Origin of the sequence: Citrobacter freundii complex sp. 2024EL-00216 (genome assembly GCF_043945515.1) — a bacterium.
GTDB classification, from domain to species: domain Bacteria; phylum Pseudomonadota; class Gammaproteobacteria; order Enterobacterales; family Enterobacteriaceae; genus Citrobacter; species Citrobacter portucalensis.
The window spans coordinates 1-57,671 of the sequence record NZ_JBIMRA010000015.1 but is presented as its reverse complement, the minus strand read 5'-3'; the positions used below and the strand labels follow the sequence as shown (position 1 = coordinate 57,671).

Annotated in this window: 53 protein-coding genes and 4 tRNA genes (1 of these 57 running past the window's edge); 43 read left to right on the top strand and 14 right to left on the bottom strand. The window is 53.4% G+C overall.

Going from position 1 to position 57,671, the window contains the following annotated elements; translation table 11 throughout:
• The 10 genes from rffA to ACHHZ7_RS18305 all read left to right on the top strand — a co-directional run.
• On the top strand, positions 1–627 hold the 3' portion of the coding sequence (rffA, locus tag ACHHZ7_RS18350; RefSeq protein WP_060683013.1) for a dTDP-4-amino-4,6-dideoxygalactose transaminase. It extends 504 nt beyond the left edge of the window; the window shows 627 of its 1,131 coding nt (coding positions 505–1,131); its start codon lies off the left edge, out of view; it ends in the stop codon at positions 625–627.
• A 1-nt stretch (position 628) separates the two neighbouring features.
• Entirely contained in the window at positions 629–1,879 is a 1,251-nt protein-coding gene (gene wzxE, locus ACHHZ7_RS18345) for a lipid III flippase WzxE (RefSeq protein WP_060683014.1), read from the top strand.
• The gene (locus ACHHZ7_RS18340) at positions 1,876–2,955 is read left to right on the top strand and encodes a TDP-N-acetylfucosamine:lipid II N-acetylfucosaminyltransferase (RefSeq protein ID WP_060683015.1); all 1,080 of its coding nucleotides are present in this window, start codon (positions 1,876–1,878) and stop codon (positions 2,953–2,955) included. The genes wzxE and ACHHZ7_RS18340 overlap by 4 nt, the downstream gene beginning before the upstream one ends.
• Complete coding sequence (wzyE, locus tag ACHHZ7_RS18335; protein ID WP_020996101.1) at positions 2,952–4,307, top strand: ECA oligosaccharide polymerase; 1,356 nt, start codon at positions 2,952–2,954, stop codon at positions 4,305–4,307. Before ACHHZ7_RS18340 ends, wzyE begins: the two co-directional genes overlap by 4 nt.
• Positions 4,307–5,047, top strand: coding sequence for a lipopolysaccharide N-acetylmannosaminouronosyltransferase (gene wecG, locus ACHHZ7_RS18330; RefSeq protein ID WP_003017964.1), 741 nt, complete (start codon positions 4,307–4,309; stop codon positions 5,045–5,047). Before wzyE ends, wecG begins: the two co-directional genes overlap by 1 nt.
• Before the next feature lie 278 nt (positions 5,048–5,325).
• Complete coding sequence (locus ACHHZ7_RS18325; RefSeq protein ID WP_060683016.1) at positions 5,326–6,711, top strand: amino acid permease; 1,386 nt, start codon at positions 5,326–5,328, stop codon at positions 6,709–6,711.
• 102 nt (positions 6,712–6,813) lie between these two features.
• Positions 6,814–6,890, top strand: a tRNA-Arg gene (locus ACHHZ7_RS18320).
• Positions 6,891–6,946: 56 nt separating this feature from the next.
• Positions 6,947–7,022: transfer RNA gene (locus ACHHZ7_RS18315), tRNA-His, on the top strand.
• A 20-nt stretch (positions 7,023–7,042) separates the two neighbouring features.
• Positions 7,043–7,128: transfer RNA gene (locus tag ACHHZ7_RS18310), tRNA-Leu, on the top strand.
• 41 nt (positions 7,129–7,169) lie between these two features.
• Positions 7,170–7,246: transfer RNA gene (locus ACHHZ7_RS18305), tRNA-Pro, on the top strand.
• 455 nt (positions 7,247–7,701) lie between these two features.
• Here the strand turns inward: ACHHZ7_RS18305 and hemY are convergent.
• From hemY to hemC, 4 genes are read right to left on the bottom strand one after another with little or no spacing between them, the layout of a single operon-like run.
• Positions 7,702–8,901 (bottom strand): protoheme IX biogenesis protein HemY, encoded by a 1,200-nt coding sequence (hemY, locus tag ACHHZ7_RS18300; RefSeq protein WP_048215221.1) that lies wholly within the window; start codon positions 8,899–8,901, stop codon positions 7,702–7,704.
• Between the two features lie 2 nt (positions 8,902–8,903).
• Positions 8,904–10,082 (bottom strand): uroporphyrinogen-III C-methyltransferase, encoded by a 1,179-nt coding sequence (hemX, locus tag ACHHZ7_RS18295; protein WP_284301807.1) that lies wholly within the window; start codon positions 10,080–10,082, stop codon positions 8,904–8,906.
• 21 nt (positions 10,083–10,103) lie between these two features.
• Entirely contained in the window at positions 10,104–10,844 is a 741-nt protein-coding gene (hemD, locus tag ACHHZ7_RS18290; protein WP_048237114.1) for a uroporphyrinogen-III synthase, read from the bottom strand.
• A complete protein-coding gene (gene hemC / locus ACHHZ7_RS18285; RefSeq protein WP_060683018.1) occupies positions 10,841–11,782 on the bottom strand; it encodes a hydroxymethylbilane synthase in 942 nt (313 codons plus the stop codon). Before hemC ends, hemD begins: the two co-directional genes overlap by 4 nt.
• 394 nt (positions 11,783–12,176) lie before the next feature.
• Between hemC and cyaA the strand changes: the two genes are divergently transcribed.
• On the top strand, positions 12,177–14,723 hold the full coding sequence (gene cyaA, locus ACHHZ7_RS18280) for a class I adenylate cyclase (RefSeq protein ID WP_032934207.1): 2,547 nt from the start codon (positions 12,177–12,179) through the stop codon (positions 14,721–14,723).
• A 75-nt stretch (positions 14,724–14,798) separates the two neighbouring features.
• On the opposite strand, the gene cyaY is transcribed toward cyaA, so the two are convergent.
• Positions 14,799–15,119 carry an iron donor protein CyaY gene (cyaY, locus tag ACHHZ7_RS18275; RefSeq protein WP_060683019.1) on the bottom strand — a complete coding sequence of 107 codons (321 nt, stop codon included), beginning with the start codon at positions 15,117–15,119 and terminating at the stop codon, positions 14,799–14,801.
• A gap of 138 nt (positions 15,120–15,257) precedes the next feature.
• On the opposite strand from cyaY, the gene ACHHZ7_RS18270 reads away from it, so the two are divergent.
• The 8 genes from ACHHZ7_RS18270 (at position 15,258) to corA (ending at position 22,314) form a co-directional block, all read left to right on the top strand.
• A complete protein-coding gene (locus ACHHZ7_RS18270; protein WP_003017937.1) occupies positions 15,258–15,461 on the top strand; it encodes a lipoprotein in 204 nt (67 codons plus the stop codon).
• Between the two features lie 49 nt (positions 15,462–15,510).
• A complete protein-coding gene (gene dapF, locus ACHHZ7_RS18265) occupies positions 15,511–16,335 on the top strand; it encodes a diaminopimelate epimerase (protein ID WP_003017933.1) in 825 nt (274 codons plus the stop codon).
• Complete coding sequence (locus ACHHZ7_RS18260; RefSeq protein ID WP_008787084.1) at positions 16,332–17,039, top strand: DUF484 domain-containing protein; 708 nt, start codon at positions 16,332–16,334, stop codon at positions 17,037–17,039. The genes dapF and ACHHZ7_RS18260 overlap by 4 nt, the downstream gene beginning before the upstream one ends.
• Positions 17,036–17,938, top strand: coding sequence for a tyrosine recombinase XerC (xerC, locus tag ACHHZ7_RS18255; protein ID WP_032945700.1), 903 nt, complete (start codon positions 17,036–17,038; stop codon positions 17,936–17,938). Before ACHHZ7_RS18260 ends, xerC begins: the two co-directional genes overlap by 4 nt.
• Complete coding sequence (yigB, locus tag ACHHZ7_RS18250; protein WP_032945701.1) at positions 17,938–18,654, top strand: 5-amino-6-(5-phospho-D-ribitylamino)uracil phosphatase YigB; 717 nt, start codon at positions 17,938–17,940, stop codon at positions 18,652–18,654. Before xerC ends, yigB begins: the two co-directional genes overlap by 1 nt.
• Positions 18,655–18,742: 88 nt before the next feature.
• Complete coding sequence (uvrD, locus tag ACHHZ7_RS18245; protein WP_003828957.1) at positions 18,743–20,905, top strand: DNA helicase II; 2,163 nt, start codon at positions 18,743–18,745, stop codon at positions 20,903–20,905.
• A 247-nt stretch (positions 20,906–21,152) separates the two neighbouring features.
• Positions 21,153–21,209, top strand: a complete 57-nt coding sequence (gene ysgD, locus ACHHZ7_RS18240) for a YsgD/CorL family protein (RefSeq protein WP_212723238.1) — start codon at positions 21,153–21,155, stop codon at positions 21,207–21,209.
• A 154-nt stretch (positions 21,210–21,363) separates the two neighbouring features.
• Entirely contained in the window at positions 21,364–22,314 is a 951-nt protein-coding gene (gene corA, locus ACHHZ7_RS18235; protein ID WP_003017920.1) for a magnesium/cobalt transporter CorA, read from the top strand.
• A 73-nt stretch (positions 22,315–22,387) separates the two neighbouring features.
• Here corA and rarD read toward each other — a convergent pair whose 3' ends face one another.
• Both rarD and yigI read right to left on the bottom strand, forming a co-directional pair.
• Positions 22,388–23,281 (bottom strand): EamA family transporter RarD, encoded by an 894-nt coding sequence (gene rarD, locus ACHHZ7_RS18230; RefSeq protein ID WP_048215218.1) that lies wholly within the window; start codon positions 23,279–23,281, stop codon positions 22,388–22,390.
• Between the two features lie 51 nt (positions 23,282–23,332).
• Positions 23,333–23,800 (bottom strand): acyl-CoA thioesterase YigI, encoded by a 468-nt coding sequence (gene yigI / locus ACHHZ7_RS18225; RefSeq protein WP_003017917.1) that lies wholly within the window; start codon positions 23,798–23,800, stop codon positions 23,333–23,335.
• Between the two features lie 165 nt (positions 23,801–23,965).
• On the opposite strand from yigI, the gene pldA reads away from it, so the two are divergent.
• The 3 genes from pldA (at position 23,966) to rhtC (ending at position 27,437) form a co-directional block, all read left to right on the top strand.
• On the top strand, positions 23,966–24,835 hold the full coding sequence (gene pldA, locus ACHHZ7_RS18220; RefSeq protein WP_003828947.1) for a phospholipase A: 870 nt from the start codon (positions 23,966–23,968) through the stop codon (positions 24,833–24,835).
• An 88-nt stretch (positions 24,836–24,923) separates the two neighbouring features.
• Positions 24,924–26,753, top strand: a complete 1,830-nt coding sequence (gene recQ / locus ACHHZ7_RS18215; protein WP_060683020.1) for an ATP-dependent DNA helicase RecQ — start codon at positions 24,924–24,926, stop codon at positions 26,751–26,753.
• 63 nt (positions 26,754–26,816) lie between these two features.
• The gene (rhtC, locus tag ACHHZ7_RS18210) at positions 26,817–27,437 is read left to right on the top strand and encodes a threonine export protein RhtC (RefSeq protein ID WP_060683021.1); all 621 of its coding nucleotides are present in this window, start codon (positions 26,817–26,819) and stop codon (positions 27,435–27,437) included.
• 38 nt (positions 27,438–27,475) lie between these two features.
• Here the strand turns inward: rhtC and ACHHZ7_RS18205 are convergent, their stop codons facing one another.
• Positions 27,476–28,360 carry an Rpn family recombination-promoting nuclease/putative transposase gene (locus ACHHZ7_RS18205; RefSeq protein ID WP_060683022.1) on the bottom strand — a complete coding sequence of 295 codons (885 nt, stop codon included), beginning with the start codon at positions 28,358–28,360 and terminating at the stop codon, positions 27,476–27,478.
• 162 nt (positions 28,361–28,522) lie between these two features.
• Entirely contained in the window at positions 28,523–29,143 is a 621-nt protein-coding gene (gene rhtB / locus ACHHZ7_RS18200) for a homoserine/homoserine lactone efflux protein (RefSeq protein WP_003828938.1), read from the bottom strand.
• Between the two features lie 110 nt (positions 29,144–29,253).
• On the opposite strand from rhtB, the gene pldB reads away from it, so the two are divergent.
• The 3 genes from pldB (at position 29,254) to ACHHZ7_RS18185 (ending at position 32,065) form a co-directional block, all read left to right on the top strand.
• A complete protein-coding gene (gene pldB, locus ACHHZ7_RS18195) occupies positions 29,254–30,270 on the top strand; it encodes a lysophospholipase L2 (protein ID WP_003017911.1) in 1,017 nt (338 codons plus the stop codon).
• 15 nt (positions 30,271–30,285) lie between these two features.
• Positions 30,286–31,086 carry a sugar/pyridoxal phosphate phosphatase YigL gene (gene yigL / locus ACHHZ7_RS18190; RefSeq protein ID WP_008787091.1) on the top strand — a complete coding sequence of 267 codons (801 nt, stop codon included), beginning with the start codon at positions 30,286–30,288 and terminating at the stop codon, positions 31,084–31,086.
• Positions 31,087–31,165: 79 nt separating this feature from the next.
• A complete protein-coding gene (locus ACHHZ7_RS18185; protein WP_060683023.1) occupies positions 31,166–32,065 on the top strand; it encodes a carboxylate/amino acid/amine transporter in 900 nt (299 codons plus the stop codon).
• On the opposite strand, the gene metR is transcribed toward ACHHZ7_RS18185, so the two are convergent.
• Positions 31,953–32,906, bottom strand: coding sequence for an HTH-type transcriptional regulator MetR (metR, locus tag ACHHZ7_RS18180; RefSeq protein ID WP_003017908.1), 954 nt, complete (start codon positions 32,904–32,906; stop codon positions 31,953–31,955). The genes ACHHZ7_RS18185 and metR overlap by 113 nt on opposite strands.
• 235 nt (positions 32,907–33,141) lie before the next feature.
• On the opposite strand from metR, the gene metE reads away from it, so the two are divergent.
• Positions 33,142–35,403 carry a 5-methyltetrahydropteroyltriglutamate--homocysteine S-methyltransferase gene (gene metE / locus ACHHZ7_RS18175; RefSeq protein ID WP_395149142.1) on the top strand — a complete coding sequence of 754 codons (2,262 nt, stop codon included), beginning with the start codon at positions 33,142–33,144 and terminating at the stop codon, positions 35,401–35,403.
• 96 nt (positions 35,404–35,499) lie between these two features.
• On the opposite strand, the gene ACHHZ7_RS18170 is transcribed toward metE, so the two are convergent.
• Positions 35,500–36,306, bottom strand: coding sequence for a dienelactone hydrolase family protein (locus ACHHZ7_RS18170; RefSeq protein WP_057067475.1), 807 nt, complete (start codon positions 36,304–36,306; stop codon positions 35,500–35,502).
• 265 nt (positions 36,307–36,571) lie between these two features.
• Between ACHHZ7_RS18170 and udp the strand changes: the two genes are divergently transcribed.
• From udp to tatD, 9 genes are all read left to right on the top strand, one after another.
• Positions 36,572–37,333 (top strand): uridine phosphorylase, encoded by a 762-nt coding sequence (gene udp, locus ACHHZ7_RS18165; protein ID WP_003828923.1) that lies wholly within the window; start codon positions 36,572–36,574, stop codon positions 37,331–37,333.
• A gap of 140 nt (positions 37,334–37,473) precedes the next feature.
• Entirely contained in the window at positions 37,474–38,904 is a 1,431-nt protein-coding gene (gene rmuC, locus ACHHZ7_RS18160) for a DNA recombination protein RmuC (RefSeq protein WP_095533171.1), read from the top strand.
• Between the two features lie 94 nt (positions 38,905–38,998).
• Positions 38,999–39,754, top strand: coding sequence for a bifunctional demethylmenaquinone methyltransferase/2-methoxy-6-polyprenyl-1,4-benzoquinol methylase UbiE (ubiE, locus tag ACHHZ7_RS18155; RefSeq protein ID WP_003017897.1), 756 nt, complete (start codon positions 38,999–39,001; stop codon positions 39,752–39,754).
• A 13-nt stretch (positions 39,755–39,767) separates the two neighbouring features.
• Positions 39,768–40,373, top strand: coding sequence for a ubiquinone biosynthesis protein UbiJ (gene ubiJ, locus ACHHZ7_RS18150; protein ID WP_003828918.1), 606 nt, complete (start codon positions 39,768–39,770; stop codon positions 40,371–40,373).
• Positions 40,370–42,010 (top strand): ubiquinone biosynthesis regulatory protein kinase UbiB, encoded by a 1,641-nt coding sequence (gene ubiB, locus ACHHZ7_RS18145; RefSeq protein ID WP_003828916.1) that lies wholly within the window; start codon positions 40,370–40,372, stop codon positions 42,008–42,010. The genes ubiJ and ubiB overlap by 4 nt, the downstream gene beginning before the upstream one ends.
• Positions 42,011–42,088: 78 nt before the next feature.
• Entirely contained in the window at positions 42,089–42,343 is a 255-nt protein-coding gene (gene tatA / locus ACHHZ7_RS18140) for a Sec-independent protein translocase subunit TatA (protein WP_003017888.1), read from the top strand.
• A gap of 3 nt (positions 42,344–42,346) precedes the next feature.
• Positions 42,347–42,895 (top strand): Sec-independent protein translocase protein TatB, encoded by a 549-nt coding sequence (gene tatB / locus ACHHZ7_RS18135; protein WP_048227528.1) that lies wholly within the window; start codon positions 42,347–42,349, stop codon positions 42,893–42,895.
• A gap of 2 nt (positions 42,896–42,897) precedes the next feature.
• Entirely contained in the window at positions 42,898–43,689 is a 792-nt protein-coding gene (gene tatC, locus ACHHZ7_RS18130) for a Sec-independent protein translocase subunit TatC (protein ID WP_003828911.1), read from the top strand.
• Positions 43,690–43,730: 41 nt separating this feature from the next.
• Positions 43,731–44,513, top strand: coding sequence for a 3'-5' ssDNA/RNA exonuclease TatD (gene tatD, locus ACHHZ7_RS18125; protein WP_032945714.1), 783 nt, complete (start codon positions 43,731–43,733; stop codon positions 44,511–44,513).
• A gap of 5 nt (positions 44,514–44,518) precedes the next feature.
• Here tatD and rfaH read toward each other — a convergent pair whose 3' ends face one another.
• Complete coding sequence (gene rfaH / locus ACHHZ7_RS18120; protein WP_003017881.1) at positions 44,519–45,007, bottom strand: transcription/translation regulatory transformer protein RfaH; 489 nt, start codon at positions 45,005–45,007, stop codon at positions 44,519–44,521.
• Between the two features lie 204 nt (positions 45,008–45,211).
• Here rfaH and ubiD point away from each other — a divergent pair, with 204 nt between their 5' ends.
• The 4 genes from ubiD (at position 45,212) to ACHHZ7_RS18100 (ending at position 49,579) form a co-directional block, all read left to right on the top strand.
• A complete protein-coding gene (gene ubiD / locus ACHHZ7_RS18115; RefSeq protein ID WP_032945717.1) occupies positions 45,212–46,705 on the top strand; it encodes a 4-hydroxy-3-polyprenylbenzoate decarboxylase in 1,494 nt (497 codons plus the stop codon).
• A gap of 40 nt (positions 46,706–46,745) precedes the next feature.
• The gene (gene fre, locus ACHHZ7_RS18110) at positions 46,746–47,447 is read left to right on the top strand and encodes an NAD(P)H-flavin reductase (protein WP_060683025.1); all 702 of its coding nucleotides are present in this window, start codon (positions 46,746–46,748) and stop codon (positions 47,445–47,447) included.
• Positions 47,448–47,675: 228 nt separating this feature from the next.
• Positions 47,676–48,602 carry an ROK family protein gene (locus tag ACHHZ7_RS18105; protein WP_060683026.1) on the top strand — a complete coding sequence of 309 codons (927 nt, stop codon included), beginning with the start codon at positions 47,676–47,678 and terminating at the stop codon, positions 48,600–48,602.
• Positions 48,599–49,579: a LacI family DNA-binding transcriptional regulator gene (locus tag ACHHZ7_RS18100; RefSeq protein ID WP_060683027.1), complete on the top strand. Its 981-nt coding sequence runs from the start codon at positions 48,599–48,601 to the stop codon at positions 49,577–49,579. The genes ACHHZ7_RS18105 and ACHHZ7_RS18100 overlap by 4 nt, the downstream gene beginning before the upstream one ends.
• 213 nt (positions 49,580–49,792) lie before the next feature.
• Here ACHHZ7_RS18100 and fadA read toward each other — a convergent pair whose 3' ends face one another.
• Together fadA and fadB are read right to left on the bottom strand one after the other, a co-directional pair.
• Positions 49,793–50,956, bottom strand: coding sequence for an acetyl-CoA C-acyltransferase FadA (gene fadA / locus ACHHZ7_RS18095; protein ID WP_003828895.1), 1,164 nt, complete (start codon positions 50,954–50,956; stop codon positions 49,793–49,795).
• Positions 50,957–50,965: 9 nt separating this feature from the next.
• Positions 50,966–53,155, bottom strand: a complete 2,190-nt coding sequence (fadB, locus tag ACHHZ7_RS18090) for a fatty acid oxidation complex subunit alpha FadB (RefSeq protein WP_060683028.1) — start codon at positions 53,153–53,155, stop codon at positions 50,966–50,968.
• 188 nt (positions 53,156–53,343) lie between these two features.
• Here fadB and pepQ point away from each other — a divergent pair, with 188 nt between their 5' ends.
• The 4 genes from pepQ to hemG are packed head-to-tail and all read left to right on the top strand — an operon-like array spanning position 53,344 to position 57,336.
• A complete protein-coding gene (gene pepQ / locus ACHHZ7_RS18085) occupies positions 53,344–54,675 on the top strand; it encodes a Xaa-Pro dipeptidase (protein ID WP_008787103.1) in 1,332 nt (443 codons plus the stop codon).
• Positions 54,675–55,289 carry an IMPACT family protein gene (locus ACHHZ7_RS18080; RefSeq protein WP_060683029.1) on the top strand — a complete coding sequence of 205 codons (615 nt, stop codon included), beginning with the start codon at positions 54,675–54,677 and terminating at the stop codon, positions 55,287–55,289. Before pepQ ends, ACHHZ7_RS18080 begins: the two co-directional genes overlap by 1 nt.
• A gap of 38 nt (positions 55,290–55,327) precedes the next feature.
• On the top strand, positions 55,328–56,779 hold the full coding sequence (trkH, locus tag ACHHZ7_RS18075; protein ID WP_003017848.1) for a Trk system potassium transporter TrkH: 1,452 nt from the start codon (positions 55,328–55,330) through the stop codon (positions 56,777–56,779).
• An 11-nt stretch (positions 56,780–56,790) separates the two neighbouring features.
• Positions 56,791–57,336 (top strand): menaquinone-dependent protoporphyrinogen IX dehydrogenase, encoded by a 546-nt coding sequence (gene hemG, locus ACHHZ7_RS18070; RefSeq protein ID WP_032945724.1) that lies wholly within the window; start codon positions 56,791–56,793, stop codon positions 57,334–57,336.
• The last annotated feature ends 335 nt before the right edge of the window (positions 57,337–57,671 follow it).

Below are 57,671 nucleotides of genomic sequence, written 5' to 3'. Positions count from 1 at the left end.
ATTGGTCACATCGGTTGCTTTAGCTTCCATGAGACCAAAAACTATACCGCAGGCGGTGAAGGTGGTGCGACGCTGATTAATGATAAAAAATTAGTCGAACGTGCAGAGATCATCCGTGAAAAAGGAACTAACCGCAGCCAATTTTTCCGTGGTCAGGTGGATAAGTATACCTGGCGTGATATTGGCTCCAGCTATCTGATGTCCGATCTGCAGGCTGCCTATCTGTGGGCACAACTGGAAGCGGCTGACCGTATTAACCAGCAGCGTCTGGCGCTGTGGCAGAACTACTATGATGCTCTCGAACCGCTGGCGCGTGTCGGACGCATTGATCTGCCTTCTGTCCCGGAAAACTGCGTGCAGAATGCCCATATGTTTTATATCAAGCTGCGCGATATCGACGATCGCTCGGCGTTGATTAACTTCTTGAAAGAAGCTGAAATTATGGCGGTGTTCCACTATATCCCGCTACATGATTGTCCGGCTGGCGATAAATTCGGCGTATTTGCCGGTGTTGATCGTTTCACCACTAAAGAGAGCGAGCGTCTGCTTCGCTTGCCGCTGTTTTACAACCTGTCGCCAGTAAACCAGCGAACGGTCATTTCGACCTTACTCAACTACTTCGCCTGATATGTCGCTTGCTAAAGCGTCCTTATGGACGGCAGCCAGTACGCTGGTAAAAATTGGTGCAGGTTTGCTGGTCGTGAAGCTGCTGGCGGTGTCGTTTGGCCCGGCAGGCGTGGGGCAGGCGGGTAACTTCCGCCAGATGGTCACCGTGCTTGGTGTCCTGGCGGGGGCCGGCATTTTCAACGGCGTCACGAAATATGTTGCGCAGCATCATGACGATCCGACCCGGCTCCGTAAGGTAGTCGGTACATCTTCCGCGATGGTGCTGGGATTCTCTACGCTGATGGCGGTGATTTTTCTGCTGGCGGCCGCGCCAATCAGTCAGGGATTGTTTGGCCATACTCATTATCAGGGGCTGGTAAGACTGGTTGCGCTGGTGCAGATGGGTATTGCCTGGGCGAACCTGCTGCTGGCGTTGATGAAGGGCTTTCGTGATGCGGCGGGTAACGCGCTGTCGTTGATTGTGGGTAGCCTGGTAGGCGTGGTGGCTTATTATGGCTGTTATCGCCTGGGAGGGTATGAAGGCGCTTTGCTGGGTCTGGCGTTAGTGCCCGCGTTGGTCGTTATCCCCGCCGCTATTATGCTGATTAAGCGTGGGGCGATTCCCCTGCATTACCTGAAACCCTCGTGGGATAACGGTCTGGCTGGACAGCTAAGCAAGTTTACCCTGATGGCGCTGATTACCTCCGTAACGCTGCCTGTGGCATACGTGATGATGCGAAACCTGCTGGCGGCGCAGTACAGTTGGGATGATGTAGGGATTTGGCAGGGAGTAAGCAGTATCTCTGATGCTTATCTGCAATTCATTACCGCCTCATTCAGCGTTTACTTGCTTCCGACGTTGTCTCGACTGACCGAAAAGCGCGACATTACGCGCGAGGTGGTTAAGTCGCTGAAGTTCGTGTTACCGGCGGTTGCCGCTGCGAGCTTTACTGTTTGGTTGCTGCGTGATTTTGCGATCTGGCTGCTTTTCTCCGCAAAATTCACCGCCATGCGCGATCTGTTTGCCTGGCAACTGGTCGGCGATGTACTGAAAGTAGGGGCGTATGTCTTTGGGTATCTGGTGATCGCGAAAGCATCGCTGCGGTTTTATATCTTGGCTGAAATTAGCCAGTTCATGTTATTGACGGTGTTTGCTTACTGGCTGATCCCTGCACACGGTGCGCTGGGAGCGGCACAGGCTTATATGGCAACGTACATTGTCTATTTTTCTCTTTGTTGTGGCGTGTTTTTACTCTGGCGTAGGCGGGCATGACTGTACTGATTCACGTTCTGGGATCGGATATCCCTCACCATAACCAAACCGTGCTGCGGTTTTTCAACGACTCGCTGGCCGCGACGAGCGAGCATGCGCGCTCGTTTATGGTTGCCGGTCAGGATGCGGGACTCAGTGAGAGCTGCCCGGCGTTATCGCTAAGCTTCTACAGCGGGAAAAAGGCGCTTGCTGACGCTGTGATCGCGAAAGCAAAAGCGGATCGCCAACAGCGTTTCTTCTTCCACGGTCAGTTCAACACCAGCCTGTGGCTGGCGCTGCTGAGTGGCGGGATTAAACCGGCGCAGTTTTACTGGCATATCTGGGGCGCTGATTTATACGAAGTCTCCAGTGGACTGAAATTCCGCCTGTTTTACCCGATTCGCCGCATGGCGCAGAATCGTGTGGGCTGCGTGTTTGCCACACGGGGCGATTTACGTTATTTCGCCGAGCAACATCCCCGTGTGCGGGGTGAGTTGCTCTATTTCCCAACGCGAATGGATCCTTCACTCAATAACATGAGCAATGATTGCCAGCGCAGCGGCAAGATGACGGTGCTGGTTGGCAACTCTGGCGATCGCAGCAATGAGCATGTTGCCGCGCTTCGCGCCGTCCATCAGCAGTTTGGTGACACGGTGAATGTGATTGTGCCGATGGGTTATCCCGCCAATAATGCGGCCTATATCGACGAGGTTCGCCAGGCTGGCCTGGCGTTATTTAGCGCAGATAATCTGCAAATTTTGAGTGAAAAGCTGGAATTTGATGCCTATCTAACATTATTGCGGCAGTGTGATTTGGGTTACTTTATTTTTGCCCGTCAACAGGGAATCGGTACCCTGTGTTTGCTGATCCAGGCGGGTATCCCATGCGTGCTCAACCGTGAAAATCCCTTCTGGCAGGATATGGTGGAACAAAATCTTCCGGTGTTATTTACCACTGATGATCTCAATGAAGGCGTCGTACGTGAAGCGCAGCGCCAGTTGGCATCGGTAGATAAAAATACTATTACCTTCTTTAGCCCGAATTATCTGCAGCCGTGGCACAATGCGCTGCGCATTGCTTCAGGAGAAACCGTATGAGCCTGATGCAATTCAGCGGTCTTCTGGTGGTCTGGCTGCTCTCCACCTTGTTTATCGCCACGCTGACCTGGTTTGAGTTCCGCCGCGTGCGTTTTAACTTCAATGTTTTCTTCTCACTGTTGTTCTTGCTGACGTTCTTCTTCGGATTCCCGTTAACCAGCATCCTGGTGTTCCGCTTTGATGTGGCAGTGGCTCCGCCGGAGATCCTGCTGCAGGCCTTGCTGTCAGCCGCCTGTTTCTATGCCGTCTACTACGTGACGTATAAAACGCGCTTGCGCAAACGAGTAGATGATAAGCCGCGCAGGCCGCTGTTTACCATCAATCGTGTTGAAGCCCATTTGACCTGGGTTATCCTGATGGCGATTGCGCTGGTAAGCGTGGGCATCTTCTTTATGCACAACGGATTCCTGCTGTTCAGACTGCAATCCTATAGCCAGATTTTTTCCAGTGAAGTCTCTGGCGTCGCTCTGAAGCGTTTCTTCTACTTCTTCATTCCGGCAATGCTGGTGGTTTATTTCCTGCGTCAGGACAGCAAAGCGTGGGTGTTCTTCCTCGTGAGTACCGTCGCGTTTGGTTTGCTGACCTATATGATTGTGGGTGGGACGCGCGCCAATATCATTATCGCGTTTGCCATCTTCTTGTTTATCGGCATTATTCGCGGCTGGATTTCGCTGTGGATGTTGGCCGCTGCAGGCGTGTTGGGCATTGTCGGGATGTTCTGGCTGGCGTTGAAGCGCTACGGAATGAGCGTTAGCGGCGATGAGGCGTTCTATACGTTCCTGTACCTTACGCGCGACACCTTCTCACCGTGGGAGAACCTGGCGCTATTGCTGCAGAATTACCACAATATTGAGTTCCAGGGGCTGGCGCCGATCGTCCGTGACTTCTACGTCTTTATTCCCTCCTGGCTGTGGCCTGGGCGGCCGAGTATTGTACTCAACTCAGCGAACTACTTTACCTGGGAAGTGTTGAACAACCACTCAGGACTGGCGATTTCGCCGACGTTAATTGGTTCACTGGTGGTGATGGGCGGGGCGCTGTTTATACCATTAGGCGCGATTGTTGTTGGGCTCATCATCAAGTGGTTCGACTGGCTGTATGAGCTAGGTAACCGAGAAACCAATCGCTATAAGGCGGCGATTTTGCACAGTTTCTGTTTTGGCGCCATTTTCAATATGATCGTGTTGGCACGTGAAGGGCTGGATTCGTTTGTCTCACGAGTGGTCTTTTTCCTCGTGATTTTCGGCGTTTGTCTACTGGTGGCAAAATTGTTGTTCTGGCTGTTTGATAGCGCGGGACTCATTCATAAACGAATCAAATCGCTGCCCCGGACACAGATTGAAGGATCGTAATGACAGATAACACAACTGCGCCGCTGTATTCGCTGCGCGGATTACAACTGATTGGCTGGCGCGATATGCAACATGCGCTGAATTACCTGTTTGCCGAAGGACACCTCAGGTCAGGAACGCTGGTGGCTATTAACGCTGAGAAGATGCTGACAGCAGAAGATAATCCTGAAGTGAGGGAGCTGATCAACGCCGCGGAGTTCAAGTATGCGGATGGGATTAGCGTGGTGCGTTCGGTGCGCAAAAAATTCCCACAGGCGCAGGTTTCACGCGTGGCCGGAGCTGACCTTTGGGAAGCACTGATGGCGCGAGCTGGGCAAAACGGAACGCCTGTTTTCCTGGTTGGTGGCAAGCCTGAAGTTCTGGCACAAACAGAAGCAAAACTACGTGCGCAGTGGCGCGTGAACATTGTGGGTAGTCAGGACGGTTATTTTACCCCAGAGCAGCGTCAGGCGTTGTTTGAGCGTATTCACGCCAGCGGTGCGCAAATTGTGACTGTGGCGATGGGGTCGCCAAAACAAGAGATCTTTATGCGTGATTGCCGCAAGACTCACCCTGATGCGCTGTATATGGGCGTAGGGGGCACCTACGACGTCTTTACCGGTCACGTTAAGCGTGCGCCTAAAATCTGGCAAAATCTGGGGCTGGAGTGGCTGTATCGCTTATTGTCGCAGCCGAGCCGTATTACTCGACAACTTCGCTTATTACGCTATCTCCGCTGGCACTATACCGGCAACCTCTGACGCCCTCTCTCCTCTGATAAGTAGCGTGATCTGCTAATTACGCTACTTATTCACAACATAATCGCTGCTTTCTCGCACAATCTATTCATTTTTTGAATGCTTTAATTGCCATTTAAGCGATTTTAGGAAACCATTCGCAACAATCATTGCAGTGCCGTGGTGTTTTTGGCGCCAACCGTAAAGCGGTCGGTGCCGCATGGCCTGTTATGGCATAACAAGATGTACCCATAACGAGAACCGGTAATACCGGACAGCATGCAAACACATCAAGAGGATTTATGGCTGAGAACAAACCTGAGCTACAGCGTGGGCTGGAGGCTCGTCACATCGAATTAATTGCCCTTGGGGGCACTATTGGCGTTGGGCTATTTATGGGGGCCGCCAGTACCCTTAAATGGGCGGGGCCTTCGGTTCTGCTGGCGTATATCGTCGCCGGGCTGTTCGTGTTTTTCATTATGCGTTCTATGGGGGAGATGTTATTCCTCGAGCCGGTTGCAGGTTCATTCGCTGTTTACGCTCACCGTTATATGAGCCCCTTCTTTGGCTATCTCACCGCCTGGTCATACTGGTTTATGTGGATGGCTGTGGGGATCTCAGAGATTACCGCCATCGGGGTGTATGTGCAGTTCTGGTTTCCGGAAATGGCGCAATGGATACCCGCACTGATCGCGGTCGGACTGGTTGCGTTGGCAAACCTCGCTGCGGTTCGCCTGTATGGTGAAATTGAGTTCTGGTTTGCCATGATCAAAGTGACCACCATCATTGTGATGATTGTCATTGGGGTTGGGGTGATTTTCTTCGGCTTTGGCAATGGTGGCCAGGCGATTGGTTTTGGCAACCTGACCGAGCACGGTGGCTTCTTTGCTGGGGGCTGGAAGGGCTTCCTGACGGCATTGTGTATTGTTGTGGCGTCTTACCAGGGCGTGGAGCTGATCGGCATCACTGCAGGGGAAGCGAAGAATCCACAGGTCACGCTGCGTAGCGCGGTGGGTAAAGTGTTGTGGCGCATTCTGATTTTCTACGTTGGTGCGATTTTTGTCATCGTCACTATTTTCCCGTGGAATGAGATTGGCAGCAACGGCAGCCCGTTTGTTCTCACCTTTGCCAAGATTGGTATTACTGCTGCGGCAGGGATTATTAACTTTGTGGTGCTGACGGCGGCGCTGTCTGGCTGTAACAGCGGCATGTACAGCTGTGGGCGTATGCTCTACGCGCTGGCAAAGAATCGCCAGCTTCCTGCCGTTGTTGGAAAAGTATCACGCCATGGCGTGCCGGTTGTCGGAGTGGCTATTTCTATCGCGATCCTGCTGATTGGCTCATGCCTGAACTACATTATTCCTAACCCGCAGCGCGTGTTTGTTTATGTCTATAGCGCCAGCGTGTTGCCGGGGATGGTACCGTGGTTTGTGATCCTGATAAGCCAGCTGCGTTTCCGTCAGGCGCATAAAGCGGCGATTGCCAGTCATCCATTCCGCTCCATTCTGTTCCCGTGGGCGAATTATTTGACGATGGCGTTCCTGATTTGCGTATTAATTGGCATGTACTTTAATGAAGATACCCGAATGTCGCTTTTTGTTGGCATGGGTTTCTTACTGGCCGTGACGCTCATTTATAAGGTTTTTGGTCTGAATCGTCATGGCACAGCCCATAAATTGCGGGAATAAGCGACAAAACGCACAAACCATGACCAAACGATAATTTATTTTAAAAAAGCACTAGACAGAAGACCGAGACCTCCGTAATATCCAGCCCCGCAACGGCGCTAAGCGCCCGTAGCTCAGCTGGATAGAGCGCTGCCCTCCGGAGGCAGAGGTCTCAGGTTCGAATCCTGTCGGGCGCACCATTTAGTAGGGTGCCAGAGCTGCGGTGGTTTTAATACCGCGTAAAAGATTTGCAGTGGTGGCTATAGCTCAGTTGGTAGAGCCCTGGATTGTGATTCCAGTTGTCGTGGGTTCGAATCCCATTAGCCACCCCATTAATTTAAAGTTGTGAAATGCGAAGGTGGCGGAATTGGTAGACGCGCTAGCTTCAGGTGTTAGTGTCCTTAGGATGTGGGGGTTCGAGTCCCCCCCCTCGCACCACGACTTAAAGAATTGAACTAAAAATTCAAAAAGCAGTAAAACGGCGAGTAGCGCAGCTTGGTAGCGCAACTGGTTTGGGACCAGTGGGTCGGAGGTTCGAATCCTCTCTCGCCGACCAATTTTGAACCCCGCTTCGGCGGGGTTTTTTGTTTTCAGATTTTCCCTTCTTAGCCTGCGCATCTGCGAATTTCCTGAAGTCTTAAAAAGTCCGAATACCTGGTTTTTGCAGTGCAATCGTGGCATGCGTTGTGCAATAATATGCGGGTAGATGCTCATTCCATCTCTTATGTTCGCCATCTGGCCTCATAAACTCAGGAATGATGCAGAGCCGTTTACGGTGCTTATCGTCCACAGACAGATGTCGCTCAGGCCTCATCAAACACCATGGACATAACGTTGAGTGAAGCACCCATTTATGTTGTCATACAGACCTGTTTAACGCCTGCTCCTTACCGAGCGGGCGTTTTTTTATGCATAAACAAAATCCTTCAAGTGACTTCTCGAAGGATTTTGTTTATGCGATTGAAAAATATGTAGGCCCGGTAAGCGAAAACGCCACCGGGCAAGAGGGAGTTACTGCGGGGGATTGTTGTTCTGCAGCGTCAACATCAGGCCATCACGGCGCATGGTGGCAGCTTCTTCCGGCTGGTGCAATCTGTCCAGCGCGTCAGCAAGCCAGGCGTAGTCATAGGCATCCGGGCGCTGTTTGAGAGCGGCACGGAAGGCGAGCGTAGCTTCCTGCCATTCCCCATGCTTCATTAACGACTGACCCAGCGTACTCCACAGCAACGGGCGATCGCCCACGGCTTTAATCTGCTGGCGCAGCACTTTTTCTATCTGTTCCGGATTATTGGTTTTCAGACGCGGGATCGGCAGCACCAGGCGGTCATCGTACTGACGTTTCAAACCATCAATGATGACCTGCTGCGCCGTATCGTGATCGTCACACTCAATCAGATGTTCAGCCATCGCTACCTGCAAAGCAACCTGATGACGGGTTTTACGGCTCTGGTTTTTCCACCATGCACGCAGCCCCTCGCTGCCCTGATCGGCGCGGACTTGATCCATCAAGCCAACCCATGCCTGTTGTTCCAGCATGGCGCGGTGCTCATCATCACCCACATGCGCTTTTGCCATGGATGGGATGATATCCAGCAAGGAACTCCATGCGCCGGTGCGAATGTAGGCCTGCTCAGCCAGACGCAGCACTTCCGGATGACGTGGCGTCACTTCCAGCAGTTTGTCTACGCTGTGGCGTGCGGCGTGATTTTCATTACGCGCCAGTTGCAGGCGAACGCGAGCGATTTCTACCGGGATCGTATCATTTCCGGCCAGTTCGGCAGCACGCTCAAGGTGTTGGTTGGCGCGCGCTTCGTCACCGCGCTGCTGAGCCGCTTCTGCCGCCAGCAGGTAATTCACTACCGGCTGTTCTGCATGATCGGCATTTTTCGACATCAGCTTCTCAACCTGCTGATAGTCACCTTCTGCCAGTTTGAGCAGCGCCTGTTCGGTCTGTTTACGGGCGCGACGACGCTTACGACCCACAAACCACCCACGGGTATGTGCGCCGGTGCGGAAAATTCGGCGCAACAGCCATTCAATCGCGAACAGGACGACCATGGCGACGATCAGGATGATCACCAGGCCCGTCACGCTGGTTTCGATATTGTAATTATCCGTCTGGATCAGCACGTAGCCCTGATGACCGGCAATCATCGGACCGACAACGATCCCGGCTATCAACAGCACAAAGAGCAATAATACTTTTAGCATCATTATTCTCCTTGCGGCGCAGTTGCCGGAGCGTCTGCTGCAGGTGCAGGTGCAGGTGCAGGTGCAGGTGCTGTGGCAGGCTGCGCCAGTAAATTACGTACGCGGGTTTGCATTAACTTGTCGAGAATAGCCTGGCTCTGCAGCGTTTCCGGAACATCCATACTGATGCTTTGCTGGCTCAGTTGGTCTACTTCTTCAAGGAACGCTTTGGTCGCTGCATCGTCGGTGTCGTAGTAAGCACGCACCCATGTGGAGACATTTTCCAGCGCCTGGCGGTATGTCTCTTCCTGATGACGCGGCACGGCCTGGGCGGCTACTAACAGACGAGAACGGATGTTCTCACGTAAGTAAACATCCTGGTTCGGTGCCAGCAGCGGGACGGCGGTTTCATCACGACGGCGAATAGTGATAAAGCTGTCCATAAAGTTCTGCCAGCTTTTTTGCAGATTGACGCGCCATTCGCTAATCGAACTGGAAAGCTCGCTGCTGTCAGAGTCCATTGGAGAATCGTCGGTGTCGTTGTCGGCCAGACGCAGGTTATCAATCTGATTAGAGAGCTGATTCACTTTCAGGATAATGCCGTCATAGTCGACCTGAGTCACCGCGGACAGGCTCGCGATGTCGTCAGTAATCGCACGTCGCGCGGTAATTAAGCTCGGGTCGTTCATATCTGCCAGGCTCGCATCGGCGCTTTTCAACAGCGCAGCGGCGGTGGTGACGTCCTGATCGCTCCATAATTTACGACCGGCCAGTTTCACCAGAAAATCAGCCTGCGCCAGCAGCCATGTGCCCGCATCGCTGCCGGAGATGGTGGCGACTTTTTGCTGGACTTCATCAAGCTGTTTGACCAGCGTGGCCTGCTGGCGAGTGGCTTCATCCAGCTGTGTTGCCTGCTGTTTAATAATGCCTTCCAGCTCAGCTTTTTGACTTTCCTGCGCTTTTTGCAGCGCCGTCAGCTGGTTCGCCAGCGCATCGCTGGTTGCCGTTTGTGTTGTTGCCTGTTGTTTCCCCCAGCCGTACAGCCCAACGCCTGCAGCCAGCGCAATAGCAATCGCCACAGCGCTCAGAATCAGCGCCGTGCTGTTCTTACTCTTTTTTTCAGTATTGACTGGCTGTGACGTGGTTTCCACGGCCTCCCTGGTCTCTTCAACCACGGCGGAGGATTTTTCTTGTTCCGTCATTATGGCATCCCATTATGAGAGTTATTGTAATGCGCGTAGTAGCGCATCGTTGTCGGCGTTATCAGCGACCTTAATATCTTGCCAGCCCAGTTCCCGGGCGAGGTGCGCCAGACGCTCACTGACGACCAACAGCCGACAGCGTAGTAACCAGTGCTCACGATACCACTGCGGAATGAGCGACCAGAGCTGTTGTAGCATCTCTCCGCTGGTGACAACCACCGTGGTTACGCCACGGGATTGCCAGCGCATCGCTTCTTCCGCACCATCGTAATGTTTTGCACTGCGTTGATAACATTCACAAAAATCGACATCGGCTCCGCGTGCCGTCAGGGTTTCACCTATCAGCTCCCGGCCACCGTTGCCGCGTAATATAAGCGCGCGTTTTCCCGCAATATTTTGTAATTCAGGTAATTGTAGCAAGACTTCGCTAATTTCCCGATCCAGAGGGTAGTGAATATTGAAGCCGCTAACAGTATGCAGCGCCAGCGCCGTTGTACGGCCAATGGCAAAATAACGTGGAAGAGATGGCCAGCTTTTCTCTTGCTGCTGAAGCTCGGCATCTGCAAAGGTAACGGCGTGCTGCGAGAGGGCGAAGACCAGATCGTTCTCCGTCAGCGCCGACAGTCGGGAAGCAACCGTTGCCAGCTCCCGACCAGGTGAAAACTCGATGAGCGGAAAACTCCAGGCCACCTGCCCCAGTGTGCGCAGTCGGCTCACTAACTCTTCCCCTGCGGGAGACGGGCGGGTGACCAGAATACTCATGCGGGGGCTTCTCCGTTATAAACTTCCGCCAGAATGGCGCGCGCACCGTTCTCCAGCAGTTCTTCTGCCAGAGAGATACCCATCTGTTCGGCATCCTGTGTGGCGCCGCGACGTTCTCCGCATACCATCTGTGAACCGTCTGGCGCGCCGACCAGCGCACGTAGCCAAATCTCACCGTCGATGATTTCGGCATAGCTACCAATAGGTACCTGACATCCCCCTTCCAGGCGGGTGTTCATGGCGCGTTCTGCTTTGACGCGTAGCGCGGTCTCTTCATGGTTGAGCGGCGCTAACAGCGCCTGAGTGCGCATATCATCCAGTCGACATTCTATGCCTACTGCGCCTTGCCCGACAGCGGGCAGGGAGACTTCCGGCGGCAGAGCGGTGCGGACTCGCGACTCAAGACCTAAACGTTTTAATCCGGCGACCGCCAGAATAATGGCGTCATAATCGCCGTTATCCAGTTTGCTGAGGCGCGTGCCTACGTTGCCGCGCAGCGAACGGATGACGAGATCCGGGCGACGCTTCGCCAACTGGCACTGGCGACGCAAACTGGATGTCCCGACGATGCTGCCTGCGGGGAGTTCATCCAACGTGTTGTACTTATTTGAGACGAAAGCATCGCGCGGATCCTCTCGCTCACAAATGGTGACCAGCCCAAGACCGTCAGGGAATTCAACCGGCACATCCTTCATGGAATGCACGGCGATATCGGCGTGTTTTTCCAGCAGCGCGACTTCCAGCTCTTTAACAAACAACCCTTTCCCCCCGACCTTCGCCAGTGGGGTATCAAGGATCACATCGCCACGGGTTACCATAGGAACCAGTTCCACGATCAGACCGGGGTGGTTTGCCATTAAGGCGTCTTTGACATAATGTGCCTGCCAGAGCGCAAGGGGGCTTTGGCGTGTGGCAATTCTCAAAACATTGTCTAACATGCTTGTTACCGTCATTATCAATCATTGACCATCCTAACATCCTTATCAAAGGGATGTCAGCGTTACGCTCAAACGTAAGTGAGAGGAAAAGGCGCTGCATCATCACTGGCAGTGAATAATGACGAGAAACCTCCCGACCGTATGAAGGAATTTACACGTAACGAACGGTGCTACACTTGTATGTAGCGCATCTTTCTTTACGGTCAATGAGCAAGGTGTTAAATTGATCACGTTTTAGACCATTTTTTCGGCTGTACAGCATAAAAAAATATGGCCGAAAAACAGGTAACGGTTATTTTTGACATACGGTTTATCCGAATTGATGACGATTATTGTGCGCGCTTGCGCCGCAGCAATCGACAACATGACGGGTAGCAACATCAGGCGATACGTCTTGTACCTCTATATTGAGACTCTGAAACAGAGACTGGATGCCATAAATCAACTGCGTGTGGATCGCGCGCTTGCTGCCATGGGACCTGCCTTCCAGCAGGTATACAGTCTGCTGCCGACATTATTGCACTACCACCATCCGCTGATGCCGGGTTACCTCGATGGTAACGTTCCCAAAGGCATATGCTTTTACACGCCTGATGAAACCCAACGCCACTACCTGAACGAACTGGAACTGTACCGCGGTATGTCGCCGCAGGATCCTCCCAAGGGCGAACTGCCGATCACCGGCGTTTACTCAATGGGCAGCACCTCTTCGGTAGGGCAAAGCTGTTCCTCTGACCTTGATATCTGGGTCTGCCATCAATCCTGGCTGGATAGCGAAGAGCGCCAGCTGCTGCAGCGTAAATGTAGCCTGCTGGAAAGCTGGGCCGCTTCGCTGGGCGTTGAAGTCAGTTTCTTCCTGATTGATGAAAACCGTTTCCGTCACAATGAAAGCGGCAGTCTGGGTGGTGAAGACTGTGGCTCGACGCAGCATATCCTGTTGCTTGATGAATTCTATCGCACCGCTGTGCGTCTCGCGGGTAAACGTATTCTGTGGAATATGGTGCCGGGCGACGAAGAAGAGCATTACGACGATTACGTCATGACGCTCTACGCACAGGGGGTGCTAACGCCAAACGAATGGCTGGATCTCGGCGGACTCAGTTCGCTTTCCGCCGAAGAGTACTTTGGCGCCAGCCTCTGGCAGTTGTACAAGAGTATCGACTCCCCGTACAAAGCGGTGCTGAAAACGCTGCTGCTGGAAGCCTATTCCTGGGAATACCCAAATCCACGCCTGTTGGCGAAAGATATTAAACAGCGCCTGCATGACGGCGAGATCGTCTCTTTTGGTCTCGATCCTTACTGCATGATGCTGGAGCGCGTTACCGAGTACCTCACGGCGATCGAAGATCCGACACGCCTGGATTTAGTGCGTCGATGTTTCTACTTAAAAGTGTGTGAGAAACTGAGCCGTGAGCGCGCCTGCGTGGGCTGGCGTCGTGAAGTATTAAGTCAGTTAGTGAAAGAGTGGGGCTGGGATGACGCCCGTCTGACCATGCTGGATAACCGTGCTAACTGGAAGATTGACCAGGTACGCGAAGCACATAACGAACTGCTCGATGCGATGATGCAGAGCTATCGTAACCTGATCCGCTTTGCGCGGCGCAATAACCTCAGCGTCAGCGCCAGCCCGCAGGATATCGGCGTGCTGACCCGTAAGCTGTATGCCGCGTTTGAAGCGTTGCCGGGTAAAGTCACGCTGGTGAACCCACAGATATCTCCGGATCTCTCGGAACCGAATTTGACCTTTATCCATGTACCGCCGGGTCGTGCCAACCGTTCAGGTTGGTATCTCTACAACCGCGCGCCTAACATGGACTCGATAATCAGCCATCAGCCGCTGGAATATAACCGCTATCTCAACAAGCTGGTGGCGTGGGCCTGGTTCAACGGCCTGCTGACCTCGCGTACGCATTTGTTTATTAAGGGCAACGGCATTGTTGATTTGCCGAAGCTGCAGGAAATGGTCGCCGACGTGTCGCACCACTTCCCGCTGCGACTGCCTGCACCAACGCCGAAAGCGCTCTATAGCCCATGCGAAATTCGCCATCTGGCGATTATCGTTAACCTCGAATATGACCCAACGGCCGCATTCCGTAATCAGGTGGTACATTTTGATTTCCGTAAGCTGGACGTCTTCAGCTTTGGCGAAGAGCAAAATTGCCTGGTAGGAAGCGTCGACCTGCTGTACCGCAACTCGTGGAATGAAGTGCGTACGCTGCACTTCAACGGCGAGCAGGCGATGATTGAAGCGTTAAAAACGATTCTGGGCAAAATGCACCAGGATGCCGCGCCGCCGGATAGCGTTGAGGTCTTCTGCTATAGCCAGCATCTGCGCGGTTTAATTCGCACCCGTGTGCAGCAACTGGTGTCTGAGTGTATCGAATTACGCCTCTCCAGCACTCGTCAGGAAACCGGACGCTTCAAAGCGCTGCGCGTTTCCGGGCAGACGTGGGGACTGTTCTTCGAGCGCCTGAACGTTTCGGTACAGAAGCTGGAAAACGCAATTGAATTCTATGGCGCGATTTCACATAACAAACTGCACGGGCTTTCCGTCCAAGTTGAGACCAACCATGTGAAACTGCCGTCGGTGGTCGACGGTTTTGCCAGTGAAGGGATTATTCAGTTCTTTTTCGAAGAAACGGGTGATGAGCAGGGCTTTAATATCTACATTCTGGACGAAAGCAATCGGGCCGAGGTGTATCACCACTGCGAAGGTAGCAAAGAGGAACTGGTACGCGATGTCAGCCGTTTCTACTCATCATCGCACGATCGCTTTACCTACGGCTCCAGCTTCATCAACTTTAACCTGCCGCAGTTCTATCAGATTGTGAAAACCGACGGGCGCGCGCAGGTGATTCCGTTCCGCACCCAGCCGATTAGCGCTGTTCCGCCAGCCAGTCAGGACAACGACACGCCGCTGTTACAGCAGTATTTCTCGTGAGTTAACTTGCCCGGTGGCGCGACGCTTACCGGGCTAAAGTAGGCCGGATAAGCAAAGCGCATCCGGCACTAAAGCTTAGCGGAAGCTCACCTCTTCATCCGCCTGCTGTGTTGCCGCTTGTTCCAACAGATCCCAGAACGTTTCGCCGCTTCGGTCGCAGATCCACTCGTCGCCTTTCAGGTCAAAGTGGTAGCCGCCTTGTTTGGTTGCCAGCCACACCTGGTGCAGCGGCTCCTGACGGTTAATAATGATTTTGCTGCCGTTTTCGAAGCTAATGGTCAGCACGCCGCCGTTGATCTCACAATCGATATCGCTGTCGCCGTCCCAGTCATCCAGACGCTCCTCAATGGTCATCCACAGGGTGTCGGCAAGGCGATGAAATTCACTGTCGTTCATTTTCTTATCCTATTTTTCGTGATGCCCGCAGTATAACGTGGAATAAATCGCGATGCAGTTTTTAGCCAAACTCTTGCTTTTACGCCTTCTCCTGCGATGATAGAAAACAGAAAGCATGAACTTTACAGGCAATCCATAATGAAAAACGTGTTAAAGCCACTCGCTGTCATTTTTACTCTGTTCAGCCTTACGGGCTGTGGGCTAAAAGGCCCGCTCTATTTCCCGCCAGCTGATAAAACCGCGCCGCCTCCGACCAAGAGCGTTCAGCCGCAATCGCAATCCACCACGCCTGAGAAAAACGATCGTGGGATTAGTGATGGGCCTTCTCAGGTGAATTACTAACGGCAGGAATAGATTTTACATTTCTGTACCCGCGTGAACGGAGTGAATGATGCAATTCTCTAAAATGCATGGCCTTGGCAACGATTTTATGGTCGTCGACGCGGTAACGCAGAATGTCTTTTTCTCACCAGAGCTGATCCGCCGCCTGGCCGACAGACATCTCGGCGTTGGATTTGATCAACTGCTGGTGGTTGAGCCTCCGTATGATCCGGAGCTGGATTTCCACTACCGTATTTTTAATGCCGACGGCAGTGAAGTGTCACAGTGTGGCAATGGTGCCCGCTGTTTTGCCCGTTTTGTTCGCCTGAAAGGGCTGACTAATAAACGTGATATTCGCGTCAGTACCGCGAATGGTCGTATGGTATTAACCGTAACCGACGACGAGCTGGTGCGGGTGAATATGGGCGAACCCAATTTTGAACCCTCGCAGGTTCCTTTTCGCGCTAACAAAGCAGAGAAGACCTATATTATGCGCGCGGCCGAACAGACAGTATTGTGCGGCGTGGTTTCAATGGGGAACCCGCACTGCGTGATTCAGGTTGATGATGTTGATACGGCCACGGTAGAAACACTGGGACCGGTTCTGGAAAGCCACGAACGCTTCCCTGAACGCGCCAATATCGGATTTATGCAGGTGGTAAAACGCGAACATATCCGACTGCGCGTCTATGAGCGCGGCGCGGGTGAAACGCAGGCCTGCGGCAGCGGTGCGTGCGCTGCCGTTGCGGTCGGTATCCAGCAGGGTCTGCTGGCGGAAGAAGTGAGGGTGGAATTACCGGGCGGTCGACTTGATATCGCCTGGAAAGGTCCGGGTCATCCGCTGTATATGACTGGCCCGGCGGCACATGTCTACGACGGATTTATTCACTTATGAAGCAACCAGGGGAAGAACTACAGGAAACGCTCATGGAGCTGGACGACCGGGCGGTCGTCGATTACCTGCAACGTAATCCTGAGTTTTTTATCCGTAATGCCCAGGCCGTTGAAGCTATGCGAGTTCCGCACCCAGTGCGGGGCACGGTCTCTTTAGTGGAATGGCATATGGCGCGGGCACGTAATCATATTAACGTGCTGGAAGAGAACATGGCGTTGTTGATGGAACAAGCCAACGCCAATGAAAGCCTGTTCTATCGTCTGTTAAATCTGCAAGGGCGGCTGGTGTCGGCCAGCAGTCTTGACGACATGCTGATGCGATTTCATCGCTGGGCGCGTGAGTTAGGGCTGGCCGGAGCGACGGTTCGTCTGTTCCCGGATCGCTGGCGACTTGGCGCGCCATCAAAATTCACCCATCTGGCATTAAGCCGTCAGGCTTTTGAACCGCTGCGTATCCAGCGTCTGGGTCAGTCACAGCACTATCTTGGGCCGCTCAATGGTCCGGAATTGCTGGTCATGATGCCGGAGGCGAAAGCCATAGGCTCGGTGGCGATGTCGATGCTCGGGCAAGATGGCTCTCTGGGCGTGATGCTGTTTAGCAGCCGTGACGTTAATCATTACCAGCAGGGGCAAGGCACGCAATTGCTGCAGGAAATCTCGCTGATGTTGCCGGAGCTGCTGGAGCGCTGGATTGAACGCGTATGACCGATTCACCCCTTTCTCAGGATGTGGCGCGCTTTTTGCGCTATCTGGGCGTTGAGCGTCAGCTTAGCCCGATCACATTGCTTAATTATCAGCGTCAGCTTGATGCCATCATTGCGTTAGCCGGAGAGACCGGTCTGCAAAGCTGGCAACAATGTGATGCTGCGATGGTACGTAGTTTTGCTGTTCGCAGCCGTCGTAAGGGACTGGGGCCGGCGAGTCTGGCGCTGCGTCTCTCCGCGTTACGCAGTTTCTTCGACTGGCTGGTTAATCAGGGCGAGCTGAAAGCCAATCCGGCAAAAAGCGTTTCCGCGCCGAAAGCACCGCGTCATCTCCCTAAAAATATCGATGTCGACGATGTTAATCGTCTGCTGGATATCGATCTCAACGATCCCCTTGCCGTGCGCGATAGAGCAATGCTGGAAGTGATGTACGGCGCGGGTCTGCGTTTATCTGAGTTGGTTGGGCTGGATATTAAACATCTCGACCTCGACACCGGCGAAGTGTGGGTGATGGGTAAGGGCAGTAAAGAGCGTCGCCTGCCGATTGGCCGCAACGCGGTGGCGTGGATTGAGCACTGGCTGGATCTACGCGGGCTATTTGGCAGCGATGACGATGCGCTATTTCTGTCCAAACTGGGCAAACGTATCTCGGCGCGTAACGTGCAGAAACGCTTTGCTGAATGGGGTATCAAGCAGGGGCTGAACAGCCACGTACACCCCCACAAATTGCGTCACTCCTTTGCGACGCATATGCTGGAGTCGAGCGGCGATCTGCGCGGAGTGCAGGAGTTATTGGGGCATGCCAATCTCTCCACGACCCAAATCTATACCCATCTTGATTTTCAACACCTGGCTTCAGTGTACGATGCGGCGCATCCGCGCGCCAAACGGGGGAAATAATGCGTTTTTACCGGCCTTTGGGGCGCATTTCTGCGCTCACCTTTGACCTTGATGACACCCTTTACGATAACCGTCCCGTTATCACACGCACCGAGCAGGAAGCGCTCGCGTTTGTACAGAATTACCATCCGGCGTTGAATTCGCTGCAAAATAGCGACCTACAGCGCTTACGTCAGGCCGTTCGCGACGCCGAGCCGGAAATCTACCACGATGTTACCCAATGGCGTCACCGTGCCGTAGAGCGCGCTATGCTGGAGGCGGGGTTGTCAGCGGCAGAAGCCAGAATGGGGGCGAATGCGGCGATGATGAATTTTGCCAAATGGCGTAGCCGCATTGAAGTCCCGCAGACGACGCATGACACGCTGAAGGCGCTGGCCCGCAAATGGCCGCTGGTGGCGATCACCAACGGTAACGCGCAGCCGGAACTGTTTGGCCTGGGTGATTACTTTGAGTTTGTGCTGCGCGCCGGTCCCGACGGGCGATCAAAACCGTTTAGCGACATGTACACGTTGGCGGCGGAAAAACTGAAAATGCCTGTGGGTGAGATTCTGCACGTGGGTGATGACCTGACGACGGACGTCGCGGGCGCCATCCGTTGTGGTATGCAGGCCTGCTGGATCAAACCGGAAAATGCCGACCTGATGCAAACTGCAGACAGCCGTTTGCTGCCGCATATCGAAATTTCACAGTTGGCATCTCTGACCTCGCTGATATAATCACCAGCAGAACTCTGTATATATACCCAGCTTTTTGGCGGATGGCGCTACGCTAATCCGCCTTACCTACTTTTACGCGGCGGTGCCAATGGACGTTTCTTACCTGCTCGACAGCCTTAATGATAAACAGCGTGAAGCGGTGGCCGCGCCACGCAGCAACATGCTGGTTCTGGCAGGCGCGGGGAGTGGTAAAACGCGCGTGCTGGTGCACCGTATCGCCTGGTTACTGACGGTTGAGAACAACTCGCCGTACTCCATTATGGCGGTGACCTTTACCAACAAAGCGGCGGCGGAAATGCGCCACCGTATCGGCCAGATCATGGGAACCAGCCAGGGCGGTATGTGGGTGGGGACATTCCACGGTCTGGCGCACCGTCTGCTGCGCGCGCACCATATGGATGCGAACCTGCCGCAGGATTTTCAGATCCTCGACAGTGAAGACCAACTGCGTTTGCTCAAGCGTCTGATCAAAGCGATGAACCTTGATGAGAAGCAGTGGCCACCGCGTCAGGCGATGTGGTTCATCAACAGCCAGAAAGACGAAGGGCTGCGTCCGCATCATCTGCAAAGCTACGGCAACCCGGTTGAGCAAACCTGGCAGAAAGTGTATCAGGCTTACCAGGAAGCGTGTGACCGCGCGGGGCTGGTGGATTTCGCCGAGCTGCTGCTGCGCGCCCACGAGCTGTGGCTCAACAAACCGCATATCCTGCAGCACTACCGCGAACGTTTTACCAATATCCTGGTGGACGAATTTCAGGATACCAACAACATTCAGTACGCGTGGATCCGCCTGCTGGCGGGCGATACCGGCAAGGTAATGATCGTCGGCGATGACGATCAGTCAATCTACGGCTGGCGCGGAGCGCAGGTGGAGAACATCCAGCGCTTTCTCACGGATTTCCCCGGCGCAGAAACTATTCGCCTGGAGCAGAACTACCGCTCGACTAACAATATCCTCAGCGCGGCCAACGCCCTGATTGAAAATAACAACGGGCGTCTGGGTAAAAAGCTGTGGACCGATGGCGTCGACGGCGAACCGATCTCGCTGTATTGCGCGTTCAACGAACTCGATGAAGCGCGCTTCGTGGTCAATCGCATCAAAACCTGGCAGGACAACGGCGGTGCGCTGGAACAATGCGCCATTCTGTATCGCAGCAACGCCCAGTCGCGCGTACTGGAAGAGGCGTTGTTACAGGCCAGCATGCCGTATCGGATTTATGGCGGGATGCGTTTCTTCGAACGCCAGGAAATCAAAGATGCGCTCTCTTACCTGCGCCTGATCGCCAACCGCAATGACGACGCCGCATTTGAGCGCGTGGTGAATACGCCCACCCGCGGGATTGGCGATCGTACTTTAGATGTGGTGCGTCAGACCTCCCGCGACCGCCAGCTAACGCTGTGGCAGGCCTGTCGTGAGTTGTTGCAGGAAAAAGCCCTCGCGGGGCGCGCCGCCAGCGCCTTACAGCGCTTTATGGAGCTGATTGACGCACTGGCGCAGGAGACCGCCGATATGCCGCTGCACGTGCAGACTGACCGGGTGATTAAAGACTCCGGCCTGCGCATGATGTACGAGCAGGAAAAAGGCGAGAAAGGCCAGACGCGTATCGAAAACTTAGACGAACTGGTGACGGCAACGCGCCAGTTCAGCTACAACGAAGAAGACGAAGACTTAATGCCGCTGCAGGCGTTCCTGTCTCACGCCGCGCTGGAAGCGGGCGAAGGGCAGGCGGATACCTGGCAGGACGCGGTACAACTGATGACGCTGCACTCGGCGAAAGGTCTGGAGTTCCCGCAGGTGTTTATCGTCGGGATGGAAGAAGGCATGTTCCCCAGCCAGATGTCGCTGGACGAAGGCGGTCGCCTCGAAGAAGAGCGCCGCCTGGCTTACGTAGGCGTGACCCGCGCAATGCAAAAGCTGACCCTGACCTACGCCGAAACGCGTCGTCTGTACGGCAAAGAGGTTTACCATCGTCCGTCGCGCTTTATCGGCGAACTGCCGGAAGCGTGCGTTGAAGAGGTTCGCCTGCGCGCCACTGTCAGCCGCCCGGTGAGCCATCAGCGGATGGGCACGCCAATGGCGGAAAATGATACCGGCTATAAGCTCGGCCAGCGCGTGCGCCACGCTAAATTTGGCGAGGGCACCATCGTCAACCTGGAAGGAAGCGGCGAACACAGTCGTTTGCAGGTCGCTTTCCAGGGGCAGGGGATCAAATGGCTGGTTGCCGCCTACGCCAGACTGGAAACGGTATGATCGCCTGATGTCGCTGCGCTTATCAGGCCTACGCGGAACGTAATATTTTGATTTGTAGGCCGGATAAGGCGAAGCCGCCATCCGGCTATCTGTCGGTTAATATTCTGAAATCATAGATAAATAATTCCCCTCTGCTAACCTTTCTGTATAAGGGGAAATTATTACTTTTTCGCCATCCGTTGCGTGTTGACGTCAAAATTTTGCTGGCGTAACATGCGCGCACGATTACGCTAAGAGGACATTCGCCTTGGACACACCCAGTAGATACTGGCTCATTATCCTGTCATCCAGGATCAACTCCTAAGGCTATCCCTTTTTGCTGATAGCCTTCGCGGTTGTCAGCGACCTTCTGTTTTTTCCCGTCGCGCTGAGTCAGGCTGTTTAATGGTCTGAAACCCAATTTGTTTCTGTGTGCCCTCCGAACTGTCCGATAATTTTTTGCATTGGGAGTCCCGGTCATGCTGAGCGCATTTCAACTGGAAAACAATCGTTTAACTCGCCTTGAGGCAGACGAGATCGAGCACCTGGCCAGTTCGGTTTGGGTCGATTTAGTCGAGCCGGATGACGAAGAACGAAACCGTGTGCAAAAGGACTTGGGCCAGAATCTGGCTACGCGCCCTGAACTGGAAGACATCGAAGCATCCGCACGTTTTTTTGAAGACGAAGACGGTCTGCACATCCACTCCTTCTTCTTTTACGAAGACGCCGACGATCACGCGGGTAACTCAACCGTCGCATTTACCATTCGCGAAGGCCGCCTGTTTACTCTGCGCGAGCGCGAACTGCCGGCCTTCCGCCTGTACCGCATGCGTGCGCGTAACCAGGCGATGGTGGATGGTAACGCTTACGAGCTGTTGCTCGACCTGTTCGAAACCAAAATTGAACAGCTGGCGGATGAGATCGAAAACATCTACAGCGACCTGGAAAAACTCAGCCGTGTGATCATGGAAGGGCGTCAGGGCGATGAGTATGACGAAGCGCTGTCGACGTTGGCGGAACTGGAAGATATCGGCTGGAAAGTACGTCTGTGTCTGATGGATACCCAGCGCGCGCTGAACTTCCTGGTACGTAAAGCGCGTTTGCCGGGCAGTCAGCTGGAGCAGGCGCGTGAGATCCTGCGCGATATCGAGTCACTGCTGCCGCATAATGAATCGCTGTTCCAGAAGGTTAACTTCCTGATGCAGGCGGCGATGGGCTTTATCAACATCGAGCAGAACCGCATCATCAAGATCTTCTCGGTGGTTTCTGTGGTATTCCTGCCGCCGACGCTGGTGGCTTCCAGCTACGGGATGAACTTTGAGTTTATGCCGGAATTGCACTGGAGCTTCGGTTACCCGGGCGCGATCGTCTTTATGATGCTCGCGGGTCTGGCGCCGTATCTGTACTTTAAGCGCAAGAACTGGCTGTAATCACTGTATTTTATCCGGCCTACGGCGATGTGCTTTTGTAGGCCGGATAAGCGAAGCGCCATCCGGCACTCCCCTAGCTCCGACGAACCCGTCGTTGCGTATAAATCGCATCCATCACGAAAATCGCCAGCGCCACCCAGATAAACGCAAACGTGACCATTTTATCCGTTCCCGGAACTTCACCATAGAAGGTGACGGCCAGCAGGAACATCAGCGTAGGCCCGATATACTGGAAGAATCCCAGCGTTGACAGACGCAGGCGGGTTGCCGCGCCGGTAAAGCACAGCAGCGGAATAGTGGTCACGACACCCGCGGCAATCAGCAGCAGGTTGAGCGAGATGGGGTTTTGCCCCATATGGCTGGTTGAGCTGTCCGCAATGCCAAACAGATAGATGGCGGCGACAGGTAAAAGCCACAGGGTTTCGATCAGCATGCCGGTTTGTGCTTCGACGGCAATCTTCTTGCGCACCAGCCCATAGAACGCAAAGCTGAACGCCAGTCCCAGCGCGATTATTGGCAGCGATCCGAAGGTCCACAGCTGTACCAGCACGCCGCAGGCGGCTAACAGTACCGCCAGCCACTGCATGCGACGAAAGCGCTCACCGAGGAATAGCATTCCCAGCACAATATTCACCAGTGGGTTAATAAAATAGCCGAGGCTGGCTTCCAGCATATGGTGATTATTGACCGCCCAAATGAACAGCAGCCAGTTTCCGCCGATGAGCACTGCAGAGAGCGCCAGCAGGAAGATCTTCTTTGGCGTTTGTAGCAGCGTTTTGACGCCTGACCACTGGCGGCTGATGCTCATCAGTACCACCATAAAGAAAAATGACCAGATGACGCGGTGCGTCAGGATCTCATCCGCCGGGACATAGTAAATCAGCTTGAAGTAGGCGGGAGCGATACCCCAAATAAAATAAGCAGCAAGAGCGAGTAGCACGCCCTGCCGCGTTTGTTTAGCATCCATCGGGAAAACTCATTGCAGAAATGTAACAGCAGTTTACCTTTTTTTAGGCACTTACCCCACCATATAAGTGGCGGTTGCGCTGGCAATATAAAGCTGTTCTTCGTTATGCAATTCCACGCGCGCAACAGCGACTTTATTACCCGCCCGCAGCAGGCTACTGGTGGCGGTAAAGCGATTCCCTCTTCCGGGGCGCAGATAATCAACACGCAAATCGATTGTACCCATGCGTGACATCCGCTGACGTAGTTCGTCCTCGCTGATCGTTTCATGGCGGGTCAGCGTACTCCCAACGCATACCAGCCCGGCGGCGACGTCCAGCGCCGAGGCGATCACGCCGCCATGCAGAATGCTTTGCGCCCAGTTGCCGACCATCATCGGTTGGTTATTAAAGGCTAATTGAGCAAATTCTTTCTCATAGCGTTCGAGCTCTAGTCCCAGCGCCCGGTTAAACGGCATATGATAGACAAACATTTCACCCACTAACTTCAGCGCTTCCTCAGCAGTAAGTACGGCAGACATACGATCCCTACATCTCGGTGGTTAATGAAATGTTGATATTATGATTATTATTTGTTGTTTTCTACTTTAGGACGGGATAACTAACGAGTAACTAGCTAAGTATGTAGAATACTTGCCAGATAATTATACAATTCATCAATATTTTGGTTCAGGAGAACATTACCGATGCGGGCGATTCTGGGATGGTTACTACCAGCAATTATGCTGCCGTTGACCGCGTATGCGCAGGAAGCGACAGTGAAAGAGATTCATGATGCACCGGCGGTTCGTGGCAGTATTATCGCCAATATGCTGCAGGAACATGACAACCCTTTCACGCTTTATCCTTATGACACCAACTATCTTATTTACACCAATACCAGCGACATGAACAAAGAGGCGATCAGCAGTTATAGCTGGTCCGAAAATGCGCGCAAAGATGAGGTTAAGTTTCAGTTAAGCCTGGCGTTTCCGCTCTGGCGCGGGATATTAGGCCCAAACTCGGTACTTGGTGGTTCCTATACCCAGAAGTCCTGGTGGCAGCTTTCGAACAGTGAAGAGTCTTCACCGTTTCGCGAAACCAACTACGAACCGCAATTATTCCTCGGTTTCGCTACCGACTATCGCTTTGCCGGTTGGACTCTTCGTGATGTCGAAATGGGTTATAACCATGACTCCAACGGCCGATCCGATCCCACGTCACGTAGCTGGAACCGTCTTTATACCCGTCTGATGGCTGAAAATGGTAACTGGCTGGTGGAAGTTAAGCCGTGGTACGTGATTGGTAGCACCGACGATAACCCTGATATCACTAAATACATGGGCTACTATCAGCTGAAAATGGGGTATCACCTGGGTGACGCGGTTATCAGCGTGAAAGGCCAGTACAACTGGAATACCGGCTACGGCGGCGCAGAGCTGGGGGCCAGTTATCCCATCACGAAGCATGTGCGTCTATACACTCAGGTCTACAGTGGTTACGGCGAATCGCTGATTGACTACAACTTCAATCAGACGCGTGTTGGTGTGGGCGTGATGCTCAACGATATCTTCTGATAAGTATTGAGAGTATTTTAATCATTGCAGTTTCTCTCTCAGGCGCTGAAAATAGCGCCTGTTTTTATTTCGGGCGAATGGGGTTAATGTGGCGCAGGCGGAAGTGTTGAATCTGGAAATGGGCGCTAAACAGGTTTTACAGGAAACCTTTGGCTACCAACAGTTTCGCCCCGGTCAGGAAGAAATCATTGATACCGTGCTCTCTGGTCGCGACTGCCTGGTCGTTATGCCGACCGGCGGCGGTAAATCCCTGTGCTATCAAATTCCCGCATTATTGCTAAACGGACTCACCGTTGTTGTTTCCCCGCTGATTTCCCTGATGAAAGATCAGGTCGATCAACTGCTAGCCAACGGCGTGGCGGCGGCGTGCCTGAATTCTACTCAAAGTCGTGAACAGCAGCTTGAGGTGATGGCGGGCTGTCGCAGCGGGCAGATTCGCTTACTGTACATTGCGCCCGAACGCCTGATGCTGGATAACTTCCTTGAGCATCTGGCGCACTGGAATCCGGTGCTGCTGGCGGTTGATGAAGCGCACTGTATATCGCAGTGGGGGCATGATTTCCGCCCCGAGTACGCTGCGCTGGGCCAGCTGCGCCAGCGTTTCCCGACGCTGCCGTTTGTGGCGCTGACCGCGACCGCGGATGAGACAACCAGGCTGGACATTGTGCTTCTGCTGGGACTCAACGATCCGTTAATTCAGATCAGCAGCTTTGACCGCCCGAACATTCGCTACATGCTGATGGAGAAGTTTAAGCCGCTCGATCAGCTGATGCGCTACGTGCAAGAGCAGCGCGGTAAGTCTGGCATTATCTATTGTAACAGTCGCGCCAAAGTCGAAGACACCGCCGCGCGTCTGCAAAGCCGTGGCATCAGCGCCGGGGCTTATCATGCCGGGCTGGAAAATGCCGTACGCGCCGAGGTGCAGGAGAAATTCCAGCGTGATGACCTGCAAATCGTAGTGGCGACCGTGGCGTTCGGTATGGGGATCAACAAACCTAACGTACGCTTCGTGGTGCATTTCGATATTCCGCGTAACATCGAATCCTATTACCAGGAAACCGGCCGCGCCGGGCGTGATGGCCTGCCTGCGGAAGCGATGCTGTTTTACGATCCGGCTGATATGGCATGGCTACGCCGTTGCCTCGAAGAGAAACCCGCTGGGCAACTACTGGATATCGAGCGTCATAAGCTCAATGCGATGGGGGCGTTTGCCGAGGCGCAGACCTGTCGTCGTCTGGTGTTGCTGAACTATTTTGGCGAAGGGCGCCAGGAGCCGTGTGGCAACTGCGATATCTGTCTCGACCCGCCAAAACAGTACGACGGACTTATGGATGCGCGCAAAGCGCTGTCGACGATTTACCGTGTTAACCAACGCTTCGGCATGGGATACGTCGTGGAAGTGCTGCGCGGAGCGAATAACCAGCGTATTCGCGAACTGGCTCATGACAAACTGCCGGTCTATGGCATTGGTCGCGAGCAAAGCCACGAACACTGGGTGAGCGTTATTCGCCAGCTTATTCACCTGGGCCTGGTGACGCAGAATATTGCTCATCACTCCGCGTTACAGCTAACCGAAGCCGCGCGTCCGGTGTTGCGCGGTGACGTTGCGTTACAGCTTGCTGTACCACGTATTGTAGCGCTGAAACCGCGTGCGATGCAGAAATCCTTCGGTGGTAACTACGACCGCAAACTGTTCGCCAAATTGCGTAAGCTGCGTAAAGCCATTGCCGACGAAGAGAACATTCCGCCGTACGTGGTGTTCAACGACGCCACGCTGATTGAAATGGCAGAGCAGATGCCGGTTTCACCGAGTGAAATGCTAAGCGTCAACGGTGTGGGGATGCGTAAACTGGAGCGTTTCGGTAAAGAGTTTATGGCGCTTATTCGCGCCCACGTTGATGGTGACGACGAAGAGTAGTCAGCCGGGCAAAAAAGTGCCAGGATGGTGACTCACTGAACTATTCCCCCGCGAGTCATTTTTATGTTAACGCTATTTTTCACCGTTGCGTTGGTGCATCTCGTTGCGCTGATGAGCCCCGGTCCCGATTTCTTTTTTGTTTCTCAAACTGCGGTTAGCCGTTCGCGCAAAGAAGCTATGATGGGCGTGCTGGGTATTACCTGTGGCGTCATGGTCTGGGCTGGCGTGGCACTGCTCGGCCTGCATCTGATTATCGAAAAAATGGCCTGGCTGCATACCATTATTATGGTCGGCGGGGGGCTGTACCTGTGCTGGATGGGTTATCAGATGCTGCGCGGCGCGTTTAAAAAACAGGATGTTGCAGCGCCCACTCCGCAGGTGGAGCTGGCGCAGAGCGGACGCAGCTTTTTGAAAGGTCTGCTGACCAACCTGGCGAACCCTAAAGCCATTATCTATTTTGGCTCCGTCTTCTCATTGTTCGTTGGCGACAACGTGGGAACGGGCGCGCGTTGGGGGATCTTTGCTCTGATTATCGTGGAAACGCTGGCGTGGTTTACCGTGGTCGCCAGCCTGTTTGCGCTCCCGAAAATGCGTCGTGGCTATCAGCGTCTGGCGAAGTGGATTGATGGTTTTGCCGGTGCGCTGTTCGCAGGCTTTGGTATCCATCTGATTATTTCGCGCTAAGTTTGTTGCCCGCCTGGGACTCCCAGGCGGTATGCGGCTTATTGCGCAAGCTTCTGTAGCTCATCCTTCGAAAGGCCGGTCATTTCCATAATTGCATCGGTATCAAGACCTCGCTTGAGCATCGCTTTTGCTACATCAGTAAGGGCAATGCGCCTCCCTTCTTCACGGCCTATCTGCTTTAGTTGATCCGCCATTGTCATCAGTTTGTCTCCATGCTGCGGCACACGCTGTGCCAGCTTATACAATAATGTCTGAACATCTTGTGTATTCCCTGCTTGCACCATGTAGTTTACCAGCACGGTTATTTGTTGTCCGCTCATCTTCTCCAGCATAAACAGGTGGGTAAGTTTATCCAGCAGCTGCGCCATGTCGCGCTGGCGAATGTGTTTTTGTACTAATGTCAGTGCCGCCATGCTGCGATGCTGCATGATTTCATCATCTGGAATAACCGTCACATCCACCAACGGAAACGGTGTGCTGTAAAGTTGAAGGGCGGTCGCTGAATCCTCAAAGTGATCCAGCCAGTTCATCGAACCTTGCCAGGGGCTTTGCTTGCCATGGTAAAAGAGCACTGGAATAACCAGCGGCAGAGTGTCGTTTCCCGCCTCAAGATGACGTTGCATCGCTGCGATAGCGTAGCGCATCAGGCGAAATGACATGTGCTTATCCGGTGAGCTTTGATGCTCAATGAGCACATGTACATAGCCATGTCCGCTGGTGGTTTCCAGTGAGTAGAGAATATCGCTGAAATAGGGGCGCAGATCGTCCTCCACAAAACTGCCTGATTCCAGACGGAGCGTTTCCAGTGTGCATATTTTGATTAACGAGGGAGGAAGATGAAGTTCGATAAAGTCCCGCGCGGTTTCCACGCGGGAGAGGAAGGTTTTAAATATTGCGTCATGTGGTGTTGTTACTTCCGCCATCGTTAATCATCCGTGTGTGGTGAATATGGCAGCATTCTGGCATTAGCAATCAACGTCTAACAGTACAGGATAAAAGGCTTTTCTCCCTTTGCGGCGAAGTACGAAAAGCCATGTTCAGAGGCTCTTACAGATAGCATTTCATTGCGAGCGACGTTCCATTTGCTAGGCATGCCTTGCCGATGCCAGCAGGGCGCCTATCAGCATAAATAGCGAGCCAAACACTTTGTTGAGCGCCTTCATTTGCTTTGGCCCTTTAATCCAGCCAGCAATGCGCGTGGCCAACGTCGCGTAACCGATCATCACAATGATATCGACCACGATGGTCGTGACGCCAAGCACCACGTACTGCATCAACTGCGGTTCTTGCGGCAGGATAAACTGCGGGAACAGAGCGGCAAGGAAAACTATGCTCTTAGGATTGGTCAGATTAACAAAGACCGCGCGTTTGAACAGCCGGCTGCGCGATTGCGTATTCGCCATGGTATTCAGATCGATAGCACCCGCCGCCCGCCATTGTTGAATACCCAGCCAAATCAGATAGGCCGCTCCCGCCCACTTCAGCACCTCAAATGCGATCACCGAACGTGAAAATAGCGTTCCCAGTCCTACGCCAACCAGAACGATATGAATACCCAACCCGGTCTGCAAACCCGCAATCGACGCGCTGGCACCGCGATATCCGTGGCTGATGGCGGTGGTCATGGTATTGATTGCGCCAGAGCCTGGGGACAAGCTCAAAATAATAGAGGTCAGCAGGTAGGCGAACCACCATTCAAAGGTCATGAGAAACTCCCGGATTGTCTATTTTTATGCCACAATACGCTACTGCCGTTAGGTTGTGTCAGTGACGGCGAAAAAAACGATTTTACTTGGTCAGCGAGGCTGGATACCCGATGTTTCAGCAGCAAAAAGACTGGGAAACAAGAGAAAACGCGTTTGCTGCTTTTTCCATGGGGCCACTGACAGATTTCTGGCGTCAGCGGGAAGAAGCGGAATTTACGGGCGTGGATGATATTCCCGTACATTTTGTTCGTTTTCATGCAGAAAAAAACGATCGCGTCATCGTCGTCTGTCCTGGACGCATTGAAAGCTACGTGAAATACGCTGAACTGGCGTATGACCTGTTTCATTCTGGTTTTGACGTTCTCATTATTGATCACCGTGGCCAGGGGCGTTCCGGGCGTATGCTTTCGGATCCGCACCGCGGTCATGTCGATAACTTTAATGATTATGTCGACGATCTAACCGCCTTCTGGCAGCAGGAAGTGCTACCCGGCCCGTGGAGAAAACGCTATATCCTGGCGCATTCAATGGGCGGGGCGATTGCCACGTTATTCCTGCAACGCCACCCGAATCAGTGTGATGCCATCGCGCTTTGCGCACCGATGTTTGGTATTGTGATGCGCTTTCCCGACTGGATGGTGCGCCATATACTGGACTGGGCCGAAGGGCATCCGCGGATCCGCGAAGGCTATGCGATGGGAACCGGGCGCTGGCGGGCGCTGCCGTTCGGTATGAATGCGTTAACCCATAGTCGACAGCGCTATCGGCGCAATCTACGCTTTTATGCTGATGAGCCGCGGTTGCGCGTTGGCGGTCCCACCTATCACTGGGTACGTGAAGGGATTCTGGCTGGCGAACAGGTTTTGGCTGGCGCCGGGGATGATGCGACGCCGACGCTGCTGATTCAGGCTGAAGAAGAGCGTGTGGTAGATAACCGCATGCACGATCGTTTTTGTGAACTCCGCGCCGCAGCAGGCCATCCTGTAGAAGGGGGGCAGCCGCTTGTCATCAAAGGCGCGTACCATGAGATCCTTTTTGAAAAGGACGCCATGCGCTCAGTCGCGCTTAACGCTATTGTCGAATTTTTCGACAAGCATAACTCATCCAGCGGAACCCGCTTTGCCTAGAGGTTGAATTTTCTTATGTATCAGGTTGTTGCGTCTGATTTAGACGGTACGCTGCTTTCTCCCGACCATACTCTGTCCCCTTATGCCAAAGAGACGCTGAAGTTATTGACCGCTCGCGGCGTTAACTTCGTGTTTGCGACTGGCCGTCATCATGTTGATGTGGGGCAAATTCGCGATAACCTCGGCATTAAAACCTACATGATCACGTCCAACGGCGCGCGCGTGCATGATTCTGACGGGAATCTGGTGTTTTCCCATAACCTGGATCGCGATATTGCCAGCGACCTGTTTGGCGTAGTGAATGCAAACCCGGACATCGTGACCAACGTATATCGTGATGATGAGTGGTTTATGAATCGCCATCGTCCGGACGAAATGCGTTTCTTCAAAGAAGCGGTGTTTAACTATTCACTGTTTGAACCTGCATTACTGGAGCCTGAGGGCGTCAGCAAAGTGTTCTTCACCACCGACTCTCACGAAAGGCTACTGCCGCTGGAGCAGGCGATCAACGCCCGCTGGGGCGATCGCGTCAACGTCAGCTTCTCTACGCTTACCTGTCTGGAAGTCATGGCTGGCGGCGTATCGAAAGGTCATGCGCTGGAAGCGGTAGCAAAAGCGATGGGCTACAGCCTGAAAGACTGCATCGCCTTTGGCGATGGGATGAACGATGCGGAAATGCTCTCCATGGCAGGTAAAGGCTGCATCATGGGCAACGCCCACCAGCGCCTGAAGGATCTGCACCCGGAACTGGAAGTCATTGGTCTTAATGCCGACGATGCCGTGCCACACTATCTGCGTGAACTGTTTTTGCAGTAACCTTCTGTTCGTTAGCTGACCAGTTGTCAACTAAAAACTCCGCTACAATGGGTGTACCTTTTGTTAAGAGACATCCATTGTGGCGTTACTCATCATTACCACAATTCTGTGGGCCTTTTCCTTTAGCCTGTTTGGCGAGTACCTTGCCGGTCATGTCGATAGCTATTTTGCGGTGCTGGTGCGCGTTGGGCTGGCGGCGTTGGTGTTCCTGCCGTTTTTACGTACTCGTGGGCACAGCGTAAAAACGATCGGGCTGTATATGCTGGTGGGGGCCATGCAGCTTGGCATTATGTACATGCTGAGTTTTCACGCCTATCTGTACCTGACGGTTTCAGAACTGCTGCTCTTTACCGTGCTGACGCCGCTCTACATTACGCTGATTTATGATCTGATGAGCGGACGTCGTCTGCGCTGGAGTTACGCCTTTAGTGCGTTACTGGCGGTGATTGGCGCGGGGATCATTCGTTACGATCAGGTGACCAGCCACTTCTGGACCGGTCTGCTGCTGGTGCAGTTGTCCAATATCAGCTTTGCGATTGGTATGGTGGGCTATAAACGTCTGATGGAGACGCGGCCAATGCCGCAGCACAACGCCTTTGCCTGGTTTTATATGGGCGCCTTTATGGTGGCTGTCGTGGCCTGGTTCATGCTGGGCAATGAGCAGAAAATGCCTGCAACCACGCTACAGTGGGGAATTCTGGTCTTTCTTGGCGTGGCGGCGTCCGGCATTGGTTACTTTATGTGGAACTACGGCGCGACCCAGGTGGATGCGGGCACGCTGGGCATCATGAACAATATGCATGTCCCTGCCGGACTGCTGGTTAACCTGGCTATCTGGCATCAACAACCTCACTGGCCAAGCTTCATCATTGGTGCGGCTGTGATAGTGGCTTCACTGTGGGTACATCGAAAGTGGGTCGTTCCGCACTCCGTACAAACGGCAGGTGATCGCAGGCGTGATTCCGCGCTGAGCGAATAAACGCTTCTGTGACCGGCTGTCGCTGCTCGCCATCACGCACGGCGGCGTACAGTCGGCTCCACAATCCATCACCCAGGGTTTTGGTCACTACCAGGCCCTGGCGTTCAAAACTCTCCACCACCCAGTGCGGTAATGCCGCGATACCCATTCTGGCTGCAACCATCTGAATCAGCAGCAAGGTGTTATCCACGCTTTTCAGCGACGGACTAACGCCTGCAGGCTGCAGAAAATGCCGCCATACATCCAGTCGACTCCGCTGTACCGGGTAAATCAGCAGCGTCTCGCTGGCCAAATCTTCCGGTGTGATTTGTGTTTTGCTGGCCAACGGATGGTCAGGCGCCAGTACCAGGCGGACTTCAAAATCAAACATCGGTGAGTAGTGCAATCCGCTGCGCGGCAGTATGTCGGAGGTTAACACCAGATCCAGCTCATCCTGCTGTAGCGCTGGTTGCGGATCGAACGTCACGCCGGATTTAAAGTCCATCTCCACCTGCGGCCAGTTGGCACGAAAATTCTCCAGCGCGGGCGTCAGCCATTGAATACAACTGTGACATTCAATCGCAATTCGCAACCGGGTTTGCTGCGGTTCGTTGCAGGCCTGCAGCGCACGACCAATTTGCGGCAACACCTGATTGGCTAACTGCAGCAGGATTTCTCCCTGCGGCGTAAAGCGCAGAGGCTGGCTTTTACGGATAAAAAGTCGAAAGCCAAGGCGCTGCTCCAGATCGCTGAACTGGTGAGAAAGGGCGGATTGGGTCTGATGCAACGTCGCCGCTGCGGCTGCCAGAGAACCACTATTCCGCAACGCCTGGAGCGTTTTCAGGTGTTTAATCTCGATCATGAAAGTCCTTCACTTCGGCATGAACAAATTGCGCTTGAGGAATATACAGTAACCGCCAATTATGGATGTGTAAACATCTGGACGGCTAAAATCCTTCGTCTTTTAAATTTATGGTGCGTTGGCTTCGTTTCCCCACCCCAGTCACTTACTTCAGTAAGCTCCTGGGGATGAGTAAACTTGCCGCCTTCCCTAAATTCAAAATCCATAGGATTTACATATAATTAGAGGAAGAAAAATGACAATATTGAATCACACCCTCGGTTTCCCTCGCGTTGGCCTGCGTCGCGAGTTGAAGAAAGCGCAAGAAAGCTACTGGGCGGGAAATTCTTCCCGTGAAGATTTGCTGACCGTTGGCCGAGAGCTGCGTGCCCGCCACTGGGATCAGCAGAAGCAGGCGGGCGTTGACCTGCTGCCGGTGGGTGATTTTGCCTGGTACGATCACGTGCTGACCACCAGCCTGCTGCTCGGCAACGTTCCGGCTCGCCATCAAAATAAAGACGGCTCGGTCGATATCGATACCTTATTCCGCATTGGCCGTGGCCGCGCACCAACGGGTGAACCCGCGGCGGCGGCAGAAATGACCAAATGGTTTAACACCAACTATCACTACATGGTGCCAGAGTTCACTAAAGGTCAGCAGTTCAAACTGACCTGGACCCAACTGCTGGATGAAGTGGACGAAGCGCTGGCGCTCGGCCACAAGGTGAAGCCTGTGCTGCTGGGGCCGGTAACCTACCTGTGGTTGGGTAAAGTGAAAGGGGAACAGTTTGATCGCCTGAGCCTGTTGAACGACATTCTGCCGGTTTACCAGCAGGTACTGGCCGAGTTGGCGAAACGCGGTATTGAGTGGGTGCAGATTGACGAACCCGCGCTGGTACTGGAATTGCCGCAAGCGTGGCTGGACGCCTTCAAACCTGCTTATGACGTGCTGACGGGTCAGGTGAAGCTGCTACTGACCACCTACTTCGAAGGCGTAACGCCAAACCTGGATACCATTACCGCCCTGCCGGTGCAGGGACTGCACGTTGACTTCGCGCACGGCAAAGATGATGCAGCCGAGCTGCACACGCGTCTGCCAGCCGACTGGCTGCTGTCAGCGGGGCTGGTGAACGGCCGCAACGTCTGGCGTGCCGATCTCAGCGAAAAATACTCACAAATCAAAGATATCGTCGGGAAACGTAACCTGTGGGTGGCTTCTTCCTGCTCCCTGCTGCACAGCCCAATCGATCTCAGTGTTGAAACCCGCCTTGATGCAGAAGTGAAGAGCTGGTTTGCCTTCGCCCTGCAAAAATGCGGCGAGCTGGCGCTGCTGCGCGATGCATTGAATAGCGGTGATACGGCGGCAATTGTCGAGTGGAGCGCACCGATTCAGGCTCGTCGTCACTCTACCCGCGTACACAACGCCGCAGTGGAAAAACGTCTGGCGGCAATCACCGCCCAGGACAGCCAGCGTGCTAACGCTTACCCGGTTCGTGCCGAGGCGCAACGTGCCCGCTTTAATCTGCCGGCATGGCCAACTACGACTATCGGTTCATTCCCGCAAACCACAGAAATTCGCGGCCTGCGCCTGGACTTCAAAAAGGGCAACCTGGATGCCGGTAACTATCGCACCGGAATTGCGGAACATATTAAACAGGCGATTGTTGAACAGGAACGTCTGGGTCTAGACGTGCTGGTACACGGTGAAGCCGAGCGTAATGACATGGTTGAATACTTTGGCGAGCATCTGGACGGTTTCGTCTTTACCCAGAACGGTTGGGTGCAGAGCTACGGCTCTCGCTGCGTGAAGCCGCCGGTGGTGATTGGCGACGTCAGCCGCCCGGAAGCGATCACCGTGGAGTGGGCGAAATATGCCCAGTCGCTGACCGACAAACCGGTAAAAGGCATGCTGACCGGTCCGGTGACCATTCTCTGCTGGTCATTCCCGCGTGAAGACGTGACGCGTGAAACCATCGCGAAGCAGATCGCGCTGGCGCTGCGTGATGAAGTGGCGGATCTGGAAGCGGCGGGTATCGGCATCATCCAGATTGATGAACCGGCACTGCGCGAAGGTTTACCACTACGTCGCAGCGACTGGGCGGCGTATCTGGAGTGGGGAGTGGAAGCCTTCCGCATTAACGCGGCGGTAGCGAAGGATGAAACCCAGATCCACACCCACATGTGTTATTGCGAGTTCAACGACATCATGGACTCCATTGCGGCGCTGGATGCGGACGTGATTACCATCGAAACCTCGCGCTCTGATATGGAATTGCTGGAATCGTTTGAAGAGTTCGACTATCCGAACGAAATCGGGCCGGGCGTATACGATATTCACTCGCCGAACGTTCCGAGCGTGGAGTGGATTGAAGCCCTGTTGAAGAAAGCCGAGCAGCGCATTCCAGCAGAACGTCTGTGGGTGAACCCGGACTGCGGCCTGAAAACCCGCGGCTGGCCGGAAACCCGTGCCGCGCTGGCGAACATGGTCAAAGCGGCGCAGAATCTGCGTCAGGCGTAATTCGGTGCCCGGGAAGCGCTGGTGCTTACCCGGGTTACAGGAAATCGCAATAGTTGTAGGCCCGGTCAGGCGTCGCTGCCACCGGGCAATTAACGTTTATTTCTTCCCACCGTATTGCACGAACCACTCCAGCATTCTCTGCCAACCGTCTTTCGCGGACTCTTCGTGATAGCTCGGGCGATAATCGGCGTTGAACGCATGTCCGGCATCGGGATAGACCACGATTTCCGCTTTAGCATTGGCGGCGCGTAGCGCCTGGCGCATTGTTTCAACGGTATCTTGCGGAATGCTGGTGTCCTGGCCGCCATAAAGCCCCAAAACGGGGGCGTTAAGATCGGTTGCGATATCAACGGGATGTTTTGGCGAGTTGAGGGTTTTATCACCCACCAGTTTGCCATACCACGCCACGGCCGCTTTTAACTGCGGATTATGTGCGGCATACAGCCAGGTGATGCGCCCACCCCAGCAAAATCCGGTGATCATCAACTGGTGGGCATCTCCTCCGTTGCGGGAGGCCCAGCTGGCGACGTGGTCCAGATCGGCCAGTACCTGAGAGTCAGGCACTTTGGCGACAAGACCGCTGAGTAGCGTAGGGATATCGGCAAAGTCATTGGGATCGCCTTCGCGAAAATAGAGTTCTGGTGCGATAGCCAGATACCCTTCCAGAGCCAGACGGCGGCAAACGTCACGAATGTGTTCATGAATGCCAAAAATTTCCTGCACGACAATAACCACGGGCAGGGGGCCATCGGTCTGTTTTGGTCGTGCGTGATACGCTGGCATATCATCGCCTTGTGACGGTATGGACGTTACCCCGGCGATAATTGCGTTATCCGGAGTGTGGACCGTGGTAGACGTCGGTGGAGATACAGCAGGTGCAAAGCCAGATTGTCGTGTTGTCATGGTATTCTCCGTACCCTTAAATATTCAGCCAAAAAGCGCATTGTTAACTATAGACACATGCAACGAACCACATTGCCTTAAACGGTCTATCTTTTGTGCAGGGCTTACTTATATCGCATCATTTATGTGATAAAGATCACTATTTAATGGTAATCGAATGCAATTGATTTACATCATAGTGATGACTGTCACGAAAATATGTTTATGCCTTCGGTAAAGTGTGTTTTTGCTTCTTCTGACAAAACCGATTCACAGAGGAGTTTTTATGTCTAAGTCTGATGTTTTTCATCTCGGCCTCACTAAGAACGATTTACAAGGGGCTACGCTTGCTATCGTCCCTGGCGACCCGGAGCGTGTGGAAAAGATCGCCGCGCTGATGGATAAGCCGGTTAAGCTGGCATCTCATCGCGAGTTCACCACCTGGCGTGCTGAGCTGGATGGTAAAGCCGTGATCGTTTGCTCTACCGGTATCGGCGGCCCGTCCACCTCTATTGCCGTAGAAGAACTGGCTCAGCTGGGCATTCGTACCTTCCTGCGTATCGGTACGACTGGCGCTATCCAGCCGCATATCAACGTGGGTGATGTACTGGTTACCACTGCATCTGTTCGTCTGGACGGTGCAAGCCTGCACTTCGCACCAATGGAATTCCCGGCCGTTGCGGACTTCGAGTGCACCACCGCGCTGGTGGAAGCGGCGAAATCTATCGGCGCCACCACTCACGTGGGGGTTACCGCGTCTTCTGACACCTTCTACCCGGGCCAGGAGCGTTATGACACTTTCTCTGGTCGCGTCGTGAGCCGTTTCAAAGGCTCAATGGAAGAGTGGCAGTCTATGGGCGTCATGAACTACGAAATGGAATCTGCTACGCTGCTGACCATGTGCGCAAGCCAGGGTCTGCGTGCCGGTATGGTCGCGGGTGTTATCGTGAACCGTACTCAGCAAGAGATCCCTAATGCGGAAACGATGAAACAAACGGAAAGTCACGCGGTGAAAATCGTGGTAGAAGCCGCGCGTCGTTTACTGTAATTCTCCCTTCTATTCAAAAAGGCCGACGCGTTCGGCCTTTTTATTTTGCGTAGTGCCTCGCAGGAAATTCCTTTTAAACTGGACGTTTATACAGCACAATTCTATTTTGTGCGGGTAAGTCGTTGCTGTAAGGGGGCGTTGTGGATATTTCAATTATGATGAGTGCCGTGTTGGCGTTAGCCGCAGGGCTACTGGTAGGGTGGCTGGCGACAAAAGCACGCGCCGATCAAATCCGCGCCGACCTCATCGAAGAGCGACGTGAACTGGATATTGCGCTAAGCGCCGCTCGCCAGCAGCTCTCGCAGGAAGCACACTGGCGTGATGAGTGCGAACTCCTCAATAACGAATTACGCAGTCTGCACAGTATCAACACCTCTCTGGAAGCCGATCTCCGTGAAGTCACTACCCGGCTGGAAGCAACGCAACAGCATGCGGAAGATAAAATCCGCCAGATGATCAACAGCGAACAGCGTCTGAGCGAACAGTTTGAAAATCTGGCGAATCGTATTTTTGAGCACAGCAACCGCCGTGTTGATGAGCAAAATCGCCAAAGTCTGAACAGCCTGCTTGCGCCGCTTCGTGAACAACTGGACGGTTTTCGTCGCCAGGTTCAGGATAGCTTTGGTAAAGAGGCACAAGAACGCCATACCCTGGCACACGAAATTCGTAATCTCCAACAACTGAATGCGCAGATGGCGCAGGAAGCGGTAAACCTGACGCGGGCATTAAAAGGCGATAACAAAACGCAGGGTAACTGGGGAGAGGTCGTACTCACGCGGGTACTCGAAGCCTCTGGTCTGCGTGAAGGTTATGAATATGAAACCCAGGTCAGCATCGAAAACGACGCCCGTTCGCGAATGCAGCCTGATGTCATCGTTCGGCTACCGCAGGGTAAAGATGTGGTGATCGATGCGAAAATGACGCTGGTCGCCTATGAGCGCTATTTTAACGCAGAAGACGAATACACCCGCGAAAGTGCATTGCAGGAGCACATCGCCTCGGTGCGTAACCATATTCGACTGCTGGGGCGCAAAGATTATCAGCAGCTTCCTGGGCTGCGTACGCTTGACTACGTGCTGATGTTTATCCCCGTTGAGCCCGCTTTTTTACTGGCGCTCGACCGACAGCCCGAACTGATTACCGAAGCGCTTAGAAATAACATTATGCTGGTGAGCCCTACCACGCTGTTGGTGGCATTGCGCACGATCGCCAACTTGTGGCGCTACGAGCATCAGAGTCGTAATGCGCAACAAATTGCCGATCGGGCCAGCAAACTTTATGACAAGATGCGGTTGTTTGTGGATGATATGTCGGCAATAGGTCAAAGCCTGGACAAAGCCCAGGACAACTACCGACAGGCGATGAAAAAACTCTCTTCCGGTCGTGGAAACGTCCTGTCGCAGGCAGAAGCTTTTCGTAGTTTAGGCGTGGAAATTAAGCGCGAGATAAATCCTGAGCTGGCTGAACAAGCTACTACACAGGATGAAGAATACCGCTTGCGCTCGGTCCCTGAGACGCAACAAGATGCGTCTTACCCCGAGGATGAAGCGGTAAATCAGCAATCAAACTAGTCCATTTGGGGTAGTTGAACCCGGTAGAAGGGTAGGGCAAATTGGCCCAATCTGTTACACTTCTCGAACATTTTTTGGATGAGCAGGCACTGAGATGGTGGATAATTCACAAGAAACGACGCACTTTGGCTTTCAGACCGTCGCTAAAGAGCAGAAAGCTGACATGGTGGCCCACGTTTTTCATTCTGTGGCGTCTAAATATGACGTTATGAATGACTTAATGTCATTTGGCATTCATCGTTTGTGGAAGCGCTTCACCATTGATTGCAGTGGCGTGCGTCGCGGGCAAACCGTTCTCGATTTAGCAGGCGGTACCGGCGATCTGACGGCGAAATTCTCTCGCATGGTTGGTGAAACCGGCAAAGTTGTGCTGGCGGATATCAATGACTCAATGCTCAAAATGGGTCGCGAAAAGCTGCGTAATATTGGCGTGGTAGGTAACGTTGAGTACGTTCAGGCGAATGCGGAAGCATTACCTTTCCCTGACAACACGTTTGACTGCATCACCATCTCTTTCGGTCTGCGCAACGTAACGGATAAAGACAAAGCATTACGCTCCATGTACCGCGTATTGAAGCCGGGCGGACGTCTACTGGTGCTGGAATTCTCCAAACCCATAATCGAACCGTTGAGCAAAGCCTACGACGCATACTCTTTCCATGTTCTGCCGCGCATAGGTTCAATGGTAGCAAGCGATGCGGACAGCTACCGTTATTTGGCGGAGTCCATCCGTATGCATCCCGATCAGGACACCTTAAAAGCAATGATGCAAGATGCCGGGTTCGAAAGCGTTGATTACTACAACCTGACAGCAGGTGTCGTTGCGCTGCATCGTGGTTACAAGTTCTGACAGGAGAGTGGGGATGCCTTTAAAACCCTTAGTAACCGCAGGCGTTGAAAATCTGCTCAACACCTTTCTGTACCGTTCTCCTGCGCTGAAGTCAGCCCGAACGCGTTTACAGGGTAAGGTGCTGCGTGTTGATCTCAAAGGATTTTCAACACCGTTAGTCCTGGTATTTAGCGAGCGCCAGGTCGATGTGCTGGGGGCATGGGAAGGCGAAGCCGATTGCACCGTAATCACATATGCCAGTGTGTTACCGAAATTGCGTGATCGACAGCAACTCACCACGCTTATCCGCAGCGGTGAGCTGGAAGTCCAGGGCGATATCCAGGTAGTACAGAACTTTGTTGCGCTGGCCGATCTGGCGGAGTTGGATCCTGCAGAACTGTTAGCACCCTATACCGGCGATATCGTCGCGGAAGGGGTCAGCAAAGTCTTGCGTGGTGGAGCGAAGTTCCTGTGCCATAACTTTCAGCGCCAGCAGCGCTATGTCGCCGAAGCGATCACTGAAGAGTGGCGCATGGCTCCTGGTCCACTAGAGGTTGCATGGTTTGCTGAAGAAACGGCAGCCGTTGAGCGCGCGGTTGAATCTCTGGCCAAACGGCTGGAAAAACTGGAGGCCAAATGACGCCAGGTGAAGTACGGCGCCTTTATTTCATCATTCGCACTTTTTTAAGCTACGGTCTTGATGAACTCATCCCCAAAATGCGAATCACGCTGCCGCTTCGGTTGTGGCGTTACTCGTTGTTCTGGATGCCCAACCGACATAAAGACAAACCGCTGGGAGAAAGGCTGAGACTGGCTTTACAGGAACTCGGCCCGGTGTGGATCAAGTTTGGGCAAATGCTCTCTACCCGTCGTGACCTTTTCCCTCCGCACATCGCCGATCAGCTTGCGCTATTGCAGGATCGGGTTGCCCCGTTCGATGGGCTTAGAGCGAAAAAACAAATCGAAGAGGCTATGGGCGGGCTGCCCGTTGAGGAATGGTTTGATGATTTTGAAATCACGCCACTGGCATCTGCGTCTGTTGCTCAGGTCCACACTGCGCGATTGAAATCGAATGGCAAAGAGGTGGTGATCAAAGTTATTCGCCCGGACATACTCCCGGTCATCAAAGCGGATTTAAAACTGATCTACCGCCTGGCTCGTTGGGTTCCTCGTCTGCTGCCAGATGGACGTCGCCTGCGACCAACAGAAGTCGTCCGTGAATATGAAAAAACGTTGATCGATGAACTGAATCTGCTGCGCGAATCGGCGAACGCCATTCAGCTACGACGTAATTTTGAAGATAGTCCGATGCTGTACATCCCGGAAGTGTATTCCGACTATTGCAGTCAGAACATGATGGTGATGGAGCGCATTTACGGTATCCCGGTTTCAGATGTCACCACGCTTGAGAAGAACGGCACCAATATGAAACTGTTGGCCGAGCGTGGTGTTCAGGTCTTCTTTACTCAGGTATTCCGCGACAGCTTTTTCCATGCGGATATGCACCCCGGGAACATTTTTGTCAGTTATGAGCACCCTGAAAACCCGAAATACATTGGTATTGATTGTGGGATTGTGGGCTCTTTAAACAAAGAAGATAAGCGCTACCTGGCTGAAAACTTCATTGCGTTCTTTAACCGCGATTACCGCAAAGTTGCTGAACTGCACGTGGATTCTGGTTGGGTTCCGCCGGATACCAACGTAGAAGAGTTTGAATTTGCCATTCGTACCGTGTGCGAGCCGATTTTTGAAAAGCCGCTGGCGGAGATTTCCTTTGGTCACGTGCTGTTGAATCTGTTCAACACTGCGCGCCGCTTCAATATGGAAGTTCAGCCTCAACTGGTATTGCTCCAGAAAACGCTACTGTACGTTGAAGGTGTCGGACGACAACTCTACCCTCAGTTAGATTTGTGGAAAACGGCTAAGCCATTCCTCGAATCCTGGATTAAAGATCAGGTCGGTATTCCGGCGCTCGTTAGGGCATTTAAAGAAAAAGCACCGTTCTGGGTCGAAAAAATGCCAGAAATACCTGAACTGGTGTATGACAGTTTGCGCCAGGGCAAATATTTACAGCACAGTGTTGATAAGATTGCCCGCGAGCTTCACGCGAATCATGTACGCCAGGGACAATCCCGTTATTTATTGGGCATTGGCGCAACATTGTTGCTAAGTGGAACATTCCTGCTGGTAAGCCGCCCTGAGTGGGGGCTTATGCCGGGCTGGTTAATGGCGGGAGGCGTCATAGCCTGGTTGATCGGCTGGCGCAAAATGCGCTGAATTTTTCATCGCCCAAGGCAGGTCGTGTAACGTATACTACGGCCTTATTAATTCATCATCTATGACAGAGGAACATGTATGGGTGGTATCAGTATTTGGCAGTTGTTGATCATTGCCGTCATCGTTGTACTGCTATTTGGCACCAAGAAACTCGGCTCCATCGGTTCCGATCTTGGCGCGTCGATCAAAGGCTTCAAAAAAGCGATGGGTGATGATGAGCCTAAGCAAGATAAAACCAGCCAGGACGCTGATTTTACTGCTAAATCCATCACCGATAAGCAGGGTGAAGTGAAAAAGGAAGACGCCAAAAGCCAAGATAAAGAGCAGGTATAATCCGTGTTTGATATCGGTTTTAGCGAACTGTTATTGGTGTTCGTGATCGGCCTCATTGTTCTGGGGCCGCAACGATTACCTGTAGCGGTAAAAACGGTTGCTGGCTGGGTTCGCGCTTTGCGCTCCCTTGCAACTACTGTTCAGAATGAACTGACCCAGGAGCTTAAGCTTCAGGAGTTTCAGGACAGCCTGAAGAAAGTAGAGAAAGCGAGCCTGACAAATCTGACCCCGGAGCTGAAAGCGTCAATGGATGAGCTGCGTGAAGCGGCGGAATCGATGAAGCGTTCTTACAGCGTGCACGATCCTGAGAAAGCGAGCGATGAAGCGCACACTATCCATAATCCGGTGGTGAAAGAAGGTGAAGCGCAGCGAGAAGGGGTAACCCCTGCCGCCGCTGAAAACCAGGCCAGTTCGCCGGAGCAAAAACCGGAATCCACGGGTGCTAAAACGCCAGAGCAGACGGAAAACACTTCCGCCACGTTGATGGATGCAGAAAAGAAAGCTGCCGCACCTGTTGTCGAATCCTCCCCCTCGTCGAGTGATAAACCGTAAACATGGCTGTAGAAGATACCCAACCGCTCATTACGCATCTTATCGAGCTGCGTAAGCGACTCCTGAACTGCATTATTGCGGTTATCGTGATCTTTCTGGCGTTGGTTTACTTTGCCAACGACATTTACCATATGGTTGCGGCACCGCTGATTAAACAGATGCCGCAGGGTGCAACGATGATCGCCACCGATGTGGCCTCACCGTTCTTTACCCCTATAAAGTTAACCTTCATGGTGTCGCTGATCCTGTCAGCGCCAGTGATCCTCTACCAGGTATGGGCATTTATTGCGCCTGCTTTGTACAAACATGAACGTCGCCTGGTTGTGCCGCTGCTGGTCTCCAGCTCGTTGTTGTTCTACATCGGCATGGCATTCGCCTATTTTGTCGTCTTCCCGTTGGCGTTTGGTTTTCTGGCTAACACGGCTCCGCAAGGCGTGCAGGTATCGACGGACATTGCCAGCTATCTCAGCTTCGTAATGGCGCTATTTATGGCTTTCGGTGTCTCTTTTGAGGTCCCTGTCGCCATTGTGCTGCTATGCTGGATGGGCATTACGACACCTGAAGATTTACGTAAGAAACGACCTTACGTTGTGGTGGGAGCATTCGTCGTCGGGATGTTACTGACCCCGCCAGATGTCTTCTCGCAAACGTTGTTGGCGATACCGATGTACTGCCTGTTTGAAGTGGGCGTTTTCTTCTCTCGTTTCTATGTCGGTAAGCGACGTACGCGAGATGAGGACAACGAGGCTGAAGAAGCAAAAGAAGCCGAAGCCACCGAGAAAACAGAAGAGTAAATTCAACCGCCCGTCAGGGCGGTTGTCATATGGGAGGTAGCATGTTTGATATTGGCGTTAATTTAACCAGTTCACAATTTGCGAAAGACAGGGATGATGTTGTGGCGCGCGCCTTTGCTGCGGGCGTAAACGGTATGCTTCTGACCGGAACAAACCTGCACGAAAGCCAGCAGGCGCTGAAGTTGGCGCAACATTATCCGCATTGCTGGTCCACGGCTGGCGTGCACCCGCATGACAGTAGCCAATGGCAATCCTCAACGGAAGACGAGATTATCGCGCTGGCAAACCAGTCTGAGGTGGTCGCTATTGGCGAGTGCGGTCTGGATTTCAATCGCAATTTCTCCACGCCACAGGAGCAGGAACGTGCTTTTGAGGCACAACTGCGCATTGCCGCTGAACTGCAGATGCCGGTTTTCATGCATTGTCGGGATGCCCATGAGCGTTTTCTGACGTTGCTGGAGCCGTGGCTGGATAGTCTCCCGGGCGCGGTGCTGCACTGTTTTACCGGAACGCGGCAGGAGATGCAGGATTGTGTGGACCGAGGGCTTTATATTGGTATTACCGGCTGGGTCTGTGATGAGCGCCGTGGGATGGAACTGCGGGAACTGCTGCCGTTTATTCCGGTAGAAAGACTACTGATCGAAACCGATGCGCCTTACCTACTTCCTCGCGACTTAACGCCTAAACCGACGTCACGGCGCAATGAACCGGCGCACCTGCCACATATTCTTGAGCGTATTGCCCACTGGCGCGGAGAAGATCCTCAATGGCTGTCAGCAACCATTGATGCTAACGTCCGAACGTTGTTTGAAGTGACCTTCTAAACGGCTTAAATTTTTCTAAAACCGGTATTTTTCACGCTCTGCTTAACTTCTTTATTCAACAGGTTAAGCAGTAGCATGGAACGCGCTTCGCCATCCGGTTCGGTGAAGATCGCTTTTAGCCCCTCAAATGCCCCTTCAGTAATAATCACGCTGTCCCCTGGCTGAGGAGTTTGCGGGTCCACAATACCTTCAGGCTTGTAGATAGAAAGCTGGTGAATAACGGGAGAAGGGACGGTCGCAGGCGTCGCGCCAAAACGGACGAAATGGCTGACACCACGCGTGGCATTGATAGTGGTGGTGTGGATCACTTCCGGGTCGAACTCGACAAACATGTAATTAGGGAATAGTGGTTCACTGACTGTGGTACGTTTACCGCGCACTATTTTTTCCAGGGTGATCATAGGCGTCAGGCAGTTCACCGCCTGTCTTTCCAGGTGTTCCTGGGCTCTCTGAAGTTGCCCACGTTTGCAGTACAGTAAATACCAGGATTGCATAATAACTCTTATCCGCTTGTTCTGAGCGCAAGCATAGCAAAAGCCATGCGTTAAGTTAATTATACCCACCTCAACGCAGGCTGAAACCCAATGGGTATATACGCCCGGGGCTTATATGTATCGCCAGAGTTCACGCTAATTTAACAAAAATACAGCATCACAATGATGAACGCCGTATAATGAAGCGCTTACGAAGAGGCCACAATGGACGCCATGAAATATCACGATTTACGCGACTTCCTGACGCTGCTTGAACAGCAGGGCGAGCTCAAACGCATTTCGCTTGAGGTGGATCCCCACCTGGAAATTACTGAAATTGCCGATCGCACTCTGCGTGCCGGTGGGCCTGCGTTACTGTTTGAGAATCCGAAAGGCTATTCAATGCCGGTGCTGTGTAACCTGTTTGGCACACCAAAGCGTGTTGCGATGGGGATGGGACAAGAAGATGTCTCGGCGCTACGAGAAGTCGGTAAACTGTTGGCGTTTTTGAAAGAGCCAGAGCCACCGAAAGGATTCCGCGATCTGTTTGATAAGCTGCCGCAGTTTAAGCAGGTGTTGAACATGCCGACTAAGCGGTTGCGCGGTGCACCTTGTCAGCAAAAAATCTACTCGGGCGATGACGTTGATTTAAACCGCATTCCGATTATGACCTGCTGGCCGGAAGATGCCGCGCCGCTGATTACCTGGGGGCTCACCGTGACGCGTGGTCCGCATAAAGAGCGGCAGAATCTGGGCATCTATCGTCAGCAGCTGATTGGCAAAAACAAGCTCATTATGCGCTGGCTGTCCCATCGCGGCGGCGCGCTTGATTACCAGGAGTGGTGCGCAGCGCATCCGGGCGAACGCTTCCCGGTTTCTGTGGCGTTAGGAGCAGATCCTGCGACCATTCTGGGGGCCGTGACGCCGGTCCCTGATACATTATCCGAGTACGCATTTGCCGGGCTGTTGCGCGGAACCAAGACCGAAGTGGTTAAATGTATTTCCAACGATCTGGAAGTGCCTGCCAGCGCAGAAATCGTGCTGGAAGGGTACATTGAACCGGGCGAGCTGGCTCCGGAAGGGCCGTATGGCGATCATACCGGCTACTACAACGAAGTAGATAGCTTCCCGGTCTTTACCGTCACGCACATTACCCAGCGTGAAGATGCAATTTATCACTCTACCTATACCGGACGCCCGCCAGATGAACCCGCGGTGCTCGGCGTGGCGCTGAACGAAGTCTTCGTGCCTATTCTGCAAAAGCAGTTCCCGGAAATCGTCGATTTTTATCTACCTCCGGAAGGCTGTTCTTATCGCCTGGCCGTCGTGACGATGAAAAAACAGTACGCTGGTCATGCCAAACGCGTCATGATGGGCGTTTGGTCGTTTTTGCGTCAGTTTATGTACACCAAATTTGTTATTGTTTGCGATGATGACGTCAACGCACGCGACTGGAATGATGTGATTTGGGCAATTACTACCCGTATGGACCCGGCCCGGGATACGGTACTGGTAGAGAATACGCCAATTGATTACCTGGACTTTGCCTCGCCGGTTTCCGGCCTTGGTTCAAAAATGGGGCTGGATGCCACAAATAAATGGCCGGGCGAAACCCAACGCGAATGGGGACGTCCGATTAAAAAGGATCCTGAAGTGATTGCGCGCATTGACGCAATTTGGGATGAACTGGCCATCTTTAATGACGGCAAAAGCGCCTGAGGCGCGATCGTTTTGCCTATTGATCCGACAGAGAGAGCGCATGACAACCTTAAGCTGTAAAGTGACCTCGGTAGAAGCTATCACTGACACCGTATATCGCGTTCGTTTAGTGCCAGACGCGGCGTTTTCCTTTCGTGCTGGCCAGTATTTAATGGTCGTGATGGATGAAAGGGATAAGCGTCCGTTCTCCATGGCATCAACGCCGGACGAGCAAGGATTCATTGAGCTGCATGTTGGCGCCTCTGAGCTAAATCTTTACGCCATGGCTGTGATGGACCGTATTCTGAAAGACCGGGAAATCAAGGTCGACATTCCGCATGGCGAAGCCTGGCTGCGAGATGAAGACGAGCGCCCGCTGATCCTGATTGCCGGTGGTACAGGTTTCTCTTACGTGCGTTCTATTCTGCTTACCGCGCTGGCGCGTAATCCAAATCGCGATATCACCATTTACTGGGGCGGTCGCGAGGAGAAGCATCTCTACGATCTCTCCGAGCTGGAAGCGCTGTCTGTGAACCACCCGAATCTGCGCGTTGAGCCAGTGGTGGAACAGCCTGAAGACGGCTGGCGTGGTCGTACGGGAACCGTGTTAACGGCAGTATTGCAGGATTACGGTACCCTGGCGGAGCATGATATCTACATTGCCGGGCGTTTTGAAATGGCCAAAATCGCGCGCGATCTCTTCTGTAATGAGCGCAGTGCGCGTGAAGATCGCCTGTTTGGCGACGCTTTCTCGTTCATTTAAGCGCTGTGCGCCGGAGCCCTTCCGGCGCATTCATCACCAACCTTACTTCTTCTAACAGGGTGCAAGCCCGGTCTCGTTGTTTCTCTTTTTCACCACGTTTTTTAGTAAACATGTTTTTCCTATCTATTAATCACAAAACTTAGCTTTTGTGACAGGCCTCTTTTTGTTTAGTAAACAAAATTGGCAAACTAGACACAATCAAATTGCGAGGCGCAAACGAGGAAGACCATGAGACTCGGACTGGACATTGGCGGGACTAAAATCGAAGCGGTGGTGATTGATAACGCGGGTGAAATTGTTTACCGCGAGCGATGCGCGACACCAAAGCAGAGTTACAGTGATTTTTTCCAGGCCGTGACGGAGATGATTGCTAAGGCCAGACTGGCCGTTAATCAGCCTTTATCGGTTGGCGTTGGGGTGCCAGGCGCGGTGGATAGCGAAGGTTTGATTAAGAATTCGAACATCCTGGTGCTCAATCAACAGGCCTTTGCGCAAGACCTTGAGCGAGCATCAGGAATGCCAGTGCCGGTTACTAATGATGCCAACTGCTTTACCTTGTCGGAAGCGATGGACGGTAGCGGACACGGGTATAGTGTGGTATTTGGCGTGATCCTCGGTACCGGTTGCGGCGGTGGACTATGCATCGATAACCGCTTGATCTCTGGACCTAACGCCTGCGCAGGAGAGTGGGGGCATAATGCATTGCCGCGCTACCACGAATCTCAGGACGGGGCTGGAGTGAGATGCTATTGCGGACAGTTGAACTGTATTGAGAGCTTTATTTCCGGCAGCGGTCTGGAACGCCAGTACCTGAATCACACCGCGCAGCATGTGGGTGTGCCACAAATTATGCAACAGGTAGAATCGGGTGATGCGGATGCCTGCTTTGTATGGGAACGTTATTGCGATCAACTGGCGCGTGCGTTGGCGGGCGTGGTGAATACGCTCGATCCCGATGTTATCGTGCTTGGGGGTGGGGTATCCAATATCGATTTACTGTATTCGGGTTTGCAGGCGCGAGTGGCGCAGTACGTATTTGGTAAGCAGTGCCGCACACCGATCGTTCGGGCCCGTCACGGCGACAGCAGCGGCGTACGCGGTGCGGCCTGGCTGGGGGCGCAACAAGCCATAGTAGAATCAATGAGAGTGAAATGACGAAACCTGTACGTATCAGAGATATTGCCGAAGCTTGTGGTGTTTCAGTTGGCGCAGTTTCCCGCGCCCTAAAAGGGCAGCCGGGGTTGCGTGAAGACACCCGGCTGCGCATTATTTCTGTGGCGCAGCAGCAGGGTTATGATTTTTCCCGTCTGCGCACTGACAAGATCAAACGCGTCTTGTTTTTGCTTCACCGCCAGCACAATATCAGCCGGGCATTGCCGTTTTACTCTCAACTGCTGCTGGGCATAGAAGATAACTGTCGTGACCATGGTATTGCGCTGAGCTTTCTCTCCATTGGTCCAGGCGATGCAGTGAGTGAACAGGTGCTGCTGCACCAGCCTGATGCGCTGATCTGTGCCGGATTTTTTGAGCCTGAATTACTTGGCTTGCTGCAACAGATGAAGCTGCCGTTGGTGCTGGTTGATCTCTGGGCGCCGGGCCTGCCTTGCGTGAATCCGGACAACACCCAGGGCGGTTATCTGGCTACACAACATTTGATTGCACAAGGTCGCAGCCGTATTGCTTTTCTTGCCAGCACGCTTGCGCACTACAGCATCCGTCAGCGCGAGAAGGGTTACCGTCAGGCATTGTATGAGGCCCGTTTGCTGATGCCGCCAGAGTATGAAGCCATTGCGCCGCCGCTGCTGGATACCGAGCAATCTTTGGTGGAGGCGGTGAATGAATTGCTCAGTCTGCCAGAGCCGCCCGACGCTATTTTTGCCTATAACGATGCGGCAGCGCTGGTTGTTCAACGGGTGTGTGCGCAGCAGGGTATACGTATCCCGGAAGATCTTGCGCTGGTTGGGTTTGATGATATCGATGCTGCGGCCTGGTCACATCCACCACTCACCACCATTGCGGTTGATAAACAACAATTGGGGCGTGATGCGCTGCGTTTATTGCTGGAAGAAAATCAGGAAGAGAATCTGCTGTTGCCGGTGCAGTTAGTGGTACGTGGTAGTTCAGAGAAATAAAAAACCCGCCCCTGACAGGCGGGAAGAACGGCAACTAAACTTTCTCTCTTCGCCATTGGCACCATAACTGTGTTGGCTGCGCTCATTCACCCGAATCACTTACTATACGTAAGCTCATCGGGATTCATTCACTTGCCGCCTTGTTCTGGCACCAATGGCTTTGAGATAACATTTCGTAGGCCGGGCAAGCGAAGCGCCCCCGGCATGCTTTGATTAAACTCGCTCAAATACCGTCGCGATGCCCTGGCCTAACCCGATACACATCGTCGCCAGGCCAAACTGTACGTCTTTGCGTTCCATCAGATTGAGCAGGGTGGTGCTGATACGCGCCCCAGAGCAACCCAACGGATGGCCCAAAGCGATCGCCCCGCCGTTGAGGTTGATCTTCTCATCGATCTGCTCCATCAGCCCCAGATCTTTAATGCACGGCAGGATCTGAGCGGCAAAGGCTTCGTTCATCTCAAACAAACCGATATCGCTGGTGGAGAGTCCCGCTTTTTTCAGCGCCAGTTTTGAGGCCGGAACCGGGCCGTAACCCATGATTGAAGGGTCGCAGCCAACAACAGCCATCGAACGAATACGGGCACGCGGCGTCAGACCCAGCTCACGGGCGCGACTTTCGCTCATGACCAGCATCGCCGCTGCGCCGTCGGAGAGCGCGGAGGAGGTACCGGCAGTGACCGTTCCGCTAACCGGATCGAACGCCGGGCGCAGGGTGGAGAGCGCTTCAACGGTTGTCTCCGGGCGGATAACCTCATCGTAGTTAAACTGCTTCAGTACGCCGTCGGCATCATGGCCGCCGGTCGGGATGATTTCGTTTTTAAATGCGCCAGACTGTGTTGCAGCCCAGGCGCGAGCATGTGAACGTGCGGCGAAAGCATCCTGCATTTCACGGCTGATGCCGTGCATGCGAGAGAGCATTTCCGCAGTCAGACCCATCATTCCCGCGGCTTTTGCCACGTTGCGGCTCATGCCCGGATGGAAATCAACGCCGTGGCTCATTGGTACATGGCCCATATGCTCCACGCCGCCAATCAGGCACGCCTGAGCATCGCCGGTCATGATCATGCGTGCCGCGTCGTGCAGCGCCTGCATGGACGAACCGCACAGGCGGTTGACCGTGACGGCTGGAACGGAGTGCGGAACTTCCGCCAGCAGCGCGGCGTTACGGGCGATGTTGAAACCCTGCTCCAGCGTTTGCTGCACACAGCCCCAGTAAATATCATCAAGCGCGGATGGCTCCAGCGCAGGATTTCGCGCCAGCAGGCTACGCATTAAGTGTGCGGAGAGATCTTCTGCCCGCACGTTACGAAACGCGCCCCCTTTCGAACGGCCCATCGGGGTACGGATCGCATCAACAATTACAACCTGTTCCATTGTGACTCCTTAAGCCGTTTTCAGGCTGCCAACCGGGCGGGCAGGCTCAACCTGGGGATAATACGGTTCGTTATGGCGCGCCTTATCACGCAGACCAGCCGGAACTTCATACAGCGCTCCGAGGTGTTGATACTGCTGGGCCATATCGAGATACTTCGCGCTGCCGAGCGTATCCAGCCAGCGGAACGCGCCGCCGTGGAACGGAGGGAAGCCCAGGCCATACACCAGCGCCATGTCGGCTTCTGCCGGGCTGGCGATAATGCCTTCTTCCAGACAACGCACCACTTCGTTGACCATTGGGATCATCATGCGAGCAATAATCTCTTCATCACTGAAGTCGCGTTTCGGCTGGCTGACTTCTGCCAGCAGATCGTCAACGGTGGCATCCTCTTCTTTCTTCGGCTTGCCCTTGTTGTCTTCTTTATAACGCCAGAATCCAAGACCGTTTTTCTGCCCGAAACGGTTCGCATCAAACAGGGCGTCTATCGCGTCGCGATAATCTTTCTGCATACGCTGAGGGAAGCCTGCGGACATCACTGCCTGCGCGTGATATGCGGTATCAATTCCCACCACGTCCAGCAGATAAGCCGGGCCCATCGGCCAGCCAAACTGTTTTTCCATGACTTTGTCGATTTTGCGGAAATCCGCCCCATCGCGCAGCAGCTGGCTGAAACCGGCAAAATACGGGAACAGCACGCGGTTCACGAAGAAACCAGGGCAGTCGTTGACCACAATTGGGGTTTTGCCCATCTGGCTTGCCCAGGCGACAACTTTGGCGATGGTTTCATCCGAGCTTTTCTCGCCGCGAATAATCTCAACCAGTGGCATGCGGTGTACTGGGTTAAAGAAGTGCATCCCACAGAAGTTTTCCGGGCGCTTGAGCGCGCTGGCCAGCTCGTTGATTGGGATGGTGGAGGTATTTGAAGCCAGTACGGTGTCCGGGCGTACCTGATCTTCGGTTTCTGCCAGTACCGCTTTTTTCACTTTCGGGTTTTCCACGACAGCTTCAACCACCACGTCCACACGCTCAAAACCGCTATAGTCGAGGGTTGGATGAATAGTGGAAATCACGCCCGCCATTTTCAGACCGTCAATTTTGCCGCGCTCAAGCTGTTTGTTCAGCAGCTTGGCCGCTTCGGTCATGCCCAGCGTTAATGATTTGTCGTTGATATCTTTCATGACAACCGGCACGCCTTTCCAGGCTGACTGGTAAGCGATGCCGCCGCCCATAATGCCCGCGCCCAGCACCGCAGCTTGCTTCGGTGCTTCAATATTTTTGGTGAGTTTTTTGGCTTTGGCTTTGACGAACTGATCGTTAAGGAAGATCCCAACCAGCGCGCGAGCTTCACTGGTGTGCGCCAGTGGAACAAAGCTTTTATTTTCCAGATTCAGCGCTTCTTCACGGCCAAAACGGGCCGCTGCTTCAATGGTTTTTACCGCGGTAATCGGCGCGGGATAATGCTTCCCTGCCGTCTGTGCCACCATGCCTTTAGCGATGGTAAAGCTCATAGCCGCTTCAATTTTGCTGAGTTTCAACGGCTCCAGCTTCGGCTGACGTTTGGCCTTCCAGTCGAGGTCGCCGTTAATCGCCTGACGTAATACTGCGATCGCGCCATCAAGCAGTTTGTCTTGCTTCACTACGCCATCGACCAGGCCGATTTTTAGCGCCTGCTCAGCACCAACATCCTTACCTGCCGCAATAATTTCCAGCGCGCTGTCCGCACCCAGCATACGTGGCATACGCACGGAGCCGCCAAAGCCCGGCATAATGCCCAGCTTGGTTTCCGGCAGGCCAATGCGCAGGTCCGGCGTTGCCAGACGATAATCGGTTGCCAGAACACACTCGCAGCCGCCACCCAGCGCGTAGCCGTTTACTGCTGACAGGGTCGGAACAGGCAGATCTTCGAGGCGATTAAAGACGCTGTTGGCAAAATGCAGCCACTGGCTCAGTTGTTCTTCAGGCACGAGGAACAGTGAAAGGAATTCGGTGATATCGGCACCAACAATAAAGGCTGCTTTGTTAGAACGCAGCAGCAGCCCTTTTAAATTCGGTTGTTTTTCCAGCACATCAAGCGCATGGCCCAGGCTGGCAACGGTGGCCGTGTCGAGTTTATTGACCGAACCAGGGGCATCGAACACCAGTTCGGCGATGCCATCTTCCAGCCAGTCGAGGTACAGGGTGTCGCCTTTGTAAAGCATGTCAGTCTCCTGAATCCGCAAGGTGATCTGGTCATACCAGATGAATCGAAGTGTGTGTTTTATGTTAATAAAATGCAAATGAATGATTAAAGAAATGACGATTCGATCACGCTCGGCAGAAATCACGCACTCACAAAGCGATGTGCTAAGATGCGGAGACTTGAGGTCAAAAAACAGAAGGATAGAAAATGGAATCGCTGGCCGCACTCTATAAAAATCATATCGTTACCTTACAGGAACGGACGCGCGACGCGCTGGATCGCTTCAAACTGGATGCATTACTTATTCACTCTGGCGAACTTGTTAACGTCTTTCTCGACGATCATCCATATCCGTTTAAGGTCAATCCACAATTTAAAGCCTGGGTGCCTGTAACACAGGTTCCTAACTGCTGGTTGCTGGTGGATGGCGTAAACAAGCCGAAACTGTGGTTCTACCTGCCGGTCGATTACTGGCACAACGTTGAGCCGCTACCCACCTCTTTCTGGACGGAAGAAATCGAGATCATCGCGCTGCCGAAAGCGGATGGTATCGGTAGCCAACTGCCTGCTGCTCGCGGCAATATCGGTTACATCGGTCCGGTTCCGGAACGTGCGCTGCAACTGGACATCGCGGCCAGCAACATCAACCCGAAAGGGGTGATCGACTACCTGCATTATTACCGCGCCTATAAAACGGAATACGAACTGGCCTGTATGCGCGAAGCCCAGAAAATGGCGGTAAACGGACACCGTGCCGCAGAAGAAGCGTTCCGTTCCGGAATGAGCGAGTTTGACATCAACCTCGCTTACCTGACTGCCACCGGTCACCGCGACACCGACGTGCCATACAGCAACATCGTGGCGCTTAACGAGCATGCTTCGGTTCTTCATTACACCAAGCTGGATCATCAGGCGCCGTCTGAAATCCGCAGCTTCCTGCTCGACGCTGGTGCGGAATACAACGGCTATGCGGCAGACCTGACGCGTACCTGGTCGGCGAAAAACGACAACGACTATGCGCATCTGGTGAAGGACGTTAACGACGAAGAGCTGGCGCTGATTGCCACCATGAAAGCAGGCACCAGCTACGTGGATTATCACATTCAGTTCCATCAACGTATCGCGAAGCTGCTGCGTAAGCATCAAATCATCACCGGTATGAGTGAAGAAGCGATGGTGGAAAACGATCTTACCGGGCCGTTTATGCCGCACGGTATTGGTCACCCGCTGGGCCTGCAGGTACATGATGTCGCAGGCTTTATGCAGGATGACAGCGGTACTCATCTGGCCGCGCCGTCGAAGTATCCTTACCTGCGTTGCACCCGCGTACTGCAACCAGGCATGGTTCTGACCATCGAACCGGGCATTTACTTCATTGAATCTCTGTTGGCACCGTGGCGTGAAGGACAGTTCAGCAAGCACTTCAACTGGCAGAAAATTGAAGCACTGAAACCGTTTGGCGGTATTCGTATTGAAGACAACGTGGTGGTCCACGAAAACAATATCGAAAACATGACGCGGGATTTGAAACTGGCGTAATGGACAGTTGGTTAATCCCTGCGGCGCCGGTTAGCGTCGTCGAAGAGATCAAAAAAAGCCGCTTCATTACGCTGCTCGCCCATACGGACGGCGTAGAAGCGGCAAAGGCGTTTGTTGAGTCAGTCAAAGCGGAACACCCGGACGCCCGCCACCATTGTGTGGCGTGGGTGGCGGGTGCGCCCAATGACTCGCAGCTGCTAGGGTTTTCAGACGATGGCGAACCGGCGGGTACGGCAGGTAAACCGATGCTCGCGCAGCTGATGGGGAGCGGTGTCGGCGAGATTACCGCTGTAGTCGTGCGCTACTACGGCGGTATCCTTCTCGGTACTGGAGGGTTGGTAAAAGCCTACGGTGGTGGTGTGAATCAGGCGTTGCGCCAGTTAACGACACAGCGCAAGACGCCATTAACCGAATATACTTTGCAGTGTGAGTACGGTCAGCTGGCAGGCATTGAAGCCTTGCTGGGGCAGTTTGACGGTAAAGTCGTTGCCAGTGATTACCAGGCTTTTGTTCGGCTCAGGGTGGCGCTTCCTTTTGCCAAAGTGGATGAGTTTTCGGCAAAACTGGCGGATTTTAGTCGTGGTTCATTGCAATTGTTAGCGATTGAAGAATAATCCCCACCTCATTTTAAAGAACTAAGGAAGCGGCAGAGATGCATTTTCGCGCCATCACCCGAATCGTTGGACTACTGGTCATCTTATTCTCGGGGACAATGATTATCCCCGGACTGGTAGCGCTCATCTACCGCGATGGGGCAGGGCGTGCATTCACCCAAACTTTCTTCGTTGCTCTGGCGATCGGCTCCATGCTGTGGTGGCCAAACCGTAAAGAGAAGGGTGAGCTGAAATCGCGTGAAGGATTTCTGATTGTCGTTTTGTTCTGGACCGTTCTGGGCAGTGTGGGTGCGCTACCGTTCATCTTTGCAGAAAGCCCTAACCTAACGATAACCGACGCTTTTTTTGAATCCTTTTCCGGATTAACCACTACAGGTGCGACGACGCTGGTGGGGCTGGATTCATTGCCACACGCGATTCTCTTTTATCGCCAGATGCTGCAATGGTTCGGCGGGATGGGGATCATCGTGCTGGCGGTGGCTATCCTGCCTATTCTTGGCGTTGGTGGGATGCAGCTCTATCGTGCAGAAATGCCCGGGCCGCTGAAAGATAATAAAATGCGCCCGCGTATTGCCGAAACGGCGAAAACGCTGTGGCTAATCTATGTATTACTGACGGTGGCGTGCGCGCTGGCGCTATGGTTTGCCGGGATGCCCGCGTTTGACGCCATTGGGCACAGTTTTGCCACAATCGCCATCGGTGGTTTTTCCACACACGATGCCAGCGTGGGGTATTTCGACAGTCCCACGATTAACACCATCATTGCTATCTTCTTGCTGATCTCCGGTTGTAACTATGGTCTGCACTTCTCTTTATTAAGTGGGCGTAGTCTGAAGGTCTACTGGCGGGATCCGGAATTCCGCATGTTTATCGGCGTGCAGTTGACGCTGGTGGCAGTCTGTACGCTGGTGCTATGGATACACAATACCTATGGCTCGGCGCTCACGACGATCAACCAGGCCTTTTTCCAGGTGGTATCGATGGCGACGACCGCCGGATTTACTACGGACAGTATTGCCCGCTGGCCGCTGTTTCTGCCAGTGCTGTTGCTGTGTTCTGCTTTTATCGGCGGCTGTGCCGGGTCGACGGGCGGTGGCTTGAAGGTGATTCGTATCCTGCTGCTGTTTAAGCAGGGTAACCGCGAATTGAAACGACTGGTCCATCCGAATGCGGTTTACAGTATCAAACTGGGTAACCGTGCGTTGCCGGAGCGAATTCTTGAAGCCGTATGGGGATTCTTCTCTGCCTATGCGCTGGTCTTTATTATCAGTATGCTGGCGATTATTGCGACCGGTGTTGATGACTTCTCCGCGTTTGCCTCTGTTGTGGCAACGTTGAATAACCTGGGGCCTGGACTGGGGGTTGTCGCCGACAACTTTGCCAGTATGAACCCTGTGGCGAAGTGGATCCTGATTGCCAATATGCTGTTTGGTCGTCTGGAGGTCTTTACTCTGCTGGTGCTCTTTACCCCTACCTTCTGGCGTGAATAATGGAGTAACACGTGAAAACACTGATTCTTTTTTCTTCCCGGGACGGACAAACGCGTGAAATCGCTGAGTATCTGGCTTCTGAACTCAAAGAGCTGGGCGTTTGGGCAGATGTTGTTAATTTGCATCGTACCGCGGAGCCGGACTGGCAAAATTATGACAGCGTGGTAATTGGCGCCTCGATTCGCTACGGTCATTACCATGCTGCTTTTCAGGAGTTTGTGAAAAAGCATGCCACACGGCTGAATTCGATGCCGAGCGCGTTCTACTCCGTAAACCTGGTTGCCCGTAAACCGGAGAAACGTACGCCGCAAACCAACAGCTATGCGCGTAAGTTCCTGATGAGTTCGCCGTGGCGACCAGACCACAGTGCAGTTATTGCGGGTGCTTTGCTGTATCCACGCTATCGCTGGTATGACCGCGTTATGATCCAACTGATAATGAAGATGTCAGGCGGTGAAACGGATACGAATAAAGAAGTGGTGTATACCGATTGGGAACAGGTTGCGAGATTCGCGCGAGAAATAGCCCAATTAACCAACAAAGCGTTGTTAAAATAAGCGCAAAGAATAAAAAATACGCACTCGGAAGATTATTTTAAATTTCCCCTTGTCAGCCTGAAATAACTCCCTATAATGCGCCTCCACTGACACGGAACAACGGATTACAAGCCGCCGGGTCAGCGGAGTTCCACTGAGAACTCCGGCGAAGAAAGCGAAATTAAATGCTTGACTTCGTAGCGGGATGGCGTAATATGCACACCCCGCGCCGCTGAGAAAAAGCGAAGCGGCACTGCTCTTTAACAATTTATCAGACAATCTGTGTGGGCACTCGAAGATACGGATTCTTAACGTCGCAAGACGAAAAATGAATACCAAGTCTCAACGAGTGAACA

Coding starts and splice junctions, on each gene's coding strand:
- ubiB (WP_003828916.1), top strand. CDS start 40,370: ATGACGCCAGGTGAAGTACGGCGCCTTTATTTCATCATTCGCACTTTT.
- hemY (WP_048215221.1), bottom strand. CDS start 8,901: ATGCTAAAAGTATTATTGCTCTTTGTGCTGTTGATAGCCGGGATCGTT.
- pepQ (WP_008787103.1), top strand. CDS start 53,344: ATGGAATCGCTGGCCGCACTCTATAAAAATCATATCGTTACCTTACAG.
- ACHHZ7_RS18100 (WP_060683027.1), top strand. CDS start 48,599: ATGACGAAACCTGTACGTATCAGAGATATTGCCGAAGCTTGTGGTGTT.
- ACHHZ7_RS18340 (WP_060683015.1), top strand. CDS start 1,876: ATGACTGTACTGATTCACGTTCTGGGATCGGATATCCCTCACCATAAC.
- fadA (WP_003828895.1), bottom strand. CDS start 50,956: ATGGAACAGGTTGTAATTGTTGATGCGATCCGTACCCCGATGGGCCGT.
- hemD (WP_048237114.1), bottom strand. CDS start 10,844: ATGAGTATTCTGGTCACCCGCCCGTCTCCCGCAGGGGAAGAGTTAGTG.
- wzxE (WP_060683014.1), top strand. CDS start 629: ATGTCGCTTGCTAAAGCGTCCTTATGGACGGCAGCCAGTACGCTGGTA.
- rhtB (WP_003828938.1), bottom strand. CDS start 29,143: ATGACCTTTGAATGGTGGTTCGCCTACCTGCTGACCTCTATTATTTTG.
- yigI (WP_003017917.1), bottom strand. CDS start 23,800: ATGTCTGCCGTACTTACTGCTGAGGAAGCGCTGAAGTTAGTGGGTGAA.
- yigL (WP_008787091.1), top strand. CDS start 30,286: ATGTATCAGGTTGTTGCGTCTGATTTAGACGGTACGCTGCTTTCTCCC.
- pldB (WP_003017911.1), top strand. CDS start 29,254: ATGTTTCAGCAGCAAAAAGACTGGGAAACAAGAGAAAACGCGTTTGCT.
- tatA (WP_003017888.1), top strand. CDS start 42,089: ATGGGTGGTATCAGTATTTGGCAGTTGTTGATCATTGCCGTCATCGTT.
- ACHHZ7_RS18260 (WP_008787084.1), top strand. CDS start 16,332: ATGAAGCAACCAGGGGAAGAACTACAGGAAACGCTCATGGAGCTGGAC.
- ACHHZ7_RS18270 (WP_003017937.1), top strand. CDS start 15,258: ATGAAAAACGTGTTAAAGCCACTCGCTGTCATTTTTACTCTGTTCAGC.
- rfaH (WP_003017881.1), bottom strand. CDS start 45,007: ATGCAATCCTGGTATTTACTGTACTGCAAACGTGGGCAACTTCAGAGA.
- ubiE (WP_003017897.1), top strand. CDS start 38,999: ATGGTGGATAATTCACAAGAAACGACGCACTTTGGCTTTCAGACCGTC.
- ACHHZ7_RS18105 (WP_060683026.1), top strand. CDS start 47,676: ATGAGACTCGGACTGGACATTGGCGGGACTAAAATCGAAGCGGTGGTG.
- wzyE (WP_020996101.1), top strand. CDS start 2,952: ATGAGCCTGATGCAATTCAGCGGTCTTCTGGTGGTCTGGCTGCTCTCC.
- rarD (WP_048215218.1), bottom strand. CDS start 23,281: ATGGATGCTAAACAAACGCGGCAGGGCGTGCTACTCGCTCTTGCTGCT.
- xerC (WP_032945700.1), top strand. CDS start 17,036: ATGACCGATTCACCCCTTTCTCAGGATGTGGCGCGCTTTTTGCGCTAT.
- dapF (WP_003017933.1), top strand. CDS start 15,511: ATGCAATTCTCTAAAATGCATGGCCTTGGCAACGATTTTATGGTCGTC.
- hemX (WP_284301807.1), bottom strand. CDS start 10,082: ATGACGGAACAAGAAAAATCCTCCGCCGTGGTTGAAGAGACCAGGGAG.
- ubiJ (WP_003828918.1), top strand. CDS start 39,768: ATGCCTTTAAAACCCTTAGTAACCGCAGGCGTTGAAAATCTGCTCAAC.
- wecG (WP_003017964.1), top strand. CDS start 4,307: ATGACAGATAACACAACTGCGCCGCTGTATTCGCTGCGCGGATTACAA.
- udp (WP_003828923.1), top strand. CDS start 36,572: ATGTCTAAGTCTGATGTTTTTCATCTCGGCCTCACTAAGAACGATTTA.
- metR (WP_003017908.1), bottom strand. CDS start 32,906: ATGATCGAGATTAAACACCTGAAAACGCTCCAGGCGTTGCGGAATAGT.
- uvrD (WP_003828957.1), top strand. CDS start 18,743: ATGGACGTTTCTTACCTGCTCGACAGCCTTAATGATAAACAGCGTGAA.
- fadB (WP_060683028.1), bottom strand. CDS start 53,155: ATGCTTTACAAAGGCGACACCCTGTACCTCGACTGGCTGGAAGATGGC.
- cyaY (WP_060683019.1), bottom strand. CDS start 15,119: ATGAACGACAGTGAATTTCATCGCCTTGCCGACACCCTGTGGATGACC.
- fre (WP_060683025.1), top strand. CDS start 46,746: ATGACAACCTTAAGCTGTAAAGTGACCTCGGTAGAAGCTATCACTGAC.
- pldA (WP_003828947.1), top strand. CDS start 23,966: ATGCGGGCGATTCTGGGATGGTTACTACCAGCAATTATGCTGCCGTTG.
- trkH (WP_003017848.1), top strand. CDS start 55,328: ATGCATTTTCGCGCCATCACCCGAATCGTTGGACTACTGGTCATCTTA.
- yigB (WP_032945701.1), top strand. CDS start 17,938: ATGCGTTTTTACCGGCCTTTGGGGCGCATTTCTGCGCTCACCTTTGAC.
- ACHHZ7_RS18170 (WP_057067475.1), bottom strand. CDS start 36,306: ATGACAACACGACAATCTGGCTTTGCACCTGCTGTATCTCCACCGACG.
- ubiD (WP_032945717.1), top strand. CDS start 45,212: ATGGACGCCATGAAATATCACGATTTACGCGACTTCCTGACGCTGCTT.
- ACHHZ7_RS18080 (WP_060683029.1), top strand. CDS start 54,675: ATGGACAGTTGGTTAATCCCTGCGGCGCCGGTTAGCGTCGTCGAAGAG.
- tatD (WP_032945714.1), top strand. CDS start 43,731: ATGTTTGATATTGGCGTTAATTTAACCAGTTCACAATTTGCGAAAGAC.
- ACHHZ7_RS18325 (WP_060683016.1), top strand. CDS start 5,326: ATGGCTGAGAACAAACCTGAGCTACAGCGTGGGCTGGAGGCTCGTCAC.
- tatC (WP_003828911.1), top strand. CDS start 42,898: ATGGCTGTAGAAGATACCCAACCGCTCATTACGCATCTTATCGAGCTG.
- rhtC (WP_060683021.1), top strand. CDS start 26,817: ATGTTAACGCTATTTTTCACCGTTGCGTTGGTGCATCTCGTTGCGCTG.
- hemC (WP_060683018.1), bottom strand. CDS start 11,782: ATGTTAGACAATGTTTTGAGAATTGCCACACGCCAAAGCCCCCTTGCG.
- metE (WP_395149142.1), top strand. CDS start 33,142: ATGACAATATTGAATCACACCCTCGGTTTCCCTCGCGTTGGCCTGCGT.
- corA (WP_003017920.1), top strand. CDS start 21,364: ATGCTGAGCGCATTTCAACTGGAAAACAATCGTTTAACTCGCCTTGAG.
- ACHHZ7_RS18205 (WP_060683022.1), bottom strand. CDS start 28,360: ATGGCGGAAGTAACAACACCACATGACGCAATATTTAAAACCTTCCTC.